The sequence below is a fragment of the Salinisphaera sp. SWV1 genome, from assembly GCF_052044155.1.
Taxonomy (GTDB): Bacteria; Pseudomonadota; Gammaproteobacteria; order Nevskiales; family Salinisphaeraceae; genus Salinisphaera.
The window spans coordinates 57,672-114,497 of the sequence record NZ_JBQDYE010000004.1; the positions used below are offsets into that span (position 1 = coordinate 57,672).

Below are 56,826 nucleotides of genomic sequence, written 5' to 3' on the forward strand. Positions count from 1 at the left end.
GCTCGACCCGCAAACCGCGCGGCGTATTTCCGCTTATCTGCGCGAGCGTGTTGCTGCCGCGGACGAGCCGCGCCAATTAGCAAAAAGCCTGCAGGGCGAGTTGCGGGAATATTGGCGTTTTCGAGTCGGCGACTATCGCATCGTCTGTGATATTCAGGATGACGTCCTTCGCGTTCTGGTTGTCCGTATCGCGCATCGAAAGCGTGTTTACCGGCGGCGTTAACTCGCAGTCGCTGTATGCGCGGAGATGAACCGACGGCGCCGGGATATCACGGCGACGGCTGCCTGTATTCCCCGTATGCGCGGGTAGAAACTGGCTCTTGAACCTTGCGGCTATTCTGCCATTGACCGTTCCCTGCGCCTGCCGGAACGGGCGGATCACGATCTGCACGGCTGGGTCAGCCGTCTTGTGGTGTTTCGACTGCCGATCGTTTGTTGTCGCCGAGTCTGAAGTATCGACCCCGTCCTCCGTGTTCGGCGTCCGCTGTTTTTTCTCTGAGTTGTTCTCGCAGGGTCACGAATTGACCCACTGCGTATCTCACACTAACGCTGTCGGTTTGGGGAAAAGAGAAAACGCATGCTAGAACGAGAAAGCCGAAAAGGTCCGATCCAATCCATAGCCAAGTTTTCTGCGCTAAGCCCGCAGGCGCGTTCGATCTGGTCCAAAAGCGCGGTAGATGAAGGGGAGGGTCACAACCTGCTGGCCCACATGCTGGACGTGGCTGCGGTGGTTGAAGCACTGCTCGAACGGGAGCCAGAGACAAGCCTGGATTGGGCGAGCCACGCGTTTGGCTTGCCGAGGGAAGGTTGTATTCGCTGGATTGCCGCCACTGCCGGGTTGCACGATTTTGGTAAAGCCATCCCAGGGTTCGTAATCAAGTGGCCAATGGGGCATGCGCGTGCCGAGGTGGCTGGTCTTATTTTTCCGGACCAGGCTGAGGAACGTGGAAACCACTCGCTAGCTACCGCGGCGCTTCTAGCAAAACCGCTCTGCGAGCTGACCCAGGCGCCGTGGGGATGGGTACTGGCGGTCGTGCAGGCGATCGCCGCGCATCACGGCCGTCATTTCCGTGCGGACGAGACAGCTCATGGTCGGCCTATCAACGAGCCTGCCGAGTGGGCGCGAGCGCGTCGCGAAATACTCGACGTGTATTGGCAGACGCTTAATCCTCTAGGCTGCCCGAGCCACGACGATCTGGATCTGGTCGCGGTGAATTGGCTGGCCGGTCTGACCAGCACCGCGGATTGGATCGCGTCCAACGTGGAATGGTTCGCGCTCGGCGAGCGGCACGATAATTTGCACGATTATTACGCGCAGGCGCGTTTGCTCGCGACCGATGCATTGGTGGATGCCGGTTGGCCACGCTTTCAGAGCCTTCTGTCCGAACCCCTGGCAACCGAGACATTGCTCGGCCGTATCCGCGGCAAACCGACGACACCACGCCCGTTGCAGCAGGCCGGCGAGGCGCTGCTGCAAGACGCAAAAGGGCCCACGTTGCTGCTGGTCGAAGCGCCTATGGGCGAAGGCAAGACCGAGTTGGCATATCTGGCCTATCTTCGCTTGCAGGCCGCGAATGCACATCGCGGACTATACGTCGCCTTGCCGACACAGGCGACCGGCAATGCGCTTTTCGACCGCACCAAGCAGTTTCTGCGAGCCTTCGACGAAACCACGGCTGTAAAAATCGTTCATGGCGGCGCCGCGATGAACGCGCAGCTACGCCATCTCCGCGGTATCGCGGACGACGAACAGGAAAGCGTGTCGGCCTCGGTCTGGTTTTCCCAACGGCGTCGGCCATTGTTGGCGCCGTACGGTGTGGGCACGGTCGATCAGGCCTTGCTCGGCGTGCTCAATGCCAAACACCATTTTGTACGGTTGTGGGGCTTGGCAAACCGAGTGGTCGTGCTGGATGAGGTGCATGCGTACGACACCTATACGAGCGTGTTGATTGAGGCGCTCGTGCGTTGGTTGAAGGCCATGGGCAGTTCGGTCGTGCTCATGAGTGCGACGCTGCCGCAGGCCAAACGGGATCGGCTGGTTCGGGCCTGGGGTGCCGATCCGCAGGAGCTGCCCCAAAGCGACTACCCGCGGTTGACACAAATCGATGCGCGCTCGGTCCGCGGCATAACGGTTGGCTACCGGCCGCAGGCGCCGATTACGGTGCATGGGGTCGACGAGTCGTTGGAGGCGATCAAGGAGCAGGCGATCGCCTTGCTTGAGGAGGGTGGTTGCGGGGCCGTGATCGTCAATACGGTCGATCGCGCGCAACAACTATTTCGTTTGCTGGAGTCGCACGCTAAAGAAAACGGCATCGAAACGGTGCTGTTTCATGCGCGGTTTCCGGCAGATCAGCGCGCCGACATCGAGAAGCGCGTCCTCGCACTCTTCGGCGAATCGAGCGATGCCAAGGCCGGGCGTCGCCCGGCCAGGGGCTTGCTAATCGCGACCCAGGTGGCCGAGCAATCGCTCGATTTGGACTTCGATTTCATGCTGAGCGATCTCGCGCCTATCGATCTGCTTCTGCAGCGAGCGGGGCGCATGCACCGCCACGACCGACAGCGCCCGGCCTCGCATGAGCAAGCGCGCCTGTGGGTCGCGGGGTTGCATCACGATCGCCTGCCGTCGCTCAAGGAAACCGCCTGGGAGTATGTCTACGACCCATGCGTGCTCGGCCATACCTGGGCCTGTCTACGCGAGCGCGACACGCTAAGCCTGCCGGGCGATATCGATGCGCTGGTGCAGCATGTCTATAGCTTTCCCGAGTTGCCGGCCTCGATCGACGAAAAAATTAATGACTTTATACAGATCGAATCCTACGGCGCGCATTTGGGCACTGAGAAAGGCAAGCATCAGCAGGCGGTCGATATCTCGTTGGACCCGGACGACCCCTTAAGTGTGTACCAAGACCATTGGTTCGGTGGCGACGACGAAGAAGGGCAACGTAATAAGACCCGGCTCGGTCCGGACTCGGTGAATCTCGTGCCGATCGATGTAATCGACGGCGCCTGGATGGTCGACGGGGTCTCCATCGATCCGGCGCAGGTGCCGTCCGACGATATCGCAGGCCAACTCTACGCGCGCCAGTTGCGCGTGTCGCGCAAGGCGGTCGTGCTCCATTGCCAACAAGCGGAGCGGCCACTGGCATTCGATGAGCATCCGCTTCTGCGCCATCTCTATCCAATGCCGCTGGTCGCCGGGCGTTGTGAGCTGGGCGGCCAGTCGCTCTATCTGGACCCGGCGCTGGGGCTTGTTTACGAAGCAGGTGAGAGGTGAGGGGAAGAAGCTCTTCCCCTCGTCGTCCCCGTGGGCACGGGGAAATGTTGAACGGCGGCGTTTACGCCAGTAACCGTCACGGTTCATCCCTACCAGTAGGGATCTTCGAGATTATAAATCATGAGAGCGGAAAAAATTGCGCTAGTAATCGTCACTTGATTATGAGATTGTGCCACAGTAATCTACAGGCTCTGATATCTCTGCGTCCAACCCGCCATGCTTATTTTCCGCTATCTCTTGATCGATTGGCTTCATCGACTGAGCGGTCTATCTCTGGCTCAAACAGCCTTGCTTGTTTGCATTGTTTTCGTTCTTGCTGCAGGCGTCGCATTTTGGCGCGCGAAGCGATTTCGCATCGTTGTCGAGTACGACTCGCGTGAATAAAACCAAAAAGGGGGATCGGTATGGACGTCTCGTATGACTTGCTGCGAGAACCTTGGCTTTCGGCCTGTCTAACAGACGGCACGGTCACCTCGATGGGATTGATGGAGGTGTTTGAAAGCAGCCGGGATATCGTCGCGCTGGCCGACACCGCGCCGCCGACGCTCGTTGCGCAATACCGGTTGCTGCTGGCCATCACCCATCGCGCGATCACGATGGCGCAGGGGCGGTGGCGCGAATCCGAGCGAGCCGGCTGGTATCGCAATGGCCTGCCCATCGAGGCGATACGCACGTATCTTGAGCACTGGCAGGACCGTTTCTGGCTGTTTCATGACACGCATCCGTTCATGCAGGCGGCGGTTCTGGACACGGCCAAGCCGACCCGCGATAAACGCAAGAGCGTGGCCCAGATCTCGCTGGCGAGCGCGACTGGGAACACGCCGGTGGTGTTCGATCACGCTTACGACAGCGAGCCGACGGAACTCACTCCGGCACAGGCGCTGAATACGCTACTCGGATTTCTGCAATTCACTCCGGGTGGTCTGGTCAAGGTATTTCGCAGCTCGGACAAGGCCGGTGCGCTGGCCAATACCGCCGCGGTCATCCCGTTGGGTCAGAATCTCGCGGAGACGATCGCCCTGGGTCTGCATCCCGATCAAAGGCGATCCGATGCGGAACCCGATAGACCGAGCTGGGAACGCGAGCCGCTAACCGAAAGTCAGCTTGGTGATGCGCCAGTTTTGGCCACCGGACCCAACGACCGCTACACACGGCAGAGCCGTGCCGTGCTGTTTCAGCGCGAAGATAACGGCAATATCCGTTGGCTGCGCTTCGGTGCCGGATTGGCACTGGGCGATAGCGATACCCAGCCCGATCCGATGGCGAGCTTTCGTGCCGGGCAGAACGGCCCGGTCCGCATCAGCTTCACCGAGGGCCGTGCGACTTGGCGCGATCTGCCCGCGCTCGTGCCCGGGCCTGCGACAGAAAATGAAAATCGACGCCCGGCGGCGGTCATGGCCTACGCGGCCAGTCTGCACCGAGCACTCGGGCCCGGCGCGCATCGTCACCAGCCATTGATGGTGGCCGGCTTGGCGAGCGATCAAGCCAAGTTGCTGCGCTGGCGCATGGAACAGATCGTGCTGCCTGCGAACCTTCTGATTGATCCGGATCGCTCCGAAACACTCCAGAAGAAAGTGGCGGATGCCGAAGCGCTGTACTACGCGTTGCGAGCACTCGCCCGCGCAATGCTCGTGCACAGCATGCCCGATCCGGATAACAAGGAAACCAAGGCACGGGCCCAGAACCTGCTAGCGGCCGGGCCGCTCACGGCGACCTATTTTTCTGCGGCCGAACGCGCTTTGCCCGAGCTTATGCGGCAACTCGGGGCCGGCGATTTCACGGCGGCGACGCGACACTGGAACGAGGCGCTGGATCGAGCGGCGCGGCGCGCCTGGAACGATGTCGTCGTTGGACTGGGGAGTACGCCCCGCGGCTTGCGTTCAGAGGCCCGCCATTATCCGCGTTTGGTCGGGCTGCTCGGCAAACATGCGCCCACCAATAAACGCGCAGCGCCCGGAGACAAGTCATGACATCGCATGCGCAGACATTCGTCGACTATCTCGAAACGCTCCATCAGAACGATCGCGGCGCAATCGCCCATCTGCGCCACAGCCTGACGCGGGAACTTGGTGAAGATCCAAAAGCAATAACGCTCGTGGAGCGTTTTGTGGGTGGCGATCGACAAGCCGACGATCCGCATCGGCGCGCGCTGTATCTCGTGGCTGGCCTGTTCGCCAGCCATCCGGAACGCGCCCGTGCCTCTTTCGCCGAAGCGTTCGGCGCGCTTTGGCGTACACGAGACAATCCAAGCGTCGAACAGCGTTTCATCGCATTGCTTGAAGCCGATGAACAGCAGGTGGTTGCGCGTCTGCGCCAGGCCACGACGCTGCTCGCAGCAGACGGCTACGGATTCGACTACGCCCAGTTGATATCCGATATCGCGCTGTGGCTCGACCTGCGCAAGGACGAGCATCGGTGGCGTGCGATGCGACAACGCTGGGGGCGCGATTTCTATCGGGCGGCGTTCGCGGATCGGGTGGTAAACAGCGATCCGGAGGTCTTCACGAAACACCTCGTAACCCTTACGAAAGACAAATCCAGTGGGCTGGCGCGTCTGCGTCGAAGCCTGACGTTGCCGCCCGGCGAGGATCCTGCGGTATTCCCGTGGATAGAGCCCTTCGTGGACCCGGCCTGGAAAAGCAGCGATCCGAGACGACGCGCACGTTATCTCGTGGCCGGTCTGTTCGCGATCCATCCGGTGTATGAGCCGAACCGAAGCCTGGCCACAGCGCTCAACCGGCTGGCCGCTCATCAGAAAGACGACGGCGAAAGCATCGAACGTCGCTTTATTGCAGTGCTCGGCGCCTCGGCCGACACCGTGGCCGACCATCTACGCCAGGCGGTGGCTTTGCTTCGCGATACCGCGATCGGTTACGACCCGACACTACTTATCGAAGACCTGTCGATCTGGTTGGCGCGGTCAACGAATATCGCGCGTCTGGATCGGCGGCGCCAACAATGGGCGCGGGATTTCTACTGGATACCGCGTAGCAACGAACCCGATACCCAAACCGAAACATCACAAGAGCAGGGGGCCTGAACATGCGTGCATTCCTCGAATTCCACATCATCCAGAACTTCGCGCCGTCGAATCTCAATCGCGACGATACGGGCGCGCCCAAGGATGCCATCTTCGGTGGGCATCGCCGAGCACGGGTGAGCAGCCAGTGTTTCAAGCGGGCGACGCGATTGGCGGCGGCCGAATACAACCTCATCGACGAGTCACACCGCGGCATTCGCACCAAACGCCTCAAGCGGTTGCTGATCGAGCGATTGAATGATCGCGATCCGGAAGAAGCCGCGGGCAAGATCGAGAGCGCGCTGGCGGCGGCGGGGCTCAGCCTGTCCAAGAAAGACAGCGAAAAGACCGAATATCTGCTCTTTCTTGGCGAGAAGGAAATTGCAGGCTTTGCCGAATTGGTCGACGAGCACTGGGATGAACTGGCGGATGTCGATTCGACCGCCAACAAGAAACAGCGCAAGGCGGCCGCGCCGCCGGAAGTCACTAAGAAAGCCAAGGCGCTTCTCGATGGCGGCAAGGCCGTGGACATTGCGCTGTTCGGACGCATGCTCGCCGATCTGCCGGCAGTGAACCAGGATGCCGCGTGTCAGGTTGCCCATGCGATCAGTACGCATCGCGTGGAACGCGAATTCGATTACTACACGGCGGTCGACGACGACCTGGGGCCCGAGGATGAGCCGGGCGCGGACATGATCGGCCAGATCGAATTCAACTCGGCCACCTTCTATCGCTACGCGGTGCTCGACATCAACAAGCTGCTCGACAACCTGCAGGGGGATCGTGAGCTTGCCTTATCGGCTATCGAGGCATTCGCCACGGCGTTCGTGCGTGCCGTGCCCACCGGCAAACAGAACACCTTCGCGGCTCACAACGCGCCGGATTTCATCGGCGTGAGCCTGCGTCATGTCTCGCCGATGAGTCTCGCGAACGCGTTCGAAAAGCCGGTAACGGCGGATCTGCGCGAATCGCTCACGGAACAATCGGTTCAGCGCTTGCAAAAGACCGACCAGAAGCTATCCGCCGTCTACAGCGACGGTCACGACCAGTGGCTGTATCTGGATCTGACCGGTCAGTGGCAAGACAACGATCAAAGTGAAGCGTTGCCGAACCTCGTTCAGCTTGCCCAGCGCGTACGCGAAATCACAGATACGGCGCTGGAGGCGTAGTCGTGGCCACACTGCTGATGTGCCTGGCCGGGCCCATGCAATCCTGGGGCACGACCAGCCGATTCGACGAGCGCGACACGCAGCTCGAGCCCTCGAAGTCGGGTGTGCTCGGGCTTGTCTGCGCCGCACTCGGGCGCGACCGGACGCGGCCGATCGCCGATCTCGCGGCATTGCGGATGGCCGTGCGCGTTGATCGCGAAGGTATCCCGATGCGCGACTATCACACCGCCACCGGCGTGGTCGCGTCATCGGGCAAGGTGGATTCAAATCGGACGGTCGTCAGCCAGCGTTATTACTTATCGGACGCGGTTTTTCTGGTGGCGCTGGAAGGTGAACGCGAGCTACTTGCTCGAATCCACGATGCCCTTCGCGCGCCCCACTGGTCGTTGTGTCTCGGGCGTAAAAGCTTCGTTCCGTCGCGCCCGGTATTCATGCCGGACGGTTTGCGCGACGGTGGTCTGTTGGATGCGCTGGAATCGACGGCGCTGCTCACCGAGCGAGACACCCGTGAGAAAACGCAGCAGCGACGCGTCGTGATCGAAGATCCCGACGAAGGCACCGTTCGGGTCGACCAGCCTATCGCGCCATTCTCCGAGCGTCGGTTTGGTCCGCGTTTCGTCAAGACATTCGATCTGGAACTGGAGGTCGACGATGTTTCTGACACGACTGACGCTTGACCTGCGCCATAGCGCGGTTCGCCGCGACCTCGCCGATGCCTACGATATGCACCGCTCTCTGGTCCGTGCCTTTGTAACCGAAGACGACGAAGTGCCGCCGCGTTTTCTCTGGCGTGTCGAGCCCGAATCGGTATGGCGGGCCCCCGTGCTGATGGTTCAATCGACCGTCGAACCGGACTGGCGTGTTTTCGAGGGAAGCGGCTACCTCAAAAGAGCGCCAGAGACCAAAGAGGTCGATCCAGCCGCGCTCATTCAGGTCGAGCGTTATTATCGGTTTCGGCTGTTCGCGAACACGACGATTACGCAACAGGGCAAGCGCTACGGTTTGCAAGCCGAGACGGAGCAACAAGCCTGGCTCGAACGGAAAGGCGCCAAATGTGGTTTCGAGATACAGAACGTTCTAGTCACGGCAAGCGACGTAGTGCATATGAAAAACGACGCGATCTGCTTGCAACAAGCCTGTTTCGAGGGTGTTTTGAAGGTCACGAATGCGACGATCTTACAGGCCGCGGTCGAGCAGGGCATCGGCCCCGGTAAAGCATTCGGTTTCGGATTGCTGAGCCTCGCGCCACGCTGATCGTAAGTCCGATATTCGATGGCCTTTTTGCCCCTAAAACCCATCCCGATCAAAGAGCGCCGCTCCATGATCTTCGTCGGCCGCGGTCAGATCGACGTGCGTGACGGGGCGTTTGTCGTTATCGACGAGGTCAACGGCGAGCGCATGCATATCCCGGTCGGCACGACCACTTGTCTGCTGCTCGAGCCGGGTACGCGGGTGTCGCATGCCGCGGTCAAGCTTGCCTCGACGGTCGGCACGTTGTTGATATGGGTCGGCGAGGCCGGCGTACGGCTGTACAGCGCCGGCCAGCCGGGCGGGGCGCGCTCCGACAAACTCCTGTATCAGGCCCGGCTCGCGCTGGAAGACGATCTGCGTTTAAAGGTCGTTCGCAAGATGTTTGAACTGCGGTTCGGCGAGGCGCCGCCGTCGCGGCGCAGCGTTGACCAACTCCGCGGCATCGAAGGGGCCCGCGTACGCAAGATCTACCAGCAACTGGCAAAGCAACACGGGCTCAAATGGCACGGCCGGCGCTACGATCCGAACAACTGGGATGCCTCCGATCCGGTCAATAAAGCCTTGTCGGCCGCGACGGCCTGTCTGTATGGCATCACCGAGGCCGCGATTCTGGCCGCCGGTTACGCGCCTGCGATCGGGTTCTTGCATACCGGCAAGCCGCAGAGCTTCGTTTACGACATTGCCGATATCGTCAAATTCGATACCGTGGTGCCGGCGGCGTTCAAGGTGGCCGCCCGCGGTGTCGCCAAGCCTGATCGCGAGGTACGAATCGCCTGTCGGGATGCGTTCACGAAAACGAGATTGCTCAATCGCATCATTCCAATGATTGAGGACATTCTCGCCGCCGGCGAGATCGAGCCGCCGCAGGCAGCGCCCGAGCAGGTGCCACCCGCCATTCCCACGCCGGACTCGCTCGGCGACGCGGGCCACCGGAGCGGTTGATATGACGATGCTGACGGTCGTGACCGAAGCGGTGCCGCCGCGATTACGTGGCCGGCTAGCGGTGTGGCTGCTCGAAGTGCGAGCCGGCGTCTATGTCGGAGATGTCAGCAAACGCGTACGCGAGATGATCTGGGAACAAGTCAACGGTTTGGCCGAAGATGGCAACGTGGTGATGGCATGGGCCAGCCGCCACGAATCCGGTTTCGAGTTCCAGACCTACGGCGAGAATCGCCGGATGCCGGCCGACCATGATGGGCTGCGTCTGGTGCGTTTCGTGCCTGATTCTCCAAGCAATTGATTTACAAAGATCTTTAACAAAACGAACTGAGGAAAAAGTAACCAATATCGCTGGTGGATTTTCTGCCGGTGGTTTTGTCTTTTGAAAACAAACGTCTATGATTAGACCGTTCCCCGCAGGCGCGGGGATGAACCGACGTGATTGTGACTCGCGTTGGCTGCGCAGCCCCGTTCCCCGCAGGCGCGGGGATGAACCGACCTCCACCGCCATCGAATACCAGGGCCAAGCCCGTTCCCCGCAGGCGCGGGGATGAACCGGCGCCGGACTATCACGCTGTTTTCGCGTGTGCCCGTTCCCCGCAGGCGCGGGGATGAACCGAAATGGAACTGGCTGATGTTGTAGCAGAATACCCGTTCCCCGCAGGCGCGGGGATGAACCGTCAAACGCTTCGCCCGCGTCCATGCCGAGCGTCCGTTCCCCGCAGGCGCGGGGATGAACCGGGCGTCGAAGTGCTTTATGTCAGCGGGTGTGCCCGTTCCCCGCAGGCGCGGGGATGAACCGACGGATCGGTTAAGCAGGCCCGCGAATTACAACCGTTCCCCGCAGGCGCGGGGATGAACCGATCTTTCCCAACCAGGCCGACGCGGACAAGGCCCGTTCCCCGCAGGCGCGGGGATGAACCGTACATATCGAAGTCGGTCGACGGGCGCCACGTCCGTTCCCCGCAGGCGCGGGGATGAACCGGCGGCAGTAAATCCAACTCCAACACAACGTATCCGTTCCCCGCAGGCGCGGGGATGAACCGAACGGAGAACGGCGAGAGGTGCCGCTGTCACGCCGTTCCCCGCAGGCGCGGGGATGAACCGCGAAAGAGCGATCAGAACGCAAAGTTCCACGCCCGTTCCCCGCAGGCGCGGGGATGAACCGTGTGATGCGGACAGCGCTTGGCGCAGTACAGCCCGTTCCCCGCAGGCGCGGGGATGAACCGGCGGTGCGTGGAACCTGCTCACCCGCGATCAGCCGTTCCCCGCAGGCGCGGGGATGAACCGTGATCATGGTTTACAACGACGCGGCGCGCGGCCCGTTCCCCGCAGGCGCGGGGATGAACCGCCGCCTAAACCGCCTGCACGTCATCAGACCATCCGTTCCCCGCAGGCGCGGGGATGAACCGACGTGAACAGCGCCATCAACAGCGTCGAAAACCCGTTCCCCGCAGGCGCGGGGATGAACCGACCACGAGCACACCGTGATCGAATTTACGCCGCCGTTCCCCGCAGGCGCGGGGATGAACCGATTTCCCTATCACTCCATCCGTGCCATCGCCGCCGTTCCCCGCAGGCGCGGGGATGAACCGCCGCGATAGCGGTCTGCCAGTCGCCGGTATCGCCGTTCCCCGCAGGCGCGGGGATGAACCGATCGCTACATCGCTGGCATTGGCGTCGACCGTCCGTTCCCCGCAGGCGCGGGGATGAACCGTGACCGCTCTCAGCAACGATCGCAACACGCCGCCGTTCCCCGCAGGCGCGGGGATGAACCGCCCCGCGTTAGCAGGGCTTGTTTGGTGTGTTGCCGTTCCCCGCAGGCGCGGGGATGAACCGTGCGGCTCAACATGGCAGTTGGTGGGCTCGGACCGTTCCCCGCAGGCGCGGGGATGAACCGCATTTTATGGATTTCCAGCACGTCCGCCTCGGCCGTTCCCCGCAGGCGCGGGGATGAACCGCTGGGAACGTCACGGCCCAAATGGCCAACCATCCGTTCCCCGCAGGCGCGGGGATGAACCGGCTCGTCCGATCCCACCACGACCCGGCGCAGTCCGTTCCCCGCAGGCGCGGGGATGAACCGGTGGCGGCATGATCGTCAATAGCCAGGAATCCCCGTTCCCCGCAGGCGCGGGGATGAACCGATTCGCCAGGTGCACAAAGCCACGGGCGTGCCCCGTTCCCCGCAGGCGCGGGGATGAACCGCCATGTTTTTGCATATGGAATATGCACTCGGCCCGTTCCCCGCAGGCGCGGGGATGAACCCTACTTCGAGTTCCTCGAGCACGCGGCACGCGCACGAGCTGCCGTTCCCCGCAGGCGCGGGGATGAACCGCTTGTCGGCAATATTGGCACCCTGGCGAACGACCGTTCCCCGCAGGCGCGGGGATGAACCGCCCAGACGGAGGTTGAGGCGCTGGGAAAAGGCCCGTTCCCCGCAGGCGCGGGGATGAACCGATGTACCGCCGCCAGCGCCGCTAGTAGGTGGGCCGTTCCCCGCAGGCGCGGGGATGAACCGCCCTGGGCACGGAACAGCTCGCGCGGCTGCAGCCCGTTCCCCGCAGGCGCGGGGATGAACCGCTCGGCGGCCCAGAGGTCGAGAACACCACCATCCGTTCCCCGCAGGCGCGGGGATGAACCGTGCTGCAGGCCGCTGCAGGAGCCGTCCAGAGCCCGTTCCCCGCAGGCGCGGGGATGAACCGCAGATCAAGAACTTCGGCAACGACGACTAACCCCGTTCCCCGCAGGCGCGGGGATGAACCGAACTCCTCCAGAACGGGTCGTATCTCGGCCCACCGTTCCCCGCAGGCGCGGGGATGAACCGAACGCGGGCAAGACGAACGCGCCCGCGGCGCACCGTTCCCCGCAGGCGCGGGGATGAACCGGTTCCCCCTATAGGTCAACTATAGGTAGAACCCCGTTCCCCGCAGGCGCGGGGATGAACCGGTATCGAGTCGATTTACCGGTTCTTTGTGCCCCCGTTCCCCGCAGGCGCGGGGATGAACCAACCGTGCGCACGGCGGCGCGCGTGCTGAAAGATAGTTTGGAACTCGTGGATTAGTGCGCTGCGTTCTTTGCGCTTACGCCGGATGCTGCCCCCAGAAACCCGCCCGACTGCATGGCCCACAGGCGCGCGTACAGGCCGTTGCGCGCGATCAGTTCGTCATGGGTGCCGGTTTCGACGATGGCGCCGCGGTCGATCACTACCAGACGGTCGAGTTCGGCGATGGTGGATAGTCGATGGGCGACGGCGATCACGGTCTTGCCTTGCATGATGGTGTGCAGGTTTTCGGTGATGGCGGCTTCGATTTCGGAATCCAGTGCGGCGGTGGCTTCGTCGAGCAGCAGGATGGGGGCGTTCTTGAGCATGACGCGGGCGAGTGCGACGCGCTGGCGCTGGCCGCCGGAGAGTTTCACGCCGCGTTCGCCAACGTGGGCGTCGAGTCCGCGGCGGCCCTTGTTGTCGGTCAGGTCGTGGACGAACCCGGCATGGGCCGCGTCGATCGCGGCCCGGAGTTCGGCGTCGGTGGCGTCGGGCCGGCCGTAGCGGATGTTGTCGGCGATCGAGCGGTGCAGCAGGGCGGTGTCCTGGGTGACCATGCCGATCGCTTCGCGCAGCGAGGCCTGGGTGACGCCGGTGATGTCCTGGCCGTCGATGGTGATACGGCCGTTCTCGGGTTCGTGGAAGCGCAGCAGCAGTGCGAGCAGGGTGGACTTGCCGGCACCGGAGCGCCCCACGAGCCCGATTTTTTCGCCCGGCGCGATCGACAGCGAGAAGTTGGAGATGATACCGGCGTCGTTGCGGCCGTAATGGAAGGAGACATCCTCGAAGGCAATCGCGCCGTGGGCGACCTGTAGCGGGCGCGCGTCCGGGGCGTCGACGATCGCCCGGTTGCGGGTGAAGCTGCCCATGCCGTCGCGGATGGTGCCGATGTGCTCGAACAGGTTGGACACTTCCCACATGATCCACTGGCTCATGCCGTTGATCTGCAAAACCAGCCCGACAGCGGTGGCGACCGCGCCGGCGGTGATCGCGCGCTCGCTCCAGAACACAATGCCCAGCCCGGTGACGGCGAACAGCAGCAGGGCGTTCAATAGATACAGGCTGGCGTAGAAGCCGTTGATGCGCCGCATCTGGGTGTACACGGTCGACAGGAACGACGACATGCTGGCCCGTGCGTAGTCGGATTCGCGCTCGGTATGGGCGAACAGTTTCACCGTGCCGATGTTGGTATAGGCATCGACCACGCGCCCGGTCATCTCGGCGCGGGCGTTGGCCTGGGCTTCGGCGATCGCCTGCAGGCGCGGCAGGAAATACTTGAGTAGTGTGATATAGCCGATCAGCCAGCCGCCGAACGGCAGCGCGAGCCGCCAGTCCGCGCCGGCCACCATGATGACGACGCCGCCGAAATAGACCGCCACGTAGAGCAAGACGTCCACGAACTTCATCATCACTTCGCGGATGGCCAGGGCGGTTTGCATCATCTTGGAGGCGATGCGGCCGGCGAAATCGTCCTGGAAATATGTCAGCGATTGGTCCAGCAGCCAGCGGTGGACCTGCCAGCGAAAGCGCATGGGCACATTCGGTGCCATCGCCTGGAAGGTGGTCAGCCCCTGGCCGAAGACCAGCGCGGGCAGCAGTACCAGCACAACGATTGCCATGCCGACGAGCGGCCAGGCGTTATCGGCGATGAAATGCGTGCGGTCGCTGGTCGAGAACCAATCGACGATATGGCCGAGAAAACCGTACAGCGATACCTCGATGATCGAGGACGCCGCGGTAAGCACGGCGGTTGCGATCAGCAGCTTCCACACCGGCCGCGCGTAGAAGGCGATGAAACGCGGGATGCTGGTCTCGGGCGGCGTACGGTCGTCGTCGGGAAACGGATCGACGAGCCGTTCGAAGAACTGGAACATGGGCGGGTCGGTCGCGAGGGCGGCGGCGTCGGCAGGCAAGGCGACGTAGTCTAACCGCGTTGCGCATCGGCTTCGATAGCGGCGAGGCCAGGCACGGCGGGGCGTGCGATCCGGTGCCGACCTGCGGCTTGGGGCGGCGTATGGTGGCGACTGGTGACGCACGGGGCGCGGCTGTCGGATTACGCCGTTGGCTAATCCGACCGACAAAAGCAAGGTGCTTGCCGTGATCTGTAGGTCGGCCTGGGCCGAAGGGCGTAGGCTGACAGCGGGCGCTTTATCGAAGCCGCCATCGGCTACGGTTTCGCTTGGGCCGGCGCCTGTTTCAGACGCCGGCCCACCAGTCGTAGCCGCGATCTTCCCAATAACCGCCGTGGCCGCCCTGGATATGGGCGAAGCTGTCGACCAGTTCGATGTGCATCACGTACTTGGCCATTTTATAGCCGAGTTGGCGTTCGGCGCGCAGGCGGATGGGGGCGCCGTTGGCCACCGGCAGGTCGGCGCCGTTCAGGCCGTAGGCCAGAATCGTCTGCGGGTGCCGGGCTTCGATCATGTCGAGGCTTTCGTAGTAGGGCTGCGGCGAGCCGTAAAGGTGGTCGGCGCAGTGGAAGACCACGAAGCGGGCGTTGTCCGTCGGCCGCACGCGCTCCAGCAGGTGGCCGAGCACCACGCCGGTCCATTGGCCGATGCACGACCAGCCCTCGACGCAGTCGTGACGGGTGATCTGGGTGCGCGAGGGCATGGCCTTGAGCTCGGCGAGCGAGAAGGACGCCGGCTGCGCCACCAGGCCGTGAATGTCGAGCCGGTAGTTGGCGAAGTGGGTGGCGACGAGTTGCCGGTAGGCCGCGCTTTGCGGATTGATCGTGCCGTTGGATTTGAACGTCGGCGCAATGTCGCTCGGACTGTATTCCCGTGCCAGCGATGCGCGCGAGGCGACCAGACGCTGGGCGGCCTGGGTGAGTTTCTCGGTGCGGCCGAGGAAATTGCGCACTGACTGGCTGTGGGTCCAGTCGCAGCCGGAGAGCATGCCGGCGGCGCCAAGCGCGCTCAGCCCGGTCAGGATACGGCGGCGGGCCTGGCTCGGTCGCCCTGTGTGGCGGTCGTCATGCGACATGATCAGTATCCTCGCGGCCGGGCGCGGCTTCGGTTGCAGGCGGCTCGTCTAGCTTGTAGCCGCCGGTGATCATCGCGCGCATGTTGTTTACCACGCCGGAGACGAGCACGAGCGCCAGGTGGACGATGAAAAAGCCCACCAGCGCGAAAGCGCACAGGAAGTGGAGGGTGCGGGCGCTCTGGTGGCCGCCGAACACATACGTCAACCACGGCCAGGCCGCGTCCATGGTCGGCGACATCGTCAGCCCTGTGAGCACCATCAGCGGCAACAGCCCGAACAAAACGAGCAGATAGGTCAGCTTCTGGATGATGTTGTAATCGCGGACCCGCGGAAAACGGAATTTCGCGTGTTCGGCCACTTCATGCCCGAACCGGCTCATCTCGCCGCGGTGGATGCCGATCAACCGTCGCCGGCGGCGGCTGAAGATGGAATAGATCAGATACAGCACGAGCATTACGCCAAATACCCAGGCGGCGGTGAAATGCCATTGCCGGCCGAGCGACAGCCATTGCTGACCGGGCAGCGTGGCCCAGGCGGGAAAGGCGCGGGCCTGCATCTGGCCGTCGACACGCGACCAGCCGAGCACGCCGGTGGTGGGGATCTGCAGCCCCTCGATATTCACGTAACCCATCGGGTCGCCGCTGGCGTCGCGCTGTGCGCCGATCGACAGGAAGGGGTGGCCGAAGTCTGACCCGTGGCCCCAGTAAAGCGCCGGGTGCGCATTGAATATCTGTAGCCCGCTCATGAGCAGCACAAGCAGGCACACCGCGTTCATCCAGTGCCAGAGCCGGGTGGCCCAGCCGTGGCGGCGGATCACGCCGGAGGCACGGGCCGTCGATTCAAAGCCCTTCGCCATGACGAAGCCGGTTGCGGAGTACTTGGGGATCAGTATACGGCGTCGCGCGCGGCGGGGATGCAATTGTTTCAGGCAGTCGACCTCAGTTCATATTGTTGGCGTTTGGGGTCGAGCCGGTCGCGGTGGCCGGCATGCCGTTGTGGCCGTTCGCTGCAGCGGTCGCGCCCATGGTCTGCGTGGTTGTGTCGCTGTTCGATGCGGCGGTGCCGTTGCCGTCGTTGTCGGCATTGCTGGAATTGTCGGACGGCGGCTGATGGGTGGCGATGAACTGAGCCAGCTGCACATCGCTCGGGGCGTTGAAGTTGGCGGCGCCGTAGTCGCCGGGTTTGGGCTCGGGCAATGACTGCGAGGGCGCAGCGGCGTTGCCGTTGGCGTTCGACGCCGACGGCTCGGTGCTGCCCGCGGTGCCCTGGTCGCCCGTATTCAATACGGTGCTCTGGATGGGTTGCGGCGACTGGGCGTTACCGTCCGGCGACGCCTGGTCGCCGGGGCCGGTGGTGGTCTGGGCGAACGCCGGGGCGGCCACGGCGAGCGCGGCCAGCGCCGCGACGATGGGCAGCCGCGCTGGCGGGTGGGCACGTGTCGGGCGAATCGGCATGACGGGCTCCTGGGTCGAACGGGTGGGGCGCGCGGGCAACTCAGGCCCGGGCTGGCCCTGACTGTTCAGACCGGTTTGGCGCGCTGAAGTTTCAATGGTCTTTGCGATGCCATCGCTATGTAGTAGCGTATATATCGTTCATGGCCTGTCGTGCGCGCGTTCGCACCGGGTTCGGCTCTACCCAATCGGAAAACGATCGATGCATATTCATGAAGGGATAGTGCGGCGGGGGCTTTTGGCCCTGGCCGTCGTGGCGCTGGCGGCCGCGGGTCTCGCCCAGTCTGCCTGGGCCGAGGGCGCGAAAACACAGGATAAGCCGCTGATCGTGTTCGCGGCGGCCAGCCTGAAGAACGCGATGGACGGCGTGGCCCAGGCCTATGACAAGAGCCACGACGGCGCCGATGTGAAGGTGAGCTACGCGGGCAGTTCCACGCTGGCCCGTCAGATCGAGGCCGGGGCGCCGGCCGACGTGTATGTTTCGGCCAACCAGCAGTGGATGAACAAGCTGGCCGCCGACGGGCTGATCGACAAATCCAGCCGCTACAATCTGCTGGGCAACTCGCTGGTGCTGGTGGCGCCGAAGAGCAGCGATGTACAGGTCACGCTGAAAAAACACGTCGATCTGTTGGCCAAGCTCGGCAAGAGCAATTATCTGGCGATGGCCAATACCGACGCCGTGCCGGCCGGCATCTATGGCAAGCATGCGCTGCAATGGCTGGGTGTGTGGTCGCGGATGCAGGGCCATATCGCCCAGGGCGACGACGTGCGTGCCGCGCTGGCGCTGGTGTCGCGCGGGGAGTCGCCGCTGGGTGTGGTGTATGCGTCCGACGCGGTCGCCGACAAGGGCGTGCGTGTGGTGGATACCTTTCCGCCGGCGAGCCACAAGCCGATCATCTATCCGGCCGCCGCCACCGCCGACAGCCACAATTCGCAGGATGCCGATTTCCTGGCCTTTCTGAAATCGGATACGGCGGCGACGATATTCAAGCGCTGGGGTTTCAAGGTGGTTGCCGGCTAGTAAGCGGTGGTTACGACGCCGGGTTTGGCGGGCCAGCCGGTATGACCCGATCCGAGGATATGCGTGCTCGACGCCAATCAACTCCAGGTTCTTGAACTCAGCCTGAGGGTGGCCGGCACGGCGGTCGCCTTCAGCTTGCCGCTGGCGCTGGTCGTGGCCTGGTTTCTGGCACGCTCGCGTTCGCGGTTGAAGATGGCGGTGGACGCCCTGGTGCATCTGCCGCTGGTGCTGCCGCCGGTGGTGACCGGTTATCTGTTGCTGATCGTGCTGGGGCGGCGTGGCCTGATCGGCGGCTGGTTGGCCGAGCATCTGGGGCTGGTTTTTGCCTTCCACTGGACGGGTGCGGCGCTGGCCGGCGGTATTATGGGCTTTCCCTTGATGGTGCGCCCGATCCGGCTGTCGCTGGAGGCGATCGACCCGCGCGTGGAGGCCGCCGCGGCCACGCTCGGCGCCCGGCCGATTCTGGTCTGGCTGACCGTGACCGTGCCGCTGGCCCTGCCGGGCGTGATTGCCGGTCTGGTGCTGGCGTTCGCGCGTGCGCTTGGCGAGTTCGGCGCCACCATTACTTTTGCCTCGAATATTCCGGGCGAGACGCGCACGCTACCGCTGGCCATCTATACCTTCATCCAGGTGCCGGGCGGCGAAGGGCAGGCCGCACAGCTGATCGTGATTTCGGTGGTGGTGTCGCTCGGTGCGCTGGTGGCCTCCGAGCTGATCGCGCGGCGTGTTAAACGGTTGCAGGCATGACGTTGTCGCTCGACGTGCGCCTGCGCCAGGGCGATTTCGAGCTGGCGTGCGAACTGGAATCCAACGCGCGGGTAGTGGGGTTGTTCGGCCCATCGGGCGCGGGCAAGAGCTCGTTGCTGCGGGTGATCTCGGGGCTGGCCCGGCCCGACGCCGGGCGCATCGAGATCGCCGGGCGCTGTGTGTTCGACAGTGCCCGCGGTCTGCACGTGCCGGCGCATCGGCGGCGCATCGGCGTGGTTTTCCAGCAGTCGCGGCTGTTCCCACATTTCAACGTGCGGCACAACCTGGATTATGGCGGCTGGTTCAGCCGGCAGCGGCCGAGCCGGGCCCGCTTCGATCAGGTGGTGGGCATGCTCGACATCGGCCATCTGCTGGCCCGGCGCACGCGCGATCTGTCCGGCGGCGAGAGCCAGCGTGTGGCGATCGGCCGGGCGCTGTTGTCCGATCCCGATCTGTTGCTGCTGGATGAGCCGCTGGCCTCGCTGGACGCGCCGCGCAAACGCGAAGTGCTGCCTTATATCGAACGGCTCAGCGCCGAAAGTGCCCTGCCGATCGTGTTCGTCAGCCACCAGCTCGACGAGCTGCTGCGCCTGGCCAATCGGCATGTCGCCGCGATCCGCGATGGTCGGATCGTGTTTTCCGGCGCCACCGCGGAGTTCCTGGCAAGGCCGGACCTGCTCGGCGAAGACGCCGGCCCCGCGGCGGGTGTTTTGCTCAACGCGCGGCTTGTTTCGCACGAAACCGAATATGGGTTGAGTGTGCTGGCCTGCCCGCACCAGAAACTGTATGTGCCACAGTTGACCGAGCATCGCGTGGGCGAATCGGTGACCGTGCACGTGCGCGCGCGCGACGTAATCCTGGCCTGCAAGCCGCCCGAGCAGACCAGCGCGCTCAACCAGCTGGCCGGTGTGGTCATCGGCGTGCATCCGGACGACAACGATTACGCCGTGGACGTGGTGCTCGATATCGATGGCCAGCGTCTCGACGCGCGCATCACGCGCCGCTCGGCGGCCGTGCTCGACCCGCAGCCGGGCCAGACGCTGCACGCCGTGATCAAGTCGCTGGCGCTGGCCGAACAAGCCTGGCAACGGCTGGGTGGGCTGTAGCGGTTCGCGCGCCTGTCCGTGGCGGCGACGCCATTTTGCCGGCCAAACCCAATAATTGACCGGCGTGCGGCGAGGGTCGGGTTGAGTGTTGTCGGATTAGCGCAACCCGCGTCATCCGACACGGGCTCATCGGGGCGGCCGAAGTCGATCGTGGCGGCGGACCATGCGACTCAGCTCTTGCCCGCGAACCGCCGATGAATTTCCACGATATGGATCAGGCTGGGCAGTACGGCGGCCAGCGTTTCCTCGGCGCCGGCGCGGCTGCCGGGGAATGTGAGGGTCAGGCTCGATCCGATGAAGCCGGCAACCCCGCGTGAGAGCGCGGCGTAGGGCGTGCGCTTCAGGCCGAAGGCGCGAGCGGCTTCCATCAGGCCCGGCATGGGCGTGGTCAGTTTCGGCTCGACCGTTTCGACGACCTTGTCCTTCGGCCCGATGCCGGTACCGCCCACGGTCACGATCAGCGGGGTCTCCCAGGAGACGGCTTCGTTGATCGTGGCATCCACGGCGCCGGGGTCGTCGCGCAGCACGCGATAGTCGATCGGGTCGAAACCGGCCTGGGTGAGGCCGTCGGCCACGCTGCGCCCGGCCGCATCGCTCTTGTGGCCATCGGCGACCGGGGTGGAGACCATGAGTACGGTGGCGGGCAGGGCGGTCTTGAGCCGGCGCGAATAATGGCTCTTGCCACCCTGTTTTTCCAGGAGATGGGTATCACCGATGCGCAGCTGCGCCGGTTCGGCATAGGGCTTGAGCATGTCGTAGAGCGTCAGCGCGGCCATGCTCGCCGCGGTCAGCGCTTCCATTTCGACACCGGTGGGGCCGATGGTATGCACTTCGGCCTCGATCGCCACGTGATCGGCCTCGATGGCGAAATGCACCTCGGCGGCATGAATCGGCAGGGGATGGCACAGCGGCAGCAGTTCGTCGGTGCGCTTGGCCGCGAGAATGCCGGCGATGCGGGCCGAGGCCTGGGGGTCGCCTTTTTCGGTGTCGCGCGAGGCGATGCGCTGCAGGCAATGCTGGGGCGCATAAAAGCGCGCTGCGGCCACGGCCGAGCGCAGGGTGTCGGGTTTCATGCCTACGTTTTTCACAGGCTGCGATCCTCGGGGTCGATAACGAGCCAGGGCTGGGGCCGGCGGGCCGGCTCAGCGCGGCCGCTCGGGGTGGGGCACTTCGGTGCCTTCCAGATAGGCATGCGTGCCGTCGCTATAGTATTCGTTCTTCCATACGGCGACGCGGGCCTTGAGCTGTTCCAGGGCAAATCGCGCGGCATCGAAGGCCGGCGCGCGATGCACCGCGCGCACTACGACGTAGACGCTCATCTCGCCGAGGCCGAGACGGCCGGTGCGATGCTGCAGCCGGCAGGCATGAATATCGAAGGCGTCCATGGTTTCGCGTTCGATGTCGGCCATGGTGCGCGCGGCGAGCGGCCCGTAGGCGGAGTAGTCCATCGATTCGACCGTGCGGCCCGCGTTGGTCAGCCGCACGGTACCGCCGAACACCACCAGCGCGCCGCAGCGTGCGTCTTCGGTTTCGGCCATGAGTGCGTCGAGATCGAGCGGGGCCGCGGTCAGATGCGATGATGGCTCGCTGGCGGGCGCGCCGCCGGAGACCGGCGGAATCAACGCGATGCGGTCGCCCGCCCCGACTTCCGTCTCGGGCGGCAGCAGCGCATCGTCGCGCGCACAGGCCGTGCGCGACAGCAGTCCGGCCGCTTCCGGCCACCGGGTCCGGGCACAGGCCAGGAGATGATCGATGGTATGCGGCGCGTCCAGCCCGAGCTCGACCATGTCGCCGCCCATGTGCTCGCTCAGCGCGCCGTGGCATTCCAGAAAAACGTCGATGGTTTCGGCCATAGCGGTCTGTCCTTATCCTTGCCGGTGTGCGGGCCGACCGTCGCATCGGCCAAAATGAGGGTCTGCGACGCGGGGCGCAACCGGTGGTGCGATGCTTTCAAGGCGCACGTTCGGTCATCCAGAACACGAGCGCGGTGGTTTCCAGCAACCCGGCGACCGCCATGGTGCCCGGCCAGCCGCCGAACTGGTAACTCACGCCCGCCAGCGCGGAGCCGACGGCACCCGCGACGAAGAAGCAGCTCATGTAGGCGGTGGTGATGCGGCTTCGGGCCTCCGGCCGCAGCGCGTAGATCGTGCTCTGGTTGAGAATCTGCACGCCCTGCACGCCCAGGTCCATGAAGAACAGCCCGAGCATGATCGCGACGAGGTGGGTGCTGAACAGCCCCATGCCCGCGAACGACACGATGGCCGCCAGCATGAAACCGGCGACGGCGCGCTGGCCGAGCCCGCTGTCGTGCAGCCGGCCGGCGGCATTGGCGCCCAGCGCGCCCGCGGCCCCGAGCAGGCTGAACAGCCCGATCAGGGTTTCGCTGTAGTGATAGGGCGCGTTGGCGAGCAGGAAGGGCAGCGCGGTCCAGACGATGGTGAAACCGGCGAAGCCGCAGCCGCCATAGACGATACGCCGGCGCAGGACCGGTTCCTCGGCCAGAAGCCGGGCCACCGACAGCAGGGTGGCGCCATAGGACGGACGCGATGCCGGGGCCGCCTCGGCCGGCAGCGCGCGATAGAGCACCCCGGCCAGCCCGAACATGAGCACGGCCGCGATCCCGAACACGGCGCGCCAGCCCGCGGCGTCGGCCACGATGCCGGAGAACGCCCGCGCCAGCAGAATGCCGATCAACAAACCGCTCATCACGCGGCCGACCACGGCGCCGCGCTTGGCCTCGGCCGCCAGATGCGCGGCCATCGGCACCATGATCTGGGCGCAGGTCGCGGTCAGCCCGATGAAAAAGCTCGACGCCACGAACCAGCCTATACCGGGGCTGATCATGGCCGCGACGGACGCGGCACCGGTGCCGGCGGCGACCCAGGCGATCAATCGGCGCCGGTCGAGCTGGTCGCCCAGCGGCACGATGAAAACCAGGCCCGCGGCGTAGCCGATCTGGGTGACCGTGACGATTAGCGACGCGGTGCTGCTGGTGATGCCGAAACTGCGAGTGAGCAGGGCCAGCAATGGTTGGGCGTAATAGATGTTGGCGACGGCCAGCCCGCAGGCCACGGCCATGAGTTGCACGAGCGGCGCCGACGGCGTCAGCGCGATTTGCCGGGAGTGGGTCACGAATAGCGTTACGGTTGTGGACGCGGGCCGTGCCGGGCGCGATCGGGCCGGCCGGCGCGTCGGAGTGAAATCAGCGCGTCAGCGTTTCCACGCCGTGCTTGCCGGCGACGATCAGCACGTCGGCCGGGCGGCGCGCGAACAGGCCGACCGTGACCACGCCGGGGATGGCGTTGATCTTGTCTTCCATCGCGATGGCGTTGGACAGGTCCAGGTTATAGACATCCAGGATCGGGTTGCCGTTGTCGCTGCGCACGTTCGGGCGCAGTTCCGGCGAGCCACCGAGCTTGACGAGCTGGCGTGCCACCGCGCTGCGGCCCATTTCGATCACCTCGACCGGGAGCGGGAAGTTGCCGAGCGGATCGACCCGCTTGGATTCGTCGACCATGCACACAAAGCGCCGCGATACGCTGGCGATGATCTTCTCGCGGGTGAGCGCACCGCCGCCGCCCTTGATCATCTCGAAATGCTTGTTGATTTCGTCCGCGCCGTCGAAATAGACCGGCAGATTACCGGTGTCGTTGAGCTCCTCGATCTCGAAACCCGCCTTCTTGAGTTTCGCGCTGGTGGCCTCGGAGCTCGATACACAGGCCCGGATCGAGGGTTTGCGCTCGGCCATCACGTCGATGAAGTGATTGACCGTGGTGCCGGTGCCGATGCCGATGTAATCGTCCTCGACGAGAAACTCATAGGCCGCTTCGGCCGCGGCGCGCTTGGCTTGGTCGCTGGAATTCATATCGATGGCCGGGTTCGGTAACGAGGTGCAGTGTAGCCCGCAACGGCGTCGGTATAAATCGTTCGAACGGCTCGGCGTTCAGCGGTCGCGCGGGCCGAAGATGGCGGTGCCGATGCGTACATGCGTCGCGCCTTCGGCGATGGCGGCCTCCATGTCGGCGCTCATGCCCATCGACAGCACATCCAGCGTATGGCCGCGCGTGTTCAGATCGTCGTGTAATGCACGCAGCGCGGCGAACGGTCGGCGCTGGGCCGCGAAATCGTCGGTGGCCGCCGGCAACGCCATCAACCCGCGCAGCCGAATGCCGGGCAGCTCGGCCATCCGGTCCGCCAGCTCGGCAACCGCATCGGGCGCGAGGCCGGACTTGCTGGCTTCGGCGTCGATATTCACCTGAATGCAGACGTTGAGCGGCGCGGCGCCCTGGGGGCGCTGTTCGGACAGGCGGCGTGCGATCTTGAAGCGATCCACCGCGTGCGCCCAGGCGAAGTGGGCGGCGATGTCGCGGGTCTTGTTGGATTGGATGTCGCCGACAAAATGCCAGGCGATGTCACGGTCGGCCAGGGTTTCGATCTTGGGCAGCGCATCCTGAAGGTAATTCTCGCCGAAGTCGCGTTGCCCGGCCTCGACGGCGGCTGCGACCATCGCCGCCGGCTTGGTCTTGCTGATCGCCACCAGATGAATGGTGGCGGGGTCGCGATCGAAGCGTGCCGCGGCCTGGTCGATGCGATGCCGGACATCGGCCAGTCGGGCGGCAACGTCGACGCCCGCCGCGGGGCTCGAATCAGCGGTTCGGGACATTCGATTCTCCAGTGCAGCAGGGGCCGGCCGATATGGGTAGGATAACGTGTTCGTATCGTGCGGGCGGGGGAAAGAACGTACGCGCGTTTCGGGGAGACATTGCATGGATATTTCGCAGCTGCTGGCGTTCTCGGTCAAACAGGGCGCCTCCGATCTGCACCTGTCGGCGGGGCTGCCGCCGATGATTCGCGTGGATGGCGATATCCGCCGCATCAACCTGCCGTCGATGGAAGACAAGGAAGTCTTCGATCTCATCTACGACATCATGACCGATCGCCAGCGGCGCGATTTCGACGAACATCTGGAAACGGACTTCTCGTTCGAGATCAGCGGCCTGGCGCGCTTTCGCGTTAACGCCTACAACCAGAATCGCGGCGCGGCCGCGGTGTTTCGCACCATTCCCGCGGACGTGCTGTCGCTGGAGGACCTGGAAGCGCCGCCGATCTTTCGCGAGATCGCGTCGTTGCCGCGCGGGCTGGTGCTGGTGACCGGGCCGACCGGCTCCGGCAAGTCGACCACGCTGGCGGCGATGGTCAATCACAAGAACGAAACCGAGCTCGGGCATATCCTCACCATCGAGGATCCGATCGAATTCGTGCACAGCTCGCGCAAGTGCCTGGTCAATCAGCGCGAAATCTCGCGCGATACGCACTCGTTCAGCGCGGCGCTGAGATCCGCGCTGCGCGAGGATCCGGATACCATCCTGGTCGGCGAGCTGCGCGATCTGGAAACCATCCGGCTGGCCTTGACCGCGGCCGAAACCGGGCATCTGGTGCTGGGTACGCTGCATACTTCGTCCGCGGCCAAGACCATCGATCGCATCATCGATGTGTTCCCCGGCGAGGAGAAGGAAATGGTGCGCGCGATGCTGTCGGAGTCGTTGCGCGCGGTGATTTCGCAGACCCTGCTCAAGAAAAAGCCGCGCGGACGGCTGGCCGCGCACGAGATCATGATGGGCACGCCGGCGATCCGTAACCTGATCCGCGAGGGCAAGACCGCACAGATGTATTCGGCGATCCAGACCGGCCAGCAGGCCGGCATGCAGACACTCGATCAATGCCTGCAGCGACTGGTTCAGCGCGGTATGGTCGATCGCGAGGAGGCCGCCCGCAAGGCGGCCAACAAGGATTCGATCTGACGCCCGTGTTGTCTTGATTTCGCAGTAACCGCTTATGGATCGCGCCCAGGCCACCAAACTCGTGACCGTACTGCTGGAACGGCTGATTGCCGATGGCGGCTCGGATCTGTTCATCACCGCCGGCTTCGCGCCCGCAATCAAGAAGGACGGCCAGCTCACGCCGCTCATGGAGCGCCCGCTCACCGAGGAACAATCGGCGCTGATGGTGCGATCGCTCATGAACGATCGGCAGGCGCGCGAGTTCGATGAGTTCAAGGAGGCGCAGTTCGCGATCTCGCCGTCGTCGGGGCGTTTTCGTGTTTCGGCGTTCGTGCAGCAGGGCCGGGTGGGTGCGGTGCTCCGCGTGATCAATACCGAAATCCCCGAGTTCGACGATCTGGGTCTGCCGCCGATCCTCAAGGATGTGGTCATGGCCGAGCGCGGCCTGGTGATCTTCGTCGGCGCGACCGGCTCGGGCAAATCGACCTCGCTCGCGGCCATGCTTGGCCATCGCAACGCCAACCAGGCCGGCCACATCATCACTATCGAGGACCCGATCGAGTTCGTGCATCGGCATCGCAAGTCGATCGTGACCCAGCGCGAGGTCGGCGTGGACACCCAGTCCTGGGAGAACGCGCTCAAGAACACGCTGCGCCAGGCGCCGAACGTGATCCTGGTGGGCGAGGTGCGCACGCGCGAGACCATGGAATACGCGCTCAACTTCGCCGAGACCGGGCATCTGGTGCTGTGCACGCTGCATGCGAACAACGCCAACCAGGCGCTCGACCGGGTGATCAATTTCTTCGATGAGGGCAAGCGCGAACAGGTGCTCATGGATCTGTCGCTCAACATGCGCGCAATCATTTCGCAGCGTCTGGTGCGCAAGGTCGGCGGCGGTCGTGCCGCGGCGGTCGAGGTGTTGCTCAACACGCCGCTGGTGACTGACCTGGTGTTCAAGGGCAAGGTCGCCGAACTGCGCGATGTCATGGCGCGCGGCACGGAGCTGGGTATGCAGACCTTCGATCAGGACTTGTTCCAGCTGTTCGAAGAGGGGTTGATCGACTTCGCCGAGGCGCTGCGCAATGCCGATTCGCAGAACGAACTGCGCCTGAACATCAAGCTCAACAGCACCCGGGCGCGCCAGAACCTGTCGATGGACCCGGAGGTGCGCTCGCTGACCATGGCCGATCACGAAGACGACGCACGGCGCGGCGACGAGGGCGATCCGCGTGGACGATAACCCCCGTATCGAGGCGTTCCTGCAGCTCGCGATGGACAAGCAGGCGTCGGATATCTATTTCACCACGCATGCCCCGGTCACCCTCCGCATCGACGGCCAGATCTACCCGATCCGGGCAGCGGCCGAACACACGCTCACGCCGGCCTATATCGAGAAACTCGCGTATTCGCTCATGAGCGAGGCGCAGCAGGCCGAGTTCGAAACCGAACGCGAGCTGGATTTCGCGTTTCGCTTCGGCACCACGGGCCGCTTTCGCGTCAACGTGTTCCGTCAGCGCGGCTCGGTGGCGATGGTGTTGCGCAACATCGGTAACGTGCCGACGATGGCCGATTTCGACATGCCGGACGTGCTCAAGCGGCTGGCGCTGTTGAAGCGCGGGCTGGTGCTGGTGGTCGGCGCGACCGGATCGGGCAAGTCGACCACACTCGGGGCGATGGTCAATCATCGCAACGAGAATGCGGCCGGGCATATCCTCACGATCGAGGACCCGGTCGAGTTCATGCACCGCCACAAGCGCTCGATCGTGAACCAGCGCGAACTCGGCACGGATACCCGCAGTTTCGCCCGCGCCCTGCGCTCGGCCATGCGCGAGGCGCCCGATGTGGTCCAGGTCGGCGAGATCCGCGACATGGCGACCGCCGACGCCTGTGTCCAGCTGGCCGGCACCGGGCACTTGGCGATGGCCACCATGCACGCCGCCAACGCCTATCAATGCCTGCAGCGTCTGGTATCGCTGTTTCCCGAATCCCAGCGCGAGTCGCTGTACATGGACTTGTCGATGAACCTGCGGGCGATCGTTTCCCAGCGGCTGGTCGCGGGCAAGGACGGCGGGCGTGTGGCCGTCTACGAAATTCTGCTGAACACGGCCTACATCGCCGACCTGATTCTCAAGGGGCGGCTGGAAAAAGTCGCCGAGGCGCTGGCCGACGCCGACCCGGCAAGCGGCGCAGTGACCTTCGACGACTCGTTGCTGGCTCGGGTCAAGGCGGGACATATCGCGGTGGACGAGGCCCTCGACCAGGCCGACTCGCGCGATAATCTTCAGAGCCGGTTGGCTTTCGCAAGCCACTGATTTGCCAGCCCGGCCCGATATCTGCGAGCGATGCGACATGCATGAGACCAACAATCCGATGCCCGCCCGGACCCATGTGGGCTGGCGCGAGTGGGTGAGCCTGCCCGATCTGGGCATTGACTGGATCAAGGCCAAGATCGACACTGGCGCGAGAACGTCGGCGTTGCACACGTTCTCGCTCGAAACCGGGCAGGAACACGGCCAGCGCGTCGCGCGATTCGGCGTTCATCCATATCAGGGCAATACCGAACACGTCGTCTGGTGCCAGGCGCCGATCGTCGATGAGCGCAATGTGCGCGATTCCGGCGGTCATCGCGAATGGCGGCATGTCATCGCCACCGATCTGATGATGTCGGGCCGGCGCTGGCCGGTCGAGATCACGCTGACCGCACGCGATACGATGTTGTTCCGGATGCTGGTCGGGCGCACCGCGATGTCGGCGCTGTGCGTCGATCCGACCGTTTCGTTTCTGACCGGCCGACCGCCCTGGGCGTAGCGTCGGGCCTTGCCGGCGGTGGTTGCGTCGCGCGGGGTTGTTCGCCCAATGCAGCCCCGGGTGTACCGGGGCCGCGCACGAGTCTTTGAGGCCGAGAGGTTGAGCCATGCAGATCGCCATCATGTCCCGCAACAGGAACCTGTATTCCACCTCCCGGCTCAGCGAGGCGGCCAAGGGGCGTGGCCACGACGTGATGGTGGTCGATCCCCTGCGTTGCTACATGAACATCGTGCCGCACGCACCGGAGATCCATTACAAGGGCAAGAAGCTCGAAGGCATCGACGCGATCATTCCGCGTATCGGGGCCTCGATCACCTTTTATGCCACGGCGGTGCTGCGCCAGTTCGAGATGATCGGCGTCTATCCGCTCAACGAGTCGGTGGCGATCTCGCGCTCCCGCGACAAGCTGCGCTCGATGCAACTGCTCTCGCGCAAGGGCATCGGCCTACCGGTGACCGGTTTTGCGCATTCGCCGGACGATACCGACGACCTGCTCGACCTGGTCGGCGGCAATTCCTACGTGATCAAGCTCACCGAGGGCACCCAGGGCAAGGGGGTGGTGCTGACCGAGACGCGCGGCGCGGCGGAATCGGTGATCGATGCCTTTCGCGGGCTGGACGCCCACTTCCTGGTGCAGGAATACGTCAAGGAAGCCCGGGGCGCGGATATCCGCTGCTTTGTGATCGGCGAGAAAGTCGTGGCCTCCATGAAACGCCAGGGCAAGGACGGCGATTTCCGCTCCAACCTGCATCGCGGCGGCTCGGCCAGCGTGGTCAAGATCACGCCGGAGGAACGCTCGACCGCGGTCAGAGCCGCCAAGATCATGGGCCTGAACGTGGCCGGTGTGGATCTGTTGCGCTCGAACCACGGTCCGGTCGTGATGGAGGTCAACTCTTCGCCGGGCCTGGAAGGTATCGAGGGCGCCACCGGCAAGGACATCGCCGGCCAGATCATCGCTTTCATCGAAAATCACTCCAAGCGTGGCAAGACCCGCACCCGCGGCGTGGGCTAGCCAACCCCGCGCAGCGGGCCGGCGGCGGGGCGCCCTGCGACACAGGGCCGGCCCGTGTGCTGGGCAGCGTCGCCCGCACGCCGTGAGTGGAGCAAGCCGGATACCGGGGCCCCATGACTGACAACCACAAGAGAAAATCCCGCGCCGCGCCGCTGGAGATCGCCGGCCGGACGGTGCCACCGGGCGAGAACGTGACCATCGATATCCCGGTCGCCGATCTGTACACCCACGCCAAGCTGACCATGCCGGTCAACGTGATTCGCAGCCGCAAGCCCGGGCCGACATTGTTCATTTCGGCCGCAGTGCACGGCGATGAACTCAACGGCGTCGAGATCATCCGGCGGGTCCTGCGCCTGCGCGAACTCAAGCAACTGCGCGGCACGCTGATTGTCGTGCCCATCGTCAACGTCCACGGCTTCCTGCGCAACTCGCGCTATCTGCCGGACCGGCGCGATCTCAATCGTTCGTTTCCCGGCAGCGAACACGGCTCGGTGGCGGGGCGGCTGGCGAAGGTCTTCATCGAGGAGATCGTCTTGCACTCCGATTACGGCATCGACCTGCATACCGGCGCCATCCACCGCGCCAACCTGCCACAGATCCGGGCCGACCTGTCCCAGCCGACCGTCCGCGCCATGGCCGATGCCTTCGGCTGCCCGTTGCTCATCGACGCTTCCCTGCGCGAGGGATCGCTGCGCGAATACGCCGACCGCAAGGGCGTGCCGCTGTTGCTCTACGAGGCCGGCGAGGCGCTCCGCTTCGATGAATTCTCGATCCGGGCCGGCGTACGCGGCATCCGCGGCGTCATGCGCCATCTCGGCATGCTGCCGCGCCGCAAGGTATCCAGGCGCCCGCCCAAACCGGTGGTCGCCGAAGACTCATCGTGGCAGCGAGCCCCCGAGTCCGGCATTCTGCGCTCCCTGGTCGAACTGGGCGAGTACGTCGAGACCGAGCAGGTGCTGGCCTATGTCGCCGATCCCTTCGGCGCCGACGAAGTGGCCGTGACCGCCGAGCACGCCGGGATCGTTATCGGCCGATCCTATCTACCGCTGGCGCACGCCGGCGACGCGATCTACCACGTGGCCCGGGTCAAGCGTGCGCAGGAAGTGGCCAATCGGGTCGAGGCCTACCAGGAAGCGCACGAGCCTGACGACCACGAGGATTATGGGTCTTCGGGTGAGCCGCCCCTGGTCTGATCCGCGATCATCGCCATCACCGCCATGCGTATGCCGATGCCGTTTCGCACCTGTTCGAGGATGAGCGACTGGTCCGAGTAGGCGATATCGGCCGTGATCTCGACGCCGCGATTGATTGGGCCGGGGTGCATGATCAGGGCGTTTTCCGCCGCGTGTGCCAGGTTGGCCGGAGTCAGGCCGAAGTCGTGGTGATAGTCGGCCACGCCGGCCAGGGCGTCGCCTTCGATGCGTTCGCGCTGGATGCGCAGGCCCATGACGATATCCGCACCGGCCAGGCCGGTGCGGATATCGGTGGTCGCGGTCACGCCCAGCGCGGCCGGGTCCGGCGGCAGGAAGCGGTCGGGCCCGATGACGCGGATATCGGTGGTGCCGAGCGTGCGCAGGGCGTGGATGGTGGAGTGCGCGACCCGCGAGTGCGCGATATCGCCGACGATGGCGATTCCGAGATTTTCGAAGTCCGGCCGATGACGGCGAATGGTGAACACATCCAGCAGGCCCTGCGTCGGATGGGCGTGGCTGCCATCGCCGGCGTTGATGATGGCCACGTGCGGCGCGGCGTTTGCGGCGAAACGCGCGGCGGCGCCGTTGTCGGGGTGGCGGATCACGAAGATGTCCGCCCCCATGGCCTGGAGCGTGAACAGGGTGTCGAGATCGTCCTCGCCCTTGGTGCGCGAGGAGGTGGCGACATCCATGTTGATGACGTCGGCGGACAGACGCTTGGCGGCCAGTTCGAATGTGGTGCGGGTTCGGGTCGAGTTTTCGAAGAACAGGTTGAACACGGTCTTGCCGCGCAGCAGTGGCACTTTCTTCGGCGGCGCGCCGATTTCGGGTACCAGCGATTCCGCCGTATCCAGTATCCGCTCGAGCAGGAGCTTCGGCAGCCCTTCGGTGGTCAGCAGATGGCGAAGGCCGCCCTGGCTATCGAGCTGGATATCCGTGTTCATGCGCTTTTCTGGCAGTCGTGACAATCGGCAGGCAGGTCGGGTGCAGCGCGTCCGGGTGTCCGGTGAAGCCCGTGCATCGCCGGGCCCGGCCGGGCACGAAGAATCGCTGGCAATCCATGGTGTGAAATCACGCTAGCGCATGGTCAGGCGCAGCGGTTCCGGACCGGTCAGTTTGATCCGGCGACTCTTGTCGAGGTCGAGCTTGAGGCCGGCGGCATCGGGCGCGAATGGCAGCTCGCGCGCGCCGCGATCGACCAGCACGGCCAGTTTCACCGCGGCCGGGCGGCCGTAATCGAACAGTTCGTTGAGCGCCGCGCGCACGGTCCGCCCGGTGTAGAGCACATCGTCAACGAGGATGACGGTCCTGCCGTCGATATCGGCCGGGATATTCGAGGGGCCGACGCTGGGATGCAGCCCGACCATCGAGAAATCGTCGCGATAGAAACTGATGTTGAGGGTGCACATCGGGGTGGCCAGCTCGAAATGCGCGTGCAGGCGTTCGCCGATCCAGGCGCCGCCGGTTTCGACGCCGACGATCACTGCCTGCGGATGCTCGGCGATCAGTGGTTCGACCTGCGCAGTCAGCGCCGCGAGCGCGGCATCGACGTCGAAGCTTTCGGACGGATCGGTCATCGGCTGTTCCCTGGCTTTGTGCGTTGAATTATGCGCGCGATGCGGCTGCGCTGAGAAGGCCGGCCGGTGCCCCGCACGCTTCGGGATCAGGTCGCCCCGATTTGGCCGGTCAACCAGCTTTCCAGAATCGTCTGCGCGGCCATGGCGTCGACATCGCCCTTGGCCAGGCGTTTGCCGCGACTGCCCGACGCACGGGCGGCGCGCAGTCGCTCACCCGCTTCGATGCTGGTATAGCGCTCGTCCACGGTGTGCACGGTCAGCCGGTAGCGGCCCCAGATCTCCTCGGCGAAATTACGCGCACGATGCGTCATCTTCTGGGTTTTTCCGTCCGCGTTCAATGGCAGACCGACAACGAGCGCGCTCGGGCGCCATTCCTCGATGAGGGCATCGAGCGCGGTCCAGTCCGGCATGCCGTCGTGGTGGGTCAGCGTCGTGAGCGGCTGCGCGCTGGCGGTGACCGTGCTGCCGACGGCGATGCCGACTCGTCGTTTGCCGTAATCGAAGCCGAGCGCGACCTCGGCGTCAGGCATGGCCGGCGATACCGGACAGCTGGTGCGCGGATACGCCCAGCAGCCCGGCAGCGTCCGACCAGCGTCGCTCGATCGGCGAATCGAACATGATGTGGGGGTCGGCCGGTGTGGTGAGCCAGCTATTCGCGAGCACCTCCTGTTCGAGTTGGCCTTCGCCCCAGCCGGCGTAGCCGAGCGTGATCAGGAACGCGCTCGGGCCGAACCCGTTGCCGATTGCCTCGAGAATGTCGCGCGAGGTGGTGATCGCCAGGCCGCCGTCGATATGCAGGCTCGACTCCCAGTCGCCTTCATCACGATGCAGGACAAAACCGCGCTCGGTCTGTACCGGGCCGCCCCAGTAGACCGGCATGCCGCGCGCAACATGCGCCTCGATGTCGAGCTGCGACAGCATGTCCGCCACCGCGAGATCGCTGGGTTTGTTGATCACGAGCCCCATCGCGCCGTCGTCATTATGCTCGGCAAGAAAGGTCACGCTGTCGGCGAATTCGCCTTCGACACGGCCCGGCATGGCCAGCAGGAACTGGTTCTTGAATTGAATTGCTTCCATGTCCTGATTATCGGCCGACGCCGGGGGCGACGGCAAATGCGCTGGTGGTGTTCCCGAGCGTTCGGCCGGGCCGCGTCGGGAGCCAGCGCGGCCCCGACCGGCGCCGGCTATGCCGATCGGACATCGAGCCGTTTCTCGATGGCGTCGAACAGCCTGGCGCAGATATTGATGCCGAATTGCGCCTCGAGCTCACGTACGCAGGTGGGGCTGGTGACGTTGATTTCGGTGAGTTTGTCGCCGATCACGTCGAGGCCCACGAATAGCAGTCCCTTATCCCGGACGTACGGGCCGACTTCGCGTGCGATCTTCAGATCGGCCTCGGTCAGCTCGCGGCCGACGCCCCGGCCGCCGGCCGCGAGATTACCGCGCAGTTCGCCTTCGGCCGGAACACGGGCCAGGGCATAACCGACCGGTTCGCCGTCGACCAGCAGCACGCGCTTGTCGCCATCGACGATCTCGGGCAGATAGGCCTGGGCCATGGCATAGCGCGTGCCGTGCTCGGTCAGCACTTCGAGAATCACGCTGGTGTTGTCGTTGCCCTGGGTGACGCGGAAGATGCGCGAGCCGCCCATACCGTCCAGCGGCTTGAGCACAACATCGCGGTGCTGCTTGATGAAACGCCGAAACGCGTCCGCGCGCCGGGCGACCAGCGTCGGCCCACACAGATGGGCGAAGCGATTGATCGCCATTTTCTCGTTCACGTCGCGCAGCGCGTCGCAACGATTGACCACCAGCGTGCCTTCGTTCTCGGCCAGCTCCAGAATATAGGTGGCGTAGATGTATTCGGTGTCGAAGGGCGGGTCCTTGCGCATCAGGATCACGTCGAGGTCCGCCAGTGGCAGGGTGTTGGATTCGCCGGCGAAGGCGAACCAGTCGTCGTTGTCGTCCGCAACCCGGATGGCACGGCCCGTGCCGTAGCCCACGCCGTCGGCCACGAACAGGTCGCTCATGGTGAAGTAGTGGATCGTGTAGCCGCGGCGCTGGGCTTCGAGCAGCAGGGCCAGCGTTGTGTCCTTGTAGGGCGTGATGTCCTCGATCGGATCCATCACCACGCCGAGCGAATACGCCATTGCAGATTCCTTGGGCGGATCGGGCCGCCGGACAGTGTGCTATGCCGCGCATGGTAGCGCAGCCGGAGCTTTTTTCATCCGCCGATCGGCGAGACCGTGTCCGGCTGGCTTCGCTTGGCCGATCGGTTTGTTTGTCCACAGCTCGACGCCGATCTACACAGATGAAAAACGATCTGTCTTAGCAGAACGGCTCGTCGCGTTACTTGAGGGCTCACGATGCCGGTAAAGCGAAACGCGCCGGATCGATCTGCGCGAATCTGCGTCGACCTGCGGATAGATTCAAGCAACGAAGCTCCGGGCTGCGAAAAGTGCTCCAGCTGGGTGGCATGGCGGCTCTTGCCGGATGTATTCGTCCGCCGATTGACGACGGGTGATCGGCTCGCTTCGCTTTGCCGATCTGTTTTTATCCGCAGATGTACGCAGATTCACACAGATTTGAAATGAGGGGAATTCAAGCACCGAGCTCGGCGCAGACATCAAGGACTTTTCAATTTCGGCGAAGCGAAAGCGAGCCGCGTCCATCCGCGTGAATCTGCGGACAGATTGCCTCAAGGACTGAAAACCGGCCGGCTGCTATCGCTTGCTGAAGCCAGGATGCGTACGATATATTGCACATGTTCTAAATTATGTACAGGTCATTGTTATGGACGCCATCAGCTACACGGCCGCCAGAACCCACCTGGCAAAAACAATGGAACAGGTCTGTGACGACCACGCGCCCGTCATCATCACCAGAAGCAAGGCCGCTTCGGTGGTGATGATGTCTCTGGAAGACTATGAAGCCCTCCAGGAGACTGCATACCTTTTGCGTGCGCCCAAAAACGCGCGCCGTCTGCTCGAATCGGTTGCCGAGCTTGAACAAGGGGGCGGCGAGGAGAGGGAGCTTCTTGAATGAAACTCACCTTTTCCGAGCATGCCTGGGAAGACTACCTCTACTGGCAGAAAACGGAAAAAAAGACCGTACGTCGCATCCATCAGCTCATCAAGGAGATTCAGCGAACGCCGTTCGAGGGGATCGGCAAACCCGAGCCGCTCAAGCATGGCCTGTCCGGATACTGGTCCCGACGCATCAATGGCGAATATCGAATCGTATACAAGGTAACCGAGGATGCACCGCTTATTGCGCAATTGCGATATCACTACTGATGCCGTGCCTCGGCGGGCTGGGTGTTTAGCGGAGGAGCGAAAGCTCGATCTTTTCGAGCCGCAGGGCAAGACAGCCGTGCGCCGCTTCACGACCCTCGAGAGCATACAGTGATCGCCCTTGGGCACGCTGAATAATGATACGCGGCCCGGCTCGTTTCGCCGATCGGCTTGTTTGTCCACCGATGTAGACCGAGTCACACAGATTGGAACTTGACAGGTGGGTTTTGTCCGCAGATCGACGCCGATCTACACAGATGAACGGCAATCTGTGTCAGCAGAACAGCTCGTCGCGTTACTTGAGGGTACGATCCCGGTAAAGCGAAACGCGCCGGATCGATCTGCGCGAATCGGCGTCGATCTGCGGATAGATTTAAGGAATAAATCCGTGGACCGCGAAACGTGCTTCAGCTGCGTATCGTCGTCTGGTCTGGCTGCATGTACTCGTCCGCCGAATGACGATGGACGATCGGCTCGCTCCGCTTTGCCGATCTGTTTTTATCCGCAGATGTACGCAGATGTACGCAGATTTGGAATGAGGCGAATTGAAGCGCTGAGCCCGGCACCGAGATCAACGACTTTCAATTTCGGCGAAGCGCAAGCGAGCCGAGTCCATCTGCGTGAGTCGGCGTCGATCTGCGGACAGATTGCTTCAAGGAACGAGGCCACTCAGCCCGCCAGATCGCCCCAAGCCGTCTGCAGCGCGGCCAGTGCGGCCATGCCGGCGGTTTCGGTGCGCAGTACGCGGGGCCCGAGCGCCAGCGGCTGCCAACCGGCGGCGGCGGCGCGGGCGATTTCGTCGTTCGACAGGCCGGATTCGGGGCCGATCAACAGCGCAATGCGGGTCGCCGGCGTCTGCGCGGCCAGGCCGACGTTCGCTTCCGGCGCCAGCATCAGGTAACGATCGGCGGCGGGCGGGTTGTCGATCTGTCCGGCCAGATCGGTGGCGTCGCGTAATTCCGGACAGAGCAGCCGCCCGCTCTGTTCGGCCGCCGATTCGACGATGCGCTGCCAATGGCCCTGTTTCTTGGCCAGACGGGCGCCGTCGAGCTTGACCTGGCCGCGCGCGGTGAACACGGGCTGGATGGCGGTGACGCCCAGCTCCACGGCCTTGGCCAGCGCGAAATCCATGCGATCGCCCCGGGCCACGGCTTGCAGCAGCGTGATCTCGAGCGGGGATTCGCGCCGGGGTGTGGTGCGTTGGTCGATACGGGCTTCGGCACGCTTGCGGTCGGCCGTGATCAAGCTGGCGGCGTATTCGGCGCCGTCGCCGTTGAACAGCACCAGCGCATCGCCGGCCGACAGGCGCAGCACGGTCGCCAGATGATGACGTTTGGCGTCCGGCAGCTCGATGGTCGCGCCTTCGGCCAGCGCCTGGGCAACGAAAACCCGCGGAATATGCTTCGCGCGTGCCATGGCGGCGTGATCAGGCGGTGATCAACGGTTTGATCAATACCGCCGAATTACGCTGATAGTTGTACATCGCCCGCTTGGCCAGCGGCAGGGCGTCGATGCTCGACGGGGCGAACCCGTGTTCGACGAACCAGTGCGGCGCGCGCGTAGTGAGCACGAACAGCTGCGTGAGCCCGGCCGCGCGGGCGCGTTTTTCGACCTCGGCCAGCAGGATGGCGGCCCGGTTGCCGCCGCGATAGGCGGGATGAACCGCCACGCAGGCCAGTTCGCCCACGGCTTCCTCGCTGTAGGGCATGAGCGCACAGCAGGCGGTGATCAAGCCGTCGCGGGCCATCACCACATAGCGTTCGATATCGAGCTCGATCGCCTCGCGCGAGCGCGGCACCAGCAGCCCGGCCGCGGCCAACGGCTCGATCAGCGCGAGCACGCCACCCAGATCCTCGGGCGTGGCGGTACGCACGGCGTCGTAAGTGTCGGCGGCGACCATGGTGCCGAGCCCGTCGCGCGAATACAGCTCGCGCAACAACGCGCCGTCGGTTTCGAAACTCACGAGATGGCTGCGTTCGACCCCGGAATTGCAGGCGCGGATCGCCGCCTCCAGCCGCGCCCGGTCCGCGGCGGCGAGATCGCTGTTCCCGGTGTCCAGCATGGCCTGCGCGGCGTCCACCGTGAGCCCGGGCGACGATTCCGCGAAGCGTGCATGCATCGCTTCGCCCGGATGCATTAGCACGAATTTGTCGGCCGCCAAAGCGGCCGCGGTGGCGCCGGCCACGTCTTCGGTGACCAGGTTGAAGATCTCGCCCGAGGGCGAGTAGCCGATGCACGACAGCAGCACGATATGCCCGCGCGCCAGATGCGCATTGATGCTGGCCGCGTCGATACGCCGGACTTCGCCGGTATGGCCGTGATCCACGCCGTTGACCACACCCATGGGCCGGGCCGTGACCAGGTTGCCGCTGGCGGTCGAGATGCGTGCGCCGCCCATCGGCGTGCTCGCGAGGCTGGTCGACAGGTGCGCCTCGTAGGCCATCTGCAGGCTGCCGACGGCCTGGCGCACGCAGGCCAGTGCGGCGGCATCGGTGATGCGGACGCCGTTCGCGAAACGGGGCATGAGGCCGGCGGCCGACAGGGCGCCGTCGATCTGCGGGCGCGCCCCGAACACGATCACCAGTCGCACGCCGAGGCTGGCGAGCAGCGCGATGTCGTAGATCAGGTCGACGAAACGCGGCGATGCCGCAGCCTCGCCCGGCAGGTGGAGGACGAACGTACGCCCGCGATGCGCGTGCACATAGGGTGCGGACGCGCGCAACGCGGCGACCATGGCGTTCTGGTCGACGGCTAACGGATTGTGATCGCGGCTGGCGTGCATCGCGGCATTAGACCAAAAAAAGCGGGTTTTCGGCGACTGAAGGGGCTTAGCCGGGCCGGCAGAAACGCTGCACCAGCGAACGCAGAATCGATTGCATCGGCGCCACGCGCGACAAGGCCAGATATTCGTTGGGCTGGTGGGCCAGCGCGATGTCGCCTGGGCCGAGAATCACGGTTTCCATGCCGATGGCGTTGTAGAACGCGCCTTCGGTGCCGAAATCCACGGCGGCCGCTTCATGCCCGGTCAATTCCTCGCAGGCGGTAACGATCGGCGAGTCGGGTGGCGTTTCCAGCGCTGGCGTGCCCGCGAACAGCGCTGAGAAGCGGACCTCGCAGTCGCTTTGGGCCAGCGCGGCGCGGACCCGACTGCGCAGCGACTCGCGCAGGTCGTCGATCGAATCCCCGGGCAGGAAGCGCAGGTCGATGTCGAGTCGGCAGCGCGCGGGAATCCGGTTGGCGGCATCGCCGCCGCGTACGGTGCCGAGGTTGAGCGTGGCGTGCGGCACGGGAAAGCCGTCGGCCGGGTCGCGTCCGGCGAGTTCGTCGCGCAGCGCGCGGATGGCGCTGATCGCCAGATGCATGGCCTCGATAGCGTTGGCGCCGTGCGCCGGATTGCTGGAATGGCCGGAGGCGCCGATGGTCTCGATCGTCTCCATGAAAATACCCTTGTGCTGGCGGATCGGTACCAGCGAGGTCGGCTCGCCGATCACGCAGTAGCGCCCGGCGGCGATGCCGTTATCGGCCAGCGCGCGAGCGCCGTCCATGCCGCATTCTTCGTCGGCGGTGACCACAAGCGACAACGGTGCCTCGAGCGGCTGGTCGGCGTATTCCGTCGCCACGCCGGCGGCCAATGCCACGAAGCCTTTCATGTCGGTCGTGCCGAGGCCGTAGAGGCGATTATCGCGTTCGGTGAGCGCGAACGGGTCCGAATCCCACCCGGTATCATCGTAGGGCACGGTATCGAGATGTCCGGCAAACACCAGGCCCGATTCCGAGCGTCGTTCGGTCGGGCCGAGCCGCGCGATCAGGTTGACCTTGTCCTCGCGCTCGCCGATCGGGTGGATATCACAGTCGAAGCCGAAGTCGTCGAGCCGAGCGGCAAGCCTCTCGGCCGCGCGGCGATTGCCACGATCCAGCGTCGGGTCGTCGCTGCTCATGGTCGGTTCGGCGACGAGCTCGGCGAGCACGTCGCGCCAGTTCAATGCGGGCATGAACAAAAATCCCGGGCGGAATCTGAAGCGCGATCATACCGCGTCGAAACCGTGCGATGCCCGATCCCCGAATAGGGACATGCCCCGCGGCGGACGATGCGGGCATTGAGGGGCGTGGCATTGCAGACCGCGCGGCAGGGACGTCCGGGGCGCGGTTGCGCGGACATGATTTCAATCGAGTGGGCGACCGACCGTTTCGTTTGTGTCGCGCACCAGGGCCTGGCTCAGTTGCCGTGCCATTGGATCGCCGCGTGCTTCAGCGCGATGAACGGGCAACGTGCACAACACGGCCGCGCCTTCGCCCAGCGCTCGCCGTGCGATGAGCGCAGCCCCGCGATGAATCCAGCCCATCACCATGCCGGCGCGCACGTCGTCGGCGAAATCGTCGGTGCGGAAGCCCAAAAGCACATGGCCGGGTGTGATCGCGGCGAAGGCCTGGCCGAGCATCGGCGGCCCGGGAATGTCGGCATAGGCACCGGTCCGGCGCAGCCAGGAAAATCCGGACGCCCAGTCCCCGCGCCAGACCGAGCTTTCCCGCGAGACGACGGCAGCGCGCGGGAATTCCGGGTAGACCGGTACCACGCCGGGGGGCGAGGGGATGGCATCGGTATCATCCACGAGCAGCAGCAGCTTGGCACCGCGCCGCACGCGCTCGACGAGTTCGTCGTCGAGCCGGGTCGCCACCAGGACCCGCGCCTGATCGCGGCTCTGGGCCATCGGTATACCCGCGTCCTCCAGCCACGGTGACAGCTCCGGTCTGGCCGGCCAGACCACGGGAGTCGGGGCGCCGGCGCCGGTCTCGGGCATCACCGTCAGGGAGGTCTCGCCCAGCGCGCTCGGATGCCCGGCGCGATCGACCAGCGCGAGGTGTAATCGTGCTTCGCCCGGGGCGCGATCCGCTGGAATGTCGAGCGGCAGCCCCGGCAGCGGCTGAACGCCTCTATCCAGGCGTGGTATCAGCTGTTCGCCGTATTCGGTGTGACCGTCCCAGCGCCATTGCAGGCGCATGCCATCGAGCGGCGCCGGATCATCGTGCGCGATGCCAAGGGCCAGGCTGACCCGCTCGCCCGGCTTCACGGCATGGCGGGGCAGTCGTGGCAGCAGCGCGGTCGGGGCATTGACCGCCGCGAAACGCTCGGCGAAGTCGCGCGGATTGCGCGCCATATCCATCAGGCCATTGGCTTCCCAGTGGACGTCGGTCAGCTCGGTTACCACGTAACCGGCGATCGTCGGCTGGGCGCGCATGGATTCGATTTCGTATTTCAGCGACTGGAACTGCTGTTCCTGGGTGGCGGCGATGAAGCCATCCAGCGACCCGAAGACACGATCCAGATGATATTGGCCGAAACGCATCTCGATGCCGCGGGGCAGCATCACGCCGTCGCCCCAGTCGCTGCCGGTATCGAACCACCAGGGCTCGCGCCCTGCAGCGTCGCGCAGGGCATCGACTCGAGGCAGCCCCCAGTTGCCGAATTCCGACAGGATCAAGGGCTCGTCGCCGGCCGTCTCGGCGTCGCCGTGTGGGCTGAACAGGGGATAACGGCGTTCGGCGAAGGCCGCGATGAATGCATCCCATTGATCGCGCCGGTCCGGAATGCCGCGATAGAAATGATAGTCGGCAATATCGGTGCGCAAGTGAAAATTGGGTTCGCAGGGCGAGTTGTCGACCACCAGCCGGGAGGGGTCGAGGGTCTTGATCCGGCGGAATGCCCGTTTGAGCCAGGCGCGCTGGTCGCCCTCCAGGGTCAGGTCGGTACCCCAGTCTTCGTTGACAAGGGTCCAGGCGATGATCGAGGGGTGATGATCGTCCCGGGCGATCATGCCTTCGAGCGTGGCCAGGCCACGTTCCGCTGCGGCCGTCGACCATTGCCCCCAGTTCGGCATTTCACACCAGAGCAGCATGCCCAGGCGGTCCGCGACGTCGAGATAACGGGGGTCGGGAACCTTGATATGACAGCGCAGACAGTTGAAGCCCATCGCTTTCGCCTGGCGCAACTGATTCTCCAGAAAGGCTTCCGACGGCGGCGTGCAGAGTGTATCCAGGTAATAATCCTGGTCGAGGGCGCCGCGCAGGATGAACGCCTCGCCGTTCAGCAGCAGCTCCCCGCCCTCGGCCACGATGCTGCGAAAACCGGTCTGGCGGTGAAGCGCATCGACCACCGCGCCATCGCGCACCAGTTCGACGCCGATGTCGTAGCGTAACGGGTCGTCCGGCGACCAGAGCATGGGCAAGGCGACTTTCGTCTGCAGGTCGTATTCGTCTGCGACGCCGGCATGCGTGCACTCGGCGACCGTCGTGCCATCCGGGGCCCGGACGGTGAGGCGAAGCCGTTCGTCCGCCGCGGGCCGGCCATCGCCGTGCAGTCTGCCCCGGGCCCGGCACACGCCGGCGCCATCGGAGCCGAGTTGGGAGCCGAGTCGCAGGTCTGCGATGTGCCGGACAGAACGGGCCTCGATCCAGAGCGACTGCCAGATGCCGCCGAGCGGGCCATACCAGCTCTGCTTGCCGTGGGGAATATCGGCGAAACCGGGCGTGCCGTCGGCTTGCGGGCGTGGCGAGGGCAGCGTGACCCGAATTTCCAGCAGGACCGCTTCGCCCGGCGTGACGTGAGCGGTGAGATCGCAGGCAAAGGGCAGATAGCCGCCCTCGTGGCAGGCGACCGGGGTTCCGTCAACGTACACCGCCGTGCGGTAATTCGAGGCGCCGATGCACAGGTGTATCGACGCGCCGGCCCAGTCGGCCGGCACCGTGACGCGCCGCCGATATACGCCGGTCCCGAAGGCCATTCTGAGGGCAGCATGCTGCGCCTGCCAGACGCCGGGAATCTCGATGTCCGGCATCGGCTGGCGCGTGTCGTCTTCGGGCTGGAATTCGAACCCCCAGATGCCGTCGAGGCTGATCCGAGGGCGGTGGGGGGACCTCCGGGAGGCGACATCGCCGCCCCCGTTCTGGGTGGCAAAAAACACGGGTCAGGTCTCCTCGACAGGCTCAGTGACGGCCGGACAGGATGGCGTCGACACGTTTCTGAGCCGCCTTCAGCGCCGCGTCCTGGCTCTTGCCGGTGAGATAGGTCGCCTGCAACTGCTGGTTGAGGGCGTCCTGGATGCCGGCCTGGGAGCGGGTGGCACCGGGTATGCCGCGGGCTTCGTGGGTCGTGCTCAGGATCGCTTTGCGATGGGGCAGATCGCGGAAGGCGTCACTCTTGAGTACCGACTCGCGCACCGGCAGATGGCCCGTGTGGGACCAGGCCAGGTCGTGGTCGTAGAAATACTTCAACAGCTTCGCCGCGGCATCGCGCTGATCGCCGGTGGCACCGCCCCGCGGCATCACCCAGCAGTGGCCGTCTGCCCATACGGCGGGCTGGGAGTACAGCGTCGGGAAGGTCGCGACGGCATAGCTGTGCAGTGCACTGCTCTTGTTGGAAGCCTGCTGGTCGTAGGCGTTGATCACCCAGGTGCCGTTGATGATCACGCCGCCCTTGCCATCGAGAAACGCCTGTTGGGCGTCGGTGTAGTTGTACTGAGCCGCCATGTAGCCCTTGTCGATGAGCGTGTTGATCAGGGCGAGCGCCTTGTGCGCGTCGGGGGAATCAATATCGGCGTGCTTCAGATCGGAATCGACCAGATGGCCGCCCTGCTGCCAGACCAGCGTTTCGAACAGCCGCGTCACCATTGGATCGACCGAGCCGGCAAGCAGTATGTAGGGCTTGCCCGTGGCTTTTTTGAATTGCTTCGCCTGTGCCATGAGTTGATCGACGCTGTTCGGGATCCGGGGTTGGCCGTCCGCGCCGACGAGGCCCGCCTTCTTGAGCAGGCCGGTATTCATGTGCCACAGGATGGCGTGCAGATCGAAGGGCAGGGCGTAGATCTTGCCGTTGAAGGTCACGCTCTTGAGCGCGGCGGGCACGAAGTCGTTGGTATTGATCCCGACTTTTTTGAACAGGCCGTTCAAGGGCGTGAGCAGGTGGCGTGCCACGTAGTCGGCCAGGTGGCTGCGGTGCATCACCGCGACCGCCGGCGGGTTGCGGTTCATGAACGTGGCGTTCAGCCGGTTGTAGTAAGTGCCCCAGTCGACCGCCTGTGTCTTGACCGCGATATTGCCCTTGTGCTCGGCGTTGAACTTGTTGGTCAGGACTTGAATGATCCCGCATTCGCCCACCGCCTTGTCGAGATGGGTGACGTTGGCGTACTGGTCGTTACAGCTGCCGAAAAAACGGAACAGCGTGATGTCGGTGGCCGCGACGGCCGGTGCCGCCGCAGCCACGCCCAGGCTGGCCGTGAGGGCCACGGCCAGCAGTTTCTTCATCTTCATGGGTCTCTCTCCTCGGGTGCGCAGGGGCGGGGCGGCCCGTCCCTCGGGTTTTTTCTGTGAACGCATCATTTGCCCGAGGACATGGCGATGCCCCGGACGATATAGCGCTGGAAAATCAGGTAGACGATGAGCACGGGGGCGCTGGCGAACACGGCCGTGGCCATGAGAAAGCCCAGACCCTCGGACTGCGCGAAATTGCCCTGCAGGCTCGCCAGCCCCGTGGTGATGGTGTAGTGGTTCTCCTGCGTGGCCGATACCAGTGGCCAGAGGTAGTCGTTCCAGGAGTAGAGGAAGGTGAAGATGCCGAGCGTGGTCAGCGCCGGCCGGGCCAGCGGCAGCATCACCCTGAAGAAGATCTTCAACCGGCTCGCGTTGTCCAGGATCGCCGCTTCCTCGAGTTCCTTCGGCACCGCCTTGAAGAACTGCATCATCAGGAACACGCCGAAGGGCACCGCCAGGCGCGGCGTGACCAGGGCGATGATGGTGTTGTTCATGTGCCAGTTCGCGAACATCGTATCCAGCGGAATGAATACGGCCTGTTCCGGCACCGTCAGCCCCGCGATGATGAAGATCAGCATGAAGCGCGCGCCGCGGAAGGGGATGCGGGCCAGGGCATAACCCCCCAGCGACGACAGCACCAGCGTGATGCTGGTCATGAGCACGGCGACGCCGACGCTGTTGAGAAACCAGCGCGTGACCTTGGCCGTGTCGAATATCTGGATGAAGTTGTCCAGCGTGAACGGCACCGGCAACAGGCCGGCCGTGGAGCGCATCAGCACTGCGTTGGGCTTGAGCGACATGGCCAGTACCCAAAGCATCGGAACGAGCCAGAGGAACGCGGCGACGGTGAGGATGACGAGGATCACGATCCGCCCGGTGTCAGGGCGGTGGGCGGGTTCGTTGCGCATCGGGTCAGTCCTCCTTCCGCGAGAAGTACAGCTGGGCCAGCGACGCCACGAGCATCACCACGAACAGCACCATGGCGCCGGTCGAGGCATAGCCGAGATGCCAGTCGCGGAAGCCGCTTTCGTAGATGTACTGCACCAGCGAGCGGGTGGCGCCGGCCGGGCCGCCCTTGGTCATCAGGAAAGGTTGGCCGAACACCTGGAAGTGCAGAATGATCTCGATGAGGACGACCAGCACCGTGGTCCGATGGAGCGCGGGCCAGGTGATGTAGCGGAATGTCTTCCAGCGGCTGGCGTTGTCGAGTTTCGCCGCTTCGTAGATGTCGCCCGGGATCTGCTGGATCCCGGCCGTGAAGAGCATGAGCGGCAGCCCCAGGCTCCACCACACCGTGGCGATGACGAGCGCGAACATCGCGAGATGCTGGTCGTTCAGCCAGTCCAGCGGCGGGATGCCGATGGTGCCCAGCGCCTGCGCGAGGATGCCCTGGCTCGGGCTGAGCACCATCTGCCAGATCAGGGTGACGACCGTGACCGAGACGATGCTGGAGGAGAAGAAGATGGCTCGGAACACCGCGTTGGTCCGCGTCGGCCGGCTCAGCGCCAGGGCAAGCGCGAGGGCCAGCGCCGTCGTGATCGGGACGGTGAGCACGACGAAGTAGAACGTATTGGTCAGGGCGTTCCAGAACGCCGGGTCGGACAGCATGTCGCTGTAGTTCTGCAGCCCCGTCCAGCCGAGCGGGCCGGCCAGCAGATCCCATTGATGCAGGCTCAGGAAGAATCCGCGCCACAGCGGGTAGATCAGAAAGACCGCATACACGATCAGAAACGGGGCCAGAAAGGCATAGCCGGACACCGTGTCCGCCGAAATACGCGGCCGACGAGGCGTCGGCTTGGTGGGGGCTCGGGCCGACGCCGCGGATGCTGTGTCGTCGATTGCCATGATGACCTCCTCGCCCTCAGGCGATCGCGGCGGCGTGCGCCAGGGCGGGGCAGGCAATCCCCTGCCCGTCGAACAGATGACAGGCCGACTCGTTGAAGGCGAGCTGGAGATTCTCCCCGGCAGCGTGCGTGGAACGCCCTTCATCCCGGGCGATGACCACCGAGTCTTCAGCGAGGCGAACATGCAGCAGCGTCTGATCGCCCAGATGCTCGACCACTTCCAGCGTGCCGGCGAGCGTGCCGTCACCCGCTGGGCGCACGTGTTCGGGGCGCAGGCCCACGGTGACGGTATCGCCCGGGGAAACCGCCGAGCCGTCCCGCGCGATGTGCAGGCGCCCGCCGGCCGCCAGCTCGACCCCGACCCTGTCGGCGTCGCGATCGGTGACCGTGGCGGCCAGGAAATTCATGCTCGGTGAGCCGAGAAAACCCGCCACGAACAGATTGCAGGGTGCCTCGTAAAGGTCCGCCGGCGCGCCGGCCTGCTCGATGCGTCCGTCGCGCAGTACCACCATCCGGTCGGCCAGGGTCATCGCTTCGACCTGATCGTGGGTGACGTAGATCATCGTCGCCTTGAGCTGTCGATGCAGCCGGGCCAGCTCGATACGCATCTGGACCCGGAGCTTGGCGTCGAGGTTCGACAGCGGCTCGTCGAACAGAAAGACCTTGGGTTTGCGCACGATCGCGCGTCCGATGGCGACGCGCTGTCTCTGGCCGCCGGACATGTCTTTCGGACGGCGTTCCAGCAGCGGCTCGATACGCAGTATCGCGGCGGCATCGTCGACCCGCTGGCGGATCTCCGATTTCGGCGTGTTCACGTTGCGCAGGCCGAACGACATGTTCTCGCGCACTGTCATATGCGGGTACAGCGCGTAGTTCTGGAACACCATGGCGACGCCGCGCTGGCCCGCCGGCACGTCGTTCACGCGCGTGTCGCCGATATGGATGTCACCACCGCTGATCGGCTCAAGGCCGGCGATCATCCGCAGCAGGGTGGACTTGCCGCAGCCCGACGGACCGACGAACACCACGAATTCCCGTTCGCGGATATCCAGGTCGACGCCGTGCATGACCTGTTCCTCGCCGTAGCGCTTGATCACGCTGCGCAATGTGAGGTCCGTCATGATTTTCTCTCCTCCTCGGCCCCTGTTTTCGGCCGCCGGCCGTTTAGTAATAAATATTGGCTAATTTTTATTAGCAAGCTAGCATCGCCTTGAAAGAGTGGCAACAGCCGGCCATGGCATATGCGGCTAAAGGTGGAGATCGGGCGATGGCGAGGTCGAGAAGCAAAGTCACGATGATGGATGTCGCGCGCGAGGCCGGCGTCTCCCAGTCGACGGTGTCGTTTGTCGTGAACGGCTCGACCAGCGTGCGTATTTCGGATGCGACCCGGCAGCGGGTACTCGAAGTGGCCGAGGCGCTGGGTTATCGCCGGTTCAGCCATTCGGCGCTGGACCACAAGGGGTCCCGGGTGATCGGATTCCTGGTGGACGAGATTTCGACGAGTCCGTTCGCCGTGGCCTCGATGGACGGTGCCCGGGAAGTGGCGTGGGAGAACGACCGTGTGCTGCTGGTCAGCAGTAGCGGCAGCGATCCAGAACTCGAGCGTAGCGCCATCGAAACGTTGCTTTCCTGTCGCCCCGAGGGCATGGTCATCGCCTCGATTCTGACCCGCCAAATCGAGCTGCCGGCCGCGCTGCGGGGCGTGCCTACCGTGCTGCTGAACTGCTACGAGTCCGGCAACGGTTTTCCCAGTGTCGTCCCCGGCGAGGTTGCCGGCGGTCACACGGCGACTCGACGGCTGATCGATGCCGGCCATCGCCGGATCGCCATCATTGGTGGGGAACCCTGGATGGAGGCGGCGCGCGACCGGCTGAAGGGCTACCGCCAGGCGCTGACCACCGCCGATATCGCTGCGGCGCCTGAACTGATCCGTGAGGGGAACTGGCTTCCGAGTAGCGGTTACGAGCAGACGCGGGCGCTGATGGCGTTGGACGCGCCGCCCACCGGCATCTTCTGTTGCAACGATTCCATGGCGATCGGCTGTTATGAGGCCTTGAAGGAGCAGGGGCTGCGCGTCCCCGAAGATGTCTCCGTGGTCGGATATGATGATCAGGAGGTGGCGCGGCACATGTATCCGCCGCTGACCACCGTGGTACTGCCCCATGACGAAATGGGCCGATGGGCTGTGGAGACACTCATCACGGCGGTGGCGAGCGGTCAGAAGCCATCCCTACGCCGGGTGAAAATGGAATGCCCGCTGGTTGAGAGGTGCTCGGTCGCGGCGCCCCGTGTCATCCCGGACCAGCGAGCGGCGATGCCCTGAATTCAGGCGAGGCTCAGAGCTCATTGCCGTTTCACTCGAACGGCCGGTAGAACTGTTAATCCGGCATCAAAACAGCTGACTTCATCAGCTGTTTTAAACGCCTTGAAAATAAAAGACGGCGCCTGTCATTCTTGTATTTTCAAAAGCCTAGCGGCCAATAGCTGCGGCGAACATGCGCTCGCATACTCGCGCTGTTAACCCGAAGAATCATCTATTTTTGTGCCGGACGTTCGCTACGCATCGGCTTGCCGCAAAACAGCGCTTGCCGCGGACTCGCACGAAACCGCAGCAGGCCCTAGTCAGAGTCCGAGCCAGCGCCATGGCCCGGTGAAACGGGCGGCGTGTTATAACGACGTCCGCGCGGCAGTGCGCGGGGCTTTTCATTCGCGATGTGAGATCCTTCATGTCGATCAAGCAGTTGTGTATTTCCGGCTCAATCGTTGCGGCTCTGGCGATGGCCAGTGGCGTGGCGACCGCCGCCGATTCCGGTCAGACGATTTATCTCGATCCGCAGACCGGCAAGGTGATTCCACACCCCGCGCCCGGGTCGCCCGGGTCGCCCGGTACGCCGCCGGGCGCGCAGGCAACGAGCGGCGACGCCGGGCCGAAACAGGGCGGCGGTCGGCAACGCCGGCAGGCCCGCGCGGCCCGGGGGCAGTCGGCCGATCCGGTCTCAGCCTCTAACCGGGCGAGCCACAAGGCGCGGATTGTGCACTGCGCCGACGGCAGTCTTCGCATGGGTTCGGTCGGGCGCGATGACGCGCAGGACAAGCATGATCCGGAGGCACTCTGCGGCCGGCCGGTTGACTGACGCGCGCGCCGGCGCGGGCGGTGCCCGGCGCAACCGGCGCCCGGGCTTTGCTACCATGAGGTCGCTTTAACGCAAAGGTCCGACATGAGTCAGTCCGATATCTTCATGGCCCTCGATCACGGGCTCAAGCAAGCCGGGTCGGTGCAAACACCCGGCGAGACCCACGGCACGCTGACCGGCATGTTGTGCATCGATAACGAGCAGCCGCCGGCGGCGGCCGTGGACGATGTCGAGGCCGAGAACCTGACCGCCGCGCTCGAGGCCCTGCGCGAGATGACGCTCGAAGGGCTGTTCGATCCCGACCTGAGCTTCACGCCGTTACTGCCTGACGACGACGAGCACTCGCTGGATCGTCGCGTCAACGCGCTCGCGCGCTGGTGTTCGGGCTTTCTTTTCGGCCTGAGCTATCGCGGTCGCTTCGATCCGGATCAGTTGTCGGATGAAGTTCGCGAGATCGTGACCGATCTCACCGAACTGTCCAAGGCCGAGCTCACCGCCGAAGAGGATGCCGACAGCGCCGAAGCCGACTACGCCGAGCTGGTGGAGTACGTGCGCGTCGGCGTGCAGATGATCTTTCTCGAACTCCAGCCGCGACGGGAAGGCCCCGAAAGCCGGGAGACGCTGCATTGATTGCCGACCCGTCCCATCTGAATCACGCCGACGACCCGTCCGATCACGCCGAGCGCCGCGCTGCGCTGGCGCGCGAGATCGGCGCCTCCGCCATCGCGGTCATTGCCGCCACGCCGGAACGCAATCGCAACAACGACGTCGATTATCCGTATCGGCCGAACAGCGATTTTCGCTATCTGACCGGCTTCGGCGAGCCTTGTGCGATCGCGGTGATTGCGCCCGGACGCGAAGACGGCGCGTACGTGCTGTTCTGTCGCGAGCGTGATCCGGCGGCCGAGACCTGGATCGGCCATCGCGCCGGCACCGAGGGGGCGATGGCGCGGTTCGGCGCCGATCAGGCCTTTCCGATCGAGGAATTCGACGCGCGCATCGGTGACATGCTCTCGACTCGTAAGTACCTGTACATGACCCAGGGCATTCATCCGGAATTCGAACAGCGCCTGCTCGCGCGGTTGAACGACGTGCGTTCGCGCGGCCGGCATGCGGCGCCGCCCGAGCACATCATCACGCTCAACAGCGTGGTGCATGAAATGCGGTTGCGTAAGTCCCCGGCCGAACTGGCCCTGATGCGCCAGGCCGCCGCGACGTCGGCGGCGGGGCATTGCGCGGCCATGCGCGCGGCCCGACCGGGTGTGTACGAATATCAGCTCGAAGCCACGCTGCATTACATTTACGGCCTCGACGGCATGCACTGGGCGTATCCGACCATCGTCGGCGCGGGGGCCAATGCCTGTGTGCTGCATTATGTGGAAAATGCATCGGCGCTCGCCGACGGCGATCTGGTGCTGATCGACTCCGGCGCCGAGTATCGCGGCTATGCCGGCGATATCACGCGTACGTTCCCGGCCAACGGCCGTTTCACCGACACCCAGCGCGAGGTCTACGACATCGTGCTGGCCGCCAACGAAGCCGCGATCACGGCCTGCCGTGCCGGGGCGAAGGCCAACGCACCGCACCAGGCCGCGCTCGGGACCCTGGTCGACGGTCTGCTCGAACTGGGTTTCGTCACCGGCGATCGCGAATCGGTGATGGCCGACGAGCGCTACAAGACGTTCTTCATGCACGGCACGAGCCATTGGCTCGGCATGGATGTGCACGACGTGGGCGCGTACAAGCAGGACGGCGAGTGGCGCGCGCTCGAACCCGGCATGGTGCTCACGATCGAGCCGGGCTTGTATATCCCGCCGGGCACCGAGGGCGCGGACCCGCGCTATTGGGGCATTGGCATCCGGGTAGAGGACGATGTCGTGATCACCGGTGGCGATCCGGAGGTCATGACCTCGGCCGTGCCCAAGGCGCCGGCGGCCATCGAGGCGCTCATGAGCGAAAACGCGTGAGCGCCGATTACGACATTGCGGTGGTGGGCGGCGGCCTGGCCGGTGCCAGCCTGGCGTGCGCACTGTCCGGCAGCGGGCTGCGCATCGCGCTGATCGAAGCGGTGGCCTTCGATGCGCCGGTTGACGAGAACATGAAGGCACGCACCACGGCACTCGCCTGGGGCACGCGCGCCATGTTCGACCAGCTCGGGCTGTGGTCGGCGATGGCCGAGGACGCGGCCGCGATCGAGCGCCTGCATGTCTCGCAGGCCGGGTATTTCGGCCGCGTCACCGTCGACGCGGCGGAGTACGATCTGCCCGCGCTCGGCTATGTCGTGCCCAATCTCACCATGATCGCTGTCCTGCGCGAGCGGCTGGCCGGCATGGATCATGTGGATACGATCGCGCCCGCGGCCTTCGAGTCGCTGGCGTATCAGGGCGACGCGGCGGTTGAACTCACACTGGCCGAAGGTGAGGGCAAGCGCCGGCTGACCACGCGGCTGGTGATCGGGGCCGACGGCACCCACTCGAAAGTGCGCTCGGCGCTGGGCATCGGGGCGACGGTCGACGACTATGGTCAGTCGGCGATCATCACCAAGGCCCACACCGAACGCCCGCTGGCCGGTTGTGCCTACGAACGTTTCACCCCGGACGGGCCGGTGGCGCTGTTGCCGTTCGTACATGACACGGCGGCCGTGGTCTGGACCGTGCCGACCGACGAGGCGCGGCGCTTGCTGGACTCGAGCGACGACGATTTCACCGCCGAGTTGCAGGCGCGTTTCGGTGATCGCCTGGGCCGGTTGACGCTGGCCGGGCCGCGTGGCGCCTATCCGCTGGCGCGCGTGCTCTGCGACCGGGCCTGGTCGCATCGTGCCGCATTGATCGGCAATGCCGGCCACGCGCTGCACCCGGCCGCGGCCCAGGGCTTCAATCTGGCGATCCGGGATGCGCTGGGCGTGGCGGCCGCCCTGCGCGAGCACCAGCAGCTCGACGGTGCCGCGTTCGATCCGGGCGACGCCGATCATCTGGCGGCCTGGGCCGAGAGCCGGCGACCGGATCAACACCGCGTGGCCAATTTCACCGACCGCATCGTGCGCCTGTTTTCCAACCGCGTGCCGGGCCTTGGTCATGTGCGCGGCGCCGGTCTGTTCGGTTTGTCGCTGGCGCCGGGCGTGCGCGGCGGCATGGCGCGGCGCAGCATGGGGCTGGCGCTGCTCGATGACACCGCAATGCGCCGCTCCGACCGCAGGATGAACTCATGACCACAGGTCCTCGTTACGATGTCGCCATTGTCGGCGGCGGCATGGTGGGCGCGGTGCTCGCCGTCGCACTGTCCGACGCCGATTTCCACGTCGCGCTGATCGAGGCCAGGCAGCCGAAGCCGCTCGACCCGGACGCCGACTACGATCTGCGGCAATCGGCGATCGCGCCGGGCCCGCGGCGGGTGCTGGACAATCTAGGTCTCTGGGAGCGCGTGCCGGCGCAGCGAATCTGTGCCTTCACCGGCATGAAGGTCTGGCAGGCCGGCGGCGATGACGAGCTGTTTCTCGAGAATACCGCGGTCGGCCTGCCCGAGCTCGGGCATATCGTGGAGAATGCGCTGGTGGTCGATGCCGCGTGGCAGGCGCTCGAGCATGTCGATGTCTATTGCCCGGCCCGCCTCGCGTCGCTGGCAGTCGACGACAACGCCGCACGGCTGACGCTCGATGATGAACAGGAGATCACCGCGGCCCTGGTGGTCGGGGCCGAAGGGGCGAATTCGCCGGTGCGCGAAGCCGCCGGCATCGCCACCACGGGATGGGCGTACGGCCAGCGTTGTACGGTCGGCACGGTCACGACCGCGCACCACCACCGACATATCGCCTGGCAGCGCTTCACCGAAACCGGCCCGGTGGCGTTTCTGCCGTTGTCGGATGGCCGGTGCTCGCTGGCCTGGCACGCCGACGAAGCGCTGGCGGATGAATTGGCCGCACTCGATCATGACGAATTCTGTCGCCGGCTAACCGAGGCCAGCGGCGGCGCGCTCGGGCGCATCGAGCACATGGGCCCGCGTGCGGCGTTCCCGCTCAAGCTGATGCATGCGCGCGAATACGTACAACCGCGCGTGGCGATCGCCGGCGATGCCGCACACGTCGTCCATCCCATGGCCGGGCAGGGGGTGAACCTGGGGCTGCTGGATGTCGCCGAGCTGGTGGCCGCACTCGAGGCGGGCCGCGCGGCGGGGGCGGATGCCGGCGAATTGCGCTACCTCAAGCGTTATCAGCGCGCGCGCATGGCCGACAACATGATGATGCTGGCCGCCACCGATGGCCTGAAGCGGCTCTACGGCAGCCGCAACCCGCTGCTGCGCGCGTTGCGCGGACTGGCGATCGGCGGTGCGTCGCGGCTGGCGCCGATGCGCCGGGTCATGATCAGCCAGGCCGCGGGGCTTTCCCCCGACGGCGCGCGACTGTTGCGCTAGCGCGGGCCGCGCGCGCTAAACGGCGACAGGCCCGGGGCGCGCCATTTGGCATGGTCCGGCGCGCCCGGTATAGTTCGTCCCACGATCGCAAAACGCGTGGGAGAGAGCGGGCACGCCCGCCGCCGAAGGCGCAATTCCGCCCGGAAACGCTCAGGCCACAGGACCACGCGCGGGCCGGCTCGCCGGCCACGATCGACTCTGGAGAGCAACCGCCAAGGCGGTTCACCGACGGGGCGAATCTCTCAGGTGCCAGGACAGAGGGGCGGCGGAACGAGACCGACGGTCTTTGAACTGCTGCAATTTGCCCAAACAGAGTCGATCGCATGGCCAATCAGACCCCGTTGTACGACGAGCACGTTGCCCTGGGCGCCAAGCTGGTGACTTTCGCCGGCTGGGAGATGCCGATCGACTACGGCTCCCAGATCGCCGAACACAAGGCCGTGCGTGAATCGGCCGGCATGTTCGACGTCTCGCACATGCGCCCGGTCGACATCGAGGGGCCGCAGGCGCGCGACCTGCTGCGGCGGACTCTGGCCAACGATGTGGCCAAGATCGACCAAGTGGGCCGTGCCTTCTATACCTGCATGCTCAATACCCGCGGCGGCGTGGTCGACGACCTGATCGTCTATCACCTGGGCGAGCACTGGTATCGCATCGTGGTCAATGCGGCCACCACGACCAAGGACATGGCGTGGATCACCAGCCAGGCCCGCGACTTCGACGCCACGGTCACGGCGCGCGACGAGCTGGCAATCATCGCCGTACAGGGACCGCAGGCACGCAAGCTTTGCCAGCGCATTCTCGACGACGAGCTCGCGGCCGCGGCGATGGAACTCAAGCCGTTTCGCGTCACGGTCGCCGGTGAATGGGCGATCGGTCGCACCGGTTATACCGGCGAGGACGGGTTCGAGATCATGCTGCCGGCCGACGCGGCGGTCGAGACCTGGCGGGCGCTGCATGAGGCCGGCGTGTCGCCGATCGGCCTCGGTGCGCGGGACACGCTGCGGCTCGAGGCCGGGCTGAATCTCTACGGCCAGGACATGGACGAAGACACCACGCCGCTGGAGTCCGGCCTGGCCTGGACCGTGGCCTTCGAGCCGGCGGAGCGCGAATTCATCGGCCGGGATGCGCTGGCACATATCCGCGAGCATGACGAGACCAGGAAAATGGTCGGCCTGCTGCTGGAAGGGCGCGGCGTCATGCGCCACGGCGCGGCCGTGCGCGCGGCCGGCGACGAGGCCAGCGATGCCGGGGACGCGCCCGGCCAAGTCACCAGCGGCAGCTTCGCGCCGACCCTGTCGCGCTCGATCGCGCTGGCGCGCGTGCCCGCCGACTGGACGGATCCGGTCGAGGTCGAGCTGCGCGGCAAGTGGGTGCCGGCGCGCATCGTCTCCTATCCCTTCGTGCGTCACGGCGAGATCTGCATCGATCTCTAGCGGCCGGACCGACGCTTTTCCCCGCGAGCGGCTGGAATACGGGGCCGCCTCGCTTATCATTTCGACTCGTCAAGGGGCCAATCCAGGATAAGACAATGAGCGATATCCCGAACGAACTTTCGTATACCAAGAGCCACGAATGGGTGGCCAACGACGGCGACGGCACCGTGACCGTCGGCATCACCGAATACGCCCAGGGCTCGCTGGGCGACCTGGTGTTCGTCGAACTGCCGGAGACCGGCACCAAGTTCGCCGTGGGCGACCCGGTGGCGGTGGTCGAATCGGTCAAGGCCGCCTCCGATATCTATGCGCCGGTCGACGGCGAGATCGTCGAGGTCAACGAGGAACTGGCCGATTCGCCCGAGCGCGTCAACGAAGATCCGTTCGGCGAGGGCTGGTTGTTCAAGATGACGGTCGATAACACCGCGCATCTCGACGACCTGCTGGACGCCGATGCCTACGGTGAGATCGTCGAAGCCGAAGAAGACTGATCGATCGCCTTACGGTGCCGGCGCGCGTCGTCGGCGCCGCTTCCTGGTTTTCAGCCCGGTTTCAACCTGCAAACGCTATGCCTTTCATTCCCCATACCGACAAGGACATCACGGACATGCTGGCCGCCATCGGCGCGGACAGTGTCGATGCCCTGTTTTCCGAGATCGACCCGAAGCTGCGCAACGTCGATATCTCGGCGATTCCGGAACGCGCCAGCGAGCAGGCCGTCACCCGCTTGATGCACCAGCGCGCCGCGCGGGATGCCGGGGGGTTGTGCTTCATCGGCGCGGGTGCCTACGAGCATCATGTGCCGGCCGCGGTATGGGAGATCACCACCCGCGGCGAGTTCTATAGCGCCTATACGCCTTATCAGCCCGAGGCCAGCCAGGGCACGCTGCAGGTCGTGTACGAATACCAGACGATGATGTGCGGTTTGACCGGCATGGACGTCGCCAACGCCTCGCTGTATGACGGCGCCTCCGCGCTGGCCGAGGCCGTGCTGATGGCCGTGCGGGCCAATCGCAAATCCAAGTCCAGGCGGGTGCTGATGCCGGCCGGCGTGCACCCGTACTATCGCGAAGTCGCGCATAACATCTGCGCGAACCAGAACATTATCTTCGAGACCATTCCCTACGGCGCCGACGGCAGGATCGACCGCGCCGCGCTCGACGCCCGGGCCGGCGCTGACATCACCGCGCTCGTCATCCCGCAGCCGAATTTCTTCGGCGTGCTGGAGGATGTGGATGCGCTCACCGACTGGGCGCGCGACAACGGCGCGTTGGCGATCGGTGTGGTCAACCCGGTGTCGCTCGCGCTGCTGACGCCCCCGGGCGAGTGGGGCGACGGCGCCGGTGCCGATATCGTGGTCGGCGAGGGCCAGCCGCTGGGCGCGCCACTGGCCGGCGGCGGGCCGTACTTCGGCATTCTGTGCTGTCGCAAGACCCATGTACGCCAGATGCCGGGGCGCGTGGTCGGGCGCACCCGCGATATCGACGGCAAGCCGGGCTATGTGCTCACGCTGCAGCCGCGCGAGCAGCACATTCGTCGATCGAAGGCGACGTCGAATATCTGTACCAATCAGGGTCTGCTGGTCACCGCCGCGACCATTCACATGAGCCTGCTGGGCTCGCATGGTCTGGAAACCGTGGCCGCGACCTGTGCCGCGACCACGCGCGATCTGGTCGCCCGCCTGACCGCACTCGACGGTGTGGGGCGCGTATTCAATACACCGTTCTTCCACGAAGCCGCGCTGCGCCTGCCGGTGCCGGCCCAGCCGGTGCTCGACGCGCTGGCCGAGCGCGGCATTCTCGGCGGTCTGGCGCTGGGCGCATTCTTCGACGACATGGACGACGTAGTGCTCGTCTGTGCCACCGAAACCAAGACCGACGACGATCTGGCGGCCTACGCCAACGCGCTGTCGGATGTGCTGGCAGAAATGACAGAGGTGGCCTGATATGAGCCGAACCATCACGCGCCGCGGCGCCGAAATGCACGTCGCCGGCGAACTGCCGCAGCCGGGCGATCGATTGCCGCCGCTGCGGCTC

General features: G+C 65.0%; 52 protein-coding genes, 1 CRISPR repeat array and 2 riboswitches (2 of these 55 running past the window's edge). Of the genes, 30 read left to right on the forward strand and 22 right to left on the reverse strand.

Annotation, left to right across the window (positions count from 1 at the left end; genetic code table 11):
• The 9 genes from ACS8YF_RS03030 to cas2e all read left to right on the forward strand — a co-directional run.
• A protein-coding gene (locus ACS8YF_RS03030; protein WP_440848741.1) for a type II toxin-antitoxin system RelE family toxin crosses the window boundary here: on the forward strand, positions 1-223 show its 3' portion. It extends 50 nt beyond the left edge of the window; the window shows 223 of its 273 coding nt (coding positions 51-273); the start codon falls outside the window, past its left edge; its stop codon occupies positions 221-223.
• Positions 224-577: 354 nt separating this feature from the next.
• Positions 578-3,274, forward strand: coding sequence for a CRISPR-associated helicase Cas3' (cas3, locus tag ACS8YF_RS03035; RefSeq protein ID WP_440848742.1), 2,697 nt, complete (start codon positions 578-580; stop codon positions 3,272-3,274).
• Between the two features lie 404 nt (positions 3,275-3,678).
• Positions 3,679-5,244: a type I-E CRISPR-associated protein Cse1/CasA gene (gene casA / locus ACS8YF_RS03040; RefSeq protein WP_440848743.1), complete on the forward strand. Its 1,566-nt coding sequence runs from the start codon at positions 3,679-3,681 to the stop codon at positions 5,242-5,244.
• Positions 5,241-6,314 carry a type I-E CRISPR-associated protein Cse2/CasB gene (casB, locus tag ACS8YF_RS03045; protein ID WP_440848744.1) on the forward strand — a complete coding sequence of 358 codons (1,074 nt, stop codon included), beginning with the start codon at positions 5,241-5,243 and terminating at the stop codon, positions 6,312-6,314. The genes casA and casB overlap by 4 nt, the downstream gene beginning before the upstream one ends.
• Before the next feature lie 2 nt (positions 6,315-6,316).
• Complete coding sequence (gene cas7e, locus ACS8YF_RS03050) at positions 6,317-7,462, forward strand: type I-E CRISPR-associated protein Cas7/Cse4/CasC (RefSeq protein WP_440848745.1); 1,146 nt, start codon at positions 6,317-6,319, stop codon at positions 7,460-7,462.
• Positions 7,463-7,464: 2 nt separating this feature from the next.
• A complete protein-coding gene (gene cas5e, locus ACS8YF_RS03055; protein WP_440848746.1) occupies positions 7,465-8,139 on the forward strand; it encodes a type I-E CRISPR-associated protein Cas5/CasD in 675 nt (224 codons plus the stop codon).
• Positions 8,114-8,716: a type I-E CRISPR-associated protein Cas6/Cse3/CasE gene (gene cas6e, locus ACS8YF_RS03060; RefSeq protein ID WP_440848747.1), complete on the forward strand. Its 603-nt coding sequence runs from the start codon at positions 8,114-8,116 to the stop codon at positions 8,714-8,716. Before cas5e ends, cas6e begins: the two co-directional genes overlap by 26 nt.
• 18 nt (positions 8,717-8,734) lie before the next feature.
• Entirely contained in the window at positions 8,735-9,655 is a 921-nt protein-coding gene (cas1e, locus tag ACS8YF_RS03065; RefSeq protein WP_440848748.1) for a type I-E CRISPR-associated endonuclease Cas1e, read from the forward strand.
• Between the two features lies 1 nt (position 9,656).
• The gene (gene cas2e / locus ACS8YF_RS03070) at positions 9,657-9,953 is read left to right on the forward strand and encodes a type I-E CRISPR-associated endoribonuclease Cas2e (protein ID WP_440848749.1); all 297 of its coding nucleotides are present in this window, start codon (positions 9,657-9,659) and stop codon (positions 9,951-9,953) included.
• A gap of 106 nt (positions 9,954-10,059) precedes the next feature.
• Positions 10,060-12,659: a CRISPR direct-repeat array (repeat unit 29 nt; unit sequence CCGTTCCCCGCAGGCGCGGGGATGAACCG).
• A gap of 50 nt (positions 12,660-12,709) precedes the next feature.
• Here cas2e and ACS8YF_RS03075 read toward each other — a convergent pair.
• From ACS8YF_RS03075 to ACS8YF_RS03090, 4 genes are all read right to left on the reverse strand, one after another.
• Complete coding sequence (locus tag ACS8YF_RS03075; RefSeq protein WP_440848750.1) at positions 12,710-14,569, reverse strand: ABC transporter ATP-binding protein; 1,860 nt, start codon at positions 14,567-14,569, stop codon at positions 12,710-12,712.
• 322 nt (positions 14,570-14,891) lie between these two features.
• Positions 14,892-15,680 (reverse strand): molybdopterin-dependent oxidoreductase, encoded by a 789-nt coding sequence (locus ACS8YF_RS03080; protein WP_440848751.1) that lies wholly within the window; start codon positions 15,678-15,680, stop codon positions 14,892-14,894.
• Positions 15,670-16,536, reverse strand: a complete 867-nt coding sequence (locus ACS8YF_RS03085; RefSeq protein WP_440848752.1) for a cytochrome b/b6 domain-containing protein — start codon at positions 16,534-16,536, stop codon at positions 15,670-15,672. Before ACS8YF_RS03085 ends, ACS8YF_RS03080 begins: the two co-directional genes overlap by 11 nt.
• 82 nt (positions 16,537-16,618) lie before the next feature.
• Positions 16,619-17,134: a hypothetical protein gene (locus ACS8YF_RS03090; protein WP_440848753.1), complete on the reverse strand. Its 516-nt coding sequence runs from the start codon at positions 17,132-17,134 to the stop codon at positions 16,619-16,621.
• A gap of 199 nt (positions 17,135-17,333) precedes the next feature.
• Here ACS8YF_RS03090 and modA point away from each other — a divergent pair, with 199 nt between their 5' ends.
• Genes modA through modC form a run of 3 tightly spaced genes read left to right on the forward strand, consistent with a single transcriptional unit; the run spans position 17,334 to position 20,005 of the window.
• Positions 17,334-18,152: a molybdate ABC transporter substrate-binding protein gene (gene modA, locus ACS8YF_RS03095; protein WP_440848754.1), complete on the forward strand. Its 819-nt coding sequence runs from the start codon at positions 17,334-17,336 to the stop codon at positions 18,150-18,152.
• A gap of 57 nt (positions 18,153-18,209) precedes the next feature.
• The gene (gene modB / locus ACS8YF_RS03100) at positions 18,210-18,899 is read left to right on the forward strand and encodes a molybdate ABC transporter permease subunit (RefSeq protein ID WP_440848825.1); all 690 of its coding nucleotides are present in this window, start codon (positions 18,210-18,212) and stop codon (positions 18,897-18,899) included.
• Entirely contained in the window at positions 18,896-20,005 is a 1,110-nt protein-coding gene (modC, locus tag ACS8YF_RS03105; RefSeq protein ID WP_440848755.1) for a molybdenum ABC transporter ATP-binding protein, read from the forward strand. Before modB ends, modC begins: the two co-directional genes overlap by 4 nt.
• 170 nt (positions 20,006-20,175) lie before the next feature.
• Here the strand turns inward: modC and moaCB are convergent, their stop codons facing one another.
• From moaCB to ACS8YF_RS03130, 5 genes are all read right to left on the reverse strand, one after another.
• Entirely contained in the window at positions 20,176-21,093 is a 918-nt protein-coding gene (moaCB, locus tag ACS8YF_RS03110) for a bifunctional molybdenum cofactor biosynthesis protein MoaC/MoaB (protein ID WP_440848756.1), read from the reverse strand.
• A 54-nt stretch (positions 21,094-21,147) separates the two neighbouring features.
• The gene (locus ACS8YF_RS03115) at positions 21,148-21,858 is read right to left on the reverse strand and encodes a molybdenum cofactor biosynthesis protein (protein ID WP_440848757.1); all 711 of its coding nucleotides are present in this window, start codon (positions 21,856-21,858) and stop codon (positions 21,148-21,150) included.
• A 97-nt stretch (positions 21,859-21,955) separates the two neighbouring features.
• Positions 21,956-23,137, reverse strand: coding sequence for an MFS transporter (locus ACS8YF_RS03120; protein WP_440848758.1), 1,182 nt, complete (start codon positions 23,135-23,137; stop codon positions 21,956-21,958).
• Positions 23,138-23,207: 70 nt separating this feature from the next.
• Positions 23,208-23,870 carry a ribose-5-phosphate isomerase RpiA gene (gene rpiA / locus ACS8YF_RS03125; RefSeq protein ID WP_440848759.1) on the reverse strand — a complete coding sequence of 221 codons (663 nt, stop codon included), beginning with the start codon at positions 23,868-23,870 and terminating at the stop codon, positions 23,208-23,210.
• 78 nt (positions 23,871-23,948) lie between these two features.
• On the reverse strand, positions 23,949-24,668 hold the full coding sequence (locus tag ACS8YF_RS03130; protein WP_440848760.1) for a YggS family pyridoxal phosphate-dependent enzyme: 720 nt from the start codon (positions 24,666-24,668) through the stop codon (positions 23,949-23,951).
• A gap of 103 nt (positions 24,669-24,771) precedes the next feature.
• Between ACS8YF_RS03130 and ACS8YF_RS03135 the strand changes: the two genes are divergently transcribed.
• The 6 genes from ACS8YF_RS03135 to ACS8YF_RS03160 all read left to right on the forward strand — a co-directional run bounded on the left by ACS8YF_RS03135 (position 24,772) and on the right by ACS8YF_RS03160 (position 30,798).
• Positions 24,772-25,806, forward strand: coding sequence for a type IV pilus twitching motility protein PilT (locus ACS8YF_RS03135; RefSeq protein WP_440848761.1), 1,035 nt, complete (start codon positions 24,772-24,774; stop codon positions 25,804-25,806).
• Positions 25,807-25,840: 34 nt separating this feature from the next.
• On the forward strand, positions 25,841-27,025 hold the full coding sequence (locus tag ACS8YF_RS03140; protein WP_440848762.1) for a PilT/PilU family type 4a pilus ATPase: 1,185 nt from the start codon (positions 25,841-25,843) through the stop codon (positions 27,023-27,025).
• Positions 27,015-28,097 (forward strand): PilT/PilU family type 4a pilus ATPase, encoded by a 1,083-nt coding sequence (locus ACS8YF_RS03145; RefSeq protein ID WP_440848763.1) that lies wholly within the window; start codon positions 27,015-27,017, stop codon positions 28,095-28,097. Before ACS8YF_RS03140 ends, ACS8YF_RS03145 begins: the two co-directional genes overlap by 11 nt.
• Positions 28,098-28,134: 37 nt before the next feature.
• Entirely contained in the window at positions 28,135-28,593 is a 459-nt protein-coding gene (locus ACS8YF_RS03150) for an ATP-dependent zinc protease family protein (protein WP_440848764.1), read from the forward strand.
• A 106-nt stretch (positions 28,594-28,699) separates the two neighbouring features.
• Positions 28,700-29,605 carry a 30S ribosomal protein S6--L-glutamate ligase gene (gene rimK, locus ACS8YF_RS03155; RefSeq protein ID WP_440848765.1) on the forward strand — a complete coding sequence of 302 codons (906 nt, stop codon included), beginning with the start codon at positions 28,700-28,702 and terminating at the stop codon, positions 29,603-29,605.
• 113 nt (positions 29,606-29,718) lie between these two features.
• Positions 29,719-30,798, forward strand: a complete 1,080-nt coding sequence (locus ACS8YF_RS03160; RefSeq protein WP_440848766.1) for a succinylglutamate desuccinylase/aspartoacylase family protein — start codon at positions 29,719-29,721, stop codon at positions 30,796-30,798.
• On the opposite strand, the gene ACS8YF_RS03165 is transcribed toward ACS8YF_RS03160, so the two are convergent.
• From ACS8YF_RS03165 to gshB, 5 genes are all read right to left on the reverse strand, one after another.
• Positions 30,765-31,742, reverse strand: a complete 978-nt coding sequence (locus ACS8YF_RS03165; protein ID WP_440848767.1) for an aspartate carbamoyltransferase catalytic subunit — start codon at positions 31,740-31,742, stop codon at positions 30,765-30,767. The genes ACS8YF_RS03160 and ACS8YF_RS03165 overlap by 34 nt on opposite strands.
• 132 nt (positions 31,743-31,874) lie before the next feature.
• On the reverse strand, positions 31,875-32,375 hold the full coding sequence (gene pyrR, locus ACS8YF_RS03170) for a bifunctional pyr operon transcriptional regulator/uracil phosphoribosyltransferase PyrR (RefSeq protein ID WP_440848768.1): 501 nt from the start codon (positions 32,373-32,375) through the stop codon (positions 31,875-31,877).
• An 86-nt stretch (positions 32,376-32,461) separates the two neighbouring features.
• A complete protein-coding gene (ruvX, locus tag ACS8YF_RS03175; protein ID WP_440848769.1) occupies positions 32,462-32,905 on the reverse strand; it encodes a Holliday junction resolvase RuvX in 444 nt (147 codons plus the stop codon).
• Positions 32,898-33,452, reverse strand: coding sequence for a YqgE/AlgH family protein (locus ACS8YF_RS03180; RefSeq protein ID WP_440848770.1), 555 nt, complete (start codon positions 33,450-33,452; stop codon positions 32,898-32,900). The genes ruvX and ACS8YF_RS03180 overlap by 8 nt, the downstream gene beginning before the upstream one ends.
• 107 nt (positions 33,453-33,559) lie before the next feature.
• Positions 33,560-34,522: a glutathione synthase gene (gshB, locus tag ACS8YF_RS03185; RefSeq protein ID WP_440848771.1), complete on the reverse strand. Its 963-nt coding sequence runs from the start codon at positions 34,520-34,522 to the stop codon at positions 33,560-33,562.
• A 643-nt stretch (positions 34,523-35,165) separates the two neighbouring features.
• On the opposite strand from gshB, the gene ACS8YF_RS03190 reads away from it, so the two are divergent.
• Both ACS8YF_RS03190 and ACS8YF_RS03195 read left to right on the forward strand, forming a co-directional pair.
• Positions 35,166-35,417, forward strand: a complete 252-nt coding sequence (locus ACS8YF_RS03190) for a type II toxin-antitoxin system Phd/YefM family antitoxin (protein ID WP_440848772.1) — start codon at positions 35,166-35,168, stop codon at positions 35,415-35,417.
• On the forward strand, positions 35,414-35,668 hold the full coding sequence (locus tag ACS8YF_RS03195) for a Txe/YoeB family addiction module toxin (protein WP_440848773.1): 255 nt from the start codon (positions 35,414-35,416) through the stop codon (positions 35,666-35,668). Before ACS8YF_RS03190 ends, ACS8YF_RS03195 begins: the two co-directional genes overlap by 4 nt.
• Before the next feature lie 666 nt (positions 35,669-36,334).
• Here the strand turns inward: ACS8YF_RS03195 and ACS8YF_RS03200 are convergent.
• The 8 genes from ACS8YF_RS03200 to ACS8YF_RS03235 all read right to left on the reverse strand — a co-directional run bounded on the left by ACS8YF_RS03200 (position 36,335) and on the right by ACS8YF_RS03235 (position 46,934).
• The gene (locus tag ACS8YF_RS03200) at positions 36,335-37,081 is read right to left on the reverse strand and encodes a 16S rRNA (uracil(1498)-N(3))-methyltransferase (RefSeq protein ID WP_440848774.1); all 747 of its coding nucleotides are present in this window, start codon (positions 37,079-37,081) and stop codon (positions 36,335-36,337) included.
• Positions 37,082-37,091: 10 nt separating this feature from the next.
• A complete protein-coding gene (gene argA, locus ACS8YF_RS03205; RefSeq protein ID WP_440848775.1) occupies positions 37,092-38,447 on the reverse strand; it encodes an amino-acid N-acetyltransferase in 1,356 nt (451 codons plus the stop codon).
• 46 nt (positions 38,448-38,493) lie between these two features.
• Complete coding sequence (gene argE, locus ACS8YF_RS03210) at positions 38,494-39,657, reverse strand: acetylornithine deacetylase (RefSeq protein WP_440848776.1); 1,164 nt, start codon at positions 39,655-39,657, stop codon at positions 38,494-38,496.
• A 171-nt stretch (positions 39,658-39,828) separates the two neighbouring features.
• A complete protein-coding gene (locus ACS8YF_RS03215; RefSeq protein ID WP_440848777.1) occupies positions 39,829-42,624 on the reverse strand; it encodes a glycoside hydrolase family 2 protein in 2,796 nt (931 codons plus the stop codon).
• A gap of 22 nt (positions 42,625-42,646) precedes the next feature.
• Positions 42,647-43,969, reverse strand: coding sequence for an ABC transporter substrate-binding protein (locus ACS8YF_RS03220; RefSeq protein ID WP_440848778.1), 1,323 nt, complete (start codon positions 43,967-43,969; stop codon positions 42,647-42,649).
• 65 nt (positions 43,970-44,034) lie between these two features.
• On the reverse strand, positions 44,035-44,877 hold the full coding sequence (locus ACS8YF_RS03225; RefSeq protein WP_440848779.1) for a carbohydrate ABC transporter permease: 843 nt from the start codon (positions 44,875-44,877) through the stop codon (positions 44,035-44,037).
• Between the two features lie 4 nt (positions 44,878-44,881).
• Positions 44,882-45,814 (reverse strand): carbohydrate ABC transporter permease, encoded by a 933-nt coding sequence (locus tag ACS8YF_RS03230; protein WP_440848780.1) that lies wholly within the window; start codon positions 45,812-45,814, stop codon positions 44,882-44,884.
• A gap of 16 nt (positions 45,815-45,830) precedes the next feature.
• The gene (locus tag ACS8YF_RS03235; RefSeq protein ID WP_440848781.1) at positions 45,831-46,934 is read right to left on the reverse strand and encodes an ABC transporter ATP-binding protein; all 1,104 of its coding nucleotides are present in this window, start codon (positions 46,932-46,934) and stop codon (positions 45,831-45,833) included.
• 173 nt (positions 46,935-47,107) lie between these two features.
• Here ACS8YF_RS03235 and ACS8YF_RS03240 point away from each other — a divergent pair, with 173 nt between their 5' ends.
• The 10 genes from ACS8YF_RS03240 to tpx all read left to right on the forward strand — a co-directional run.
• Positions 47,108-48,136 carry a LacI family DNA-binding transcriptional regulator gene (locus ACS8YF_RS03240; protein WP_440848782.1) on the forward strand — a complete coding sequence of 343 codons (1,029 nt, stop codon included), beginning with the start codon at positions 47,108-47,110 and terminating at the stop codon, positions 48,134-48,136.
• 403 nt (positions 48,137-48,539) lie between these two features.
• Entirely contained in the window at positions 48,540-48,947 is a 408-nt protein-coding gene (locus ACS8YF_RS03245; protein WP_440848783.1) for a hypothetical protein, read from the forward strand.
• Between the two features lie 84 nt (positions 48,948-49,031).
• Positions 49,032-49,577, forward strand: a complete 546-nt coding sequence (locus ACS8YF_RS03250) for a UPF0149 family protein (protein WP_440848784.1) — start codon at positions 49,032-49,034, stop codon at positions 49,575-49,577.
• Positions 49,574-50,914, forward strand: coding sequence for an aminopeptidase P N-terminal domain-containing protein (locus ACS8YF_RS03255; protein WP_440848785.1), 1,341 nt, complete (start codon positions 49,574-49,576; stop codon positions 50,912-50,914). The genes ACS8YF_RS03250 and ACS8YF_RS03255 overlap by 4 nt, the downstream gene beginning before the upstream one ends.
• The gene (locus tag ACS8YF_RS03260) at positions 50,911-52,155 is read left to right on the forward strand and encodes an FAD-dependent monooxygenase (RefSeq protein ID WP_440848786.1); all 1,245 of its coding nucleotides are present in this window, start codon (positions 50,911-50,913) and stop codon (positions 52,153-52,155) included. Before ACS8YF_RS03255 ends, ACS8YF_RS03260 begins: the two co-directional genes overlap by 4 nt.
• Positions 52,152-53,354 carry a UbiH/UbiF/VisC/COQ6 family ubiquinone biosynthesis hydroxylase gene (locus tag ACS8YF_RS03265; protein WP_440848787.1) on the forward strand — a complete coding sequence of 401 codons (1,203 nt, stop codon included), beginning with the start codon at positions 52,152-52,154 and terminating at the stop codon, positions 53,352-53,354. The genes ACS8YF_RS03260 and ACS8YF_RS03265 overlap by 4 nt, the downstream gene beginning before the upstream one ends.
• Before the next feature lie 87 nt (positions 53,355-53,441).
• Positions 53,442-53,530, forward strand: a riboswitch (glycine riboswitch).
• Positions 53,531-53,542: 12 nt separating this feature from the next.
• Positions 53,543-53,622, forward strand: a riboswitch (glycine riboswitch).
• 55 nt (positions 53,623-53,677) lie between these two features.
• Complete coding sequence (gene gcvT / locus ACS8YF_RS03270) at positions 53,678-54,790, forward strand: glycine cleavage system aminomethyltransferase GcvT (protein ID WP_440848788.1); 1,113 nt, start codon at positions 53,678-53,680, stop codon at positions 54,788-54,790.
• A gap of 95 nt (positions 54,791-54,885) precedes the next feature.
• On the forward strand, positions 54,886-55,281 hold the full coding sequence (gene gcvH / locus ACS8YF_RS03275; protein ID WP_109995066.1) for a glycine cleavage system protein GcvH: 396 nt from the start codon (positions 54,886-54,888) through the stop codon (positions 55,279-55,281).
• A 77-nt stretch (positions 55,282-55,358) separates the two neighbouring features.
• A complete protein-coding gene (gene gcvPA, locus ACS8YF_RS03280; RefSeq protein WP_440848789.1) occupies positions 55,359-56,735 on the forward strand; it encodes an aminomethyl-transferring glycine dehydrogenase subunit GcvPA in 1,377 nt (458 codons plus the stop codon).
• 1 nt (position 56,736) lies between these two features.
• Positions 56,737-56,826: the beginning of a thiol peroxidase gene (tpx, locus tag ACS8YF_RS03285; protein WP_440848790.1), read on the forward strand. 420 nt of this gene lie beyond the right edge of the window; the window shows 90 of its 510 coding nt (coding positions 1-90); it begins with the start codon at positions 56,737-56,739; its stop codon lies beyond the right edge, outside the window.

Coding starts and splice junctions, on each gene's coding strand:
- cas3 (WP_440848742.1), top strand. CDS start 578: ATGCTAGAACGAGAAAGCCGAAAAGGTCCGATCCAATCCATAGCCAAG.
- casA (WP_440848743.1), top strand. CDS start 3,679: ATGGACGTCTCGTATGACTTGCTGCGAGAACCTTGGCTTTCGGCCTGT.
- casB (WP_440848744.1), top strand. CDS start 5,241: ATGACATCGCATGCGCAGACATTCGTCGACTATCTCGAAACGCTCCAT.
- cas7e (WP_440848745.1), top strand. CDS start 6,317: ATGCGTGCATTCCTCGAATTCCACATCATCCAGAACTTCGCGCCGTCG.
- cas6e (WP_440848747.1), top strand. CDS start 8,114: ATGTTTCTGACACGACTGACGCTTGACCTGCGCCATAGCGCGGTTCGC.
- cas1e (WP_440848748.1), top strand. CDS start 8,735: ATGGCCTTTTTGCCCCTAAAACCCATCCCGATCAAAGAGCGCCGCTCC.
- cas2e (WP_440848749.1), top strand. CDS start 9,657: ATGACGATGCTGACGGTCGTGACCGAAGCGGTGCCGCCGCGATTACGT.
- ACS8YF_RS03075 (WP_440848750.1), bottom strand. CDS start 14,569: ATGTTCCAGTTCTTCGAACGGCTCGTCGATCCGTTTCCCGACGACGAC.
- ACS8YF_RS03080 (WP_440848751.1), bottom strand. CDS start 15,680: ATGTCGCATGACGACCGCCACACAGGGCGACCGAGCCAGGCCCGCCGC.
- ACS8YF_RS03085 (WP_440848752.1), bottom strand. CDS start 16,536: ATGGCGAAGGGCTTTGAATCGACGGCCCGTGCCTCCGGCGTGATCCGC.
- ACS8YF_RS03090 (WP_440848753.1), bottom strand. CDS start 17,134: ATGCCGATTCGCCCGACACGTGCCCACCCGCCAGCGCGGCTGCCCATC.
- modA (WP_440848754.1), top strand. CDS start 17,334: ATGCATATTCATGAAGGGATAGTGCGGCGGGGGCTTTTGGCCCTGGCC.
- modC (WP_440848755.1), top strand. CDS start 18,896: ATGACGTTGTCGCTCGACGTGCGCCTGCGCCAGGGCGATTTCGAGCTG.
- ACS8YF_RS03115 (WP_440848757.1), bottom strand. CDS start 21,858: ATGGCCGAAACCATCGACGTTTTTCTGGAATGCCACGGCGCGCTGAGC.
- rpiA (WP_440848759.1), bottom strand. CDS start 23,870: ATGAATTCCAGCGACCAAGCCAAGCGCGCCGCGGCCGAAGCGGCCTAT.
- ACS8YF_RS03130 (WP_440848760.1), bottom strand. CDS start 24,668: ATGTCCCGAACCGCTGATTCGAGCCCCGCGGCGGGCGTCGACGTTGCC.
- ACS8YF_RS03135 (WP_440848761.1), top strand. CDS start 24,772: ATGGATATTTCGCAGCTGCTGGCGTTCTCGGTCAAACAGGGCGCCTCC.
- ACS8YF_RS03140 (WP_440848762.1), top strand. CDS start 25,841: ATGGATCGCGCCCAGGCCACCAAACTCGTGACCGTACTGCTGGAACGG.
- ACS8YF_RS03150 (WP_440848764.1), top strand. CDS start 28,135: ATGCATGAGACCAACAATCCGATGCCCGCCCGGACCCATGTGGGCTGG.
- rimK (WP_440848765.1), top strand. CDS start 28,700: ATGCAGATCGCCATCATGTCCCGCAACAGGAACCTGTATTCCACCTCC.
- ACS8YF_RS03160 (WP_440848766.1), top strand. CDS start 29,719: ATGACTGACAACCACAAGAGAAAATCCCGCGCCGCGCCGCTGGAGATC.
- ACS8YF_RS03165 (WP_440848767.1), bottom strand. CDS start 31,742: ATGAACACGGATATCCAGCTCGATAGCCAGGGCGGCCTTCGCCATCTG.
- pyrR (WP_440848768.1), bottom strand. CDS start 32,375: ATGACCGATCCGTCCGAAAGCTTCGACGTCGATGCCGCGCTCGCGGCG.
- ruvX (WP_440848769.1), bottom strand. CDS start 32,905: ATGCCTGACGCCGAGGTCGCGCTCGGCTTCGATTACGGCAAACGACGA.
- ACS8YF_RS03180 (WP_440848770.1), bottom strand. CDS start 33,452: ATGGAAGCAATTCAATTCAAGAACCAGTTCCTGCTGGCCATGCCGGGC.
- gshB (WP_440848771.1), bottom strand. CDS start 34,522: ATGGCGTATTCGCTCGGCGTGGTGATGGATCCGATCGAGGACATCACG.
- ACS8YF_RS03190 (WP_440848772.1), top strand. CDS start 35,166: ATGGACGCCATCAGCTACACGGCCGCCAGAACCCACCTGGCAAAAACA.
- ACS8YF_RS03195 (WP_440848773.1), top strand. CDS start 35,414: ATGAAACTCACCTTTTCCGAGCATGCCTGGGAAGACTACCTCTACTGG.
- ACS8YF_RS03200 (WP_440848774.1), bottom strand. CDS start 37,081: ATGGCACGCGCGAAGCATATTCCGCGGGTTTTCGTTGCCCAGGCGCTG.
- argA (WP_440848775.1), bottom strand. CDS start 38,447: ATGCACGCCAGCCGCGATCACAATCCGTTAGCCGTCGACCAGAACGCC.
- argE (WP_440848776.1), bottom strand. CDS start 39,657: ATGCCCGCATTGAACTGGCGCGACGTGCTCGCCGAGCTCGTCGCCGAA.
- ACS8YF_RS03220 (WP_440848778.1), bottom strand. CDS start 43,969: ATGAAGATGAAGAAACTGCTGGCCGTGGCCCTCACGGCCAGCCTGGGC.
- ACS8YF_RS03225 (WP_440848779.1), bottom strand. CDS start 44,877: ATGCGCAACGAACCCGCCCACCGCCCTGACACCGGGCGGATCGTGATC.
- ACS8YF_RS03230 (WP_440848780.1), bottom strand. CDS start 45,814: ATGGCAATCGACGACACAGCATCCGCGGCGTCGGCCCGAGCCCCCACC.
- ACS8YF_RS03235 (WP_440848781.1), bottom strand. CDS start 46,934: ATGACGGACCTCACATTGCGCAGCGTGATCAAGCGCTACGGCGAGGAA.
- ACS8YF_RS03240 (WP_440848782.1), top strand. CDS start 47,108: ATGATGGATGTCGCGCGCGAGGCCGGCGTCTCCCAGTCGACGGTGTCG.
- ACS8YF_RS03245 (WP_440848783.1), top strand. CDS start 48,540: ATGTCGATCAAGCAGTTGTGTATTTCCGGCTCAATCGTTGCGGCTCTG.
- ACS8YF_RS03250 (WP_440848784.1), top strand. CDS start 49,032: ATGAGTCAGTCCGATATCTTCATGGCCCTCGATCACGGGCTCAAGCAA.
- ACS8YF_RS03265 (WP_440848787.1), top strand. CDS start 52,152: ATGACCACAGGTCCTCGTTACGATGTCGCCATTGTCGGCGGCGGCATG.
- gcvT (WP_440848788.1), top strand. CDS start 53,678: ATGGCCAATCAGACCCCGTTGTACGACGAGCACGTTGCCCTGGGCGCC.
- gcvH (WP_109995066.1), top strand. CDS start 54,886: ATGAGCGATATCCCGAACGAACTTTCGTATACCAAGAGCCACGAATGG.
- gcvPA (WP_440848789.1), top strand. CDS start 55,359: ATGCCTTTCATTCCCCATACCGACAAGGACATCACGGACATGCTGGCC.